Genomic DNA, 49,003 nt, shown 5'->3' with positions numbered 1-49,003 from the left:
ATTACAACCATTGTAGGACAGAACAAAAAACTATCCTATCACGCTTGTAGGGGCTTGGCGAAATTTCTGTTCGCAAGCTCACAGAAATGCGACAGCCCGCTCGAAGTGACGAGGTTTGAATTTACCATAAAGTCATGCAGATGTACAAAGACGTGCGAGGGGGTCGGGACGTCGGATTTCTGCAAAGCAGAAATTGCGCCGCTCCCCTACAATTCTGAAATTATAACAAATTCTGAACACAGGCGAACGCTGTTCGCCCCTACAGATATTTGGGATAGTTTATTCCTCCGCAAAATCGCTCCGCTCTTTGCGTATCTACATTGCGCTTAGGGATAGAAAGGCGGTGCAGATTTTATACTCCGATATCACTTTCATCTGATAGCCTATTTCTATCTGCTTTTGATAATACAATCTGCACCTTGTCGGCTTGCGCCGAATGAGGCTCTGCCTCATACTCCGCTAGGGGCTTTGCCCCTAGACCCCACAAGCCCTCTAGCGCCGGGCTTGAGCGTGCGCTTTATCTCTCGCTTCGCTCGGTGCTTTATTTTTACTTTATGCTTGCAATTTACTTTGGTCTGCTATGCTCATTCCTCATTCCTCACTCCTCACTTAAATCCCCCCTCCGACAATTTTTTTACCCAAAACTGTGTTATGTTTAAACTGAGTTTATAAAACCCTATTATAATATCTTTACAATAACAAAAATAGGAGAAAATATATGCTTAGTTTAAAGGACATAAAAAAAGATTATGTCGTTGGTGATTCCACCGTTTCTGCCCTTAAAGGCGTCAGCATTGATTTTCGTGAGAATGAGTTCGTTTCTATCCTCGGCCCGTCAGGCTGCGGTAAAACCACTCTTTTGAACATTATCGGCGGCCTTGACAGATATACCAGCGGTGACCTTAACATTAACGGCAAATCTACCAAGGATTTTAAGGATTGCGACTGGGATTCCTACAGAAACCATTCCATAGGCTTCGTGTTCCAGAGCTATAACCTTATACCCCACCAGACAGTGCTTTCAAACGTTGAGCTTGCTTTGACCCTCTCAGGTGTTTCAAAGTCAGAAAGACGTGAAAGAGCCGTCAAGGCTCTCGAGCAGGTGGGTCTTGGCGACCAGCTCCACAAAAAGCCTAATCAGATGTCGGGCGGTCAGATGCAGAGAGTTGCCATTGCAAGAGCGCTTGTGAATGAGCCTGACATTCTGCTTGCAGACGAACCTACGGGTGCGCTTGATACTGAAACAAGCGTGCAGATAATGGAGCTTTTGAAGAGCATTTCAAAGGACAAGCTTATTATAATGGTAACGCACAATCCTGAGCTTGCAATGAAATATTCTTCAAGAATAATAAAACTTCTTGACGGAAAGGTCATAGACGATTCCGACCCTCTTGACAAGAATGTTGTTGAGCCTATCAAAAAGCCTGAAAAAGAGCCTACTAAGGCTGACAAAAAGGCAGCGAAGAAAGAGCGCAAAAAGCTTAAAACTTCCATGAGCTTCCTTACTGCACTGTCTTTGAGCCGAAACAATCTTATGACAAAAAAGGCAAGAACGCTTCTTACCTCTTTTGCAGGCTCTATTGGTATAATCGGTATCGCACTTATTCTTTCTATCTCAAACGGCGTTCAGCTTTATATAGATCAGGTGCAGTCTGATACACTTTCAAGCTATCCGCTTCAGATAACAAAGACCACCGCAAGTATAGGCGAGATAATGAACACCATGGCGAAAAACCATGAGGATTCAGCAAACCACGATAAAGACAAGGTCTATTCTCAGAATGCCATGGGCGAGATGATAAACACTCTCATGGAAGAAACAAAGGTCAACAATCTGGAGAAGTTCAAGAAATATCTTGACGATAACAGCGACCTGAAAGACCTTACAAGCGACGTTCAGTACACATACGCCACTACACTTAACGTTTTCACGGAGAGCGACAGCGGTGTAATGCAGGTCAATCCGTCAACGCTTCTTGAAGATATGGGATATATGTCCTCAACTCAGATGGAAGCAATGTCCATGAGTGGCTCAATGGGTGGCATGATGGGCATGGGTACTGACGTATGGAGCGAAATGATAGATAATGAGGAGCTTATCGACAAGCAGTATGACGTTATCGCAGGACGTTTGCCTGAAAAGTATAACGAAGTTGTGCTTGTAGTCGATAAGAACAACGAGATAAACGACTATGTGCTTTATTCTCTCGGACTTCTCGACCCAAGCTCACTTAACGGCATAGTAAGACGTGCCATGGCAGGAGAGGATATATCCGTTGACAGCGAACAGCACGTTTACACCTATGATGAGCTTCTTGACCTGAAATTCAAGGTCGTTCCTACACCTGATTTCTATAAGAAAAAAGACGGTGTGTGGGAAGATATGACAGGCGATGAGAGCTATATGAAAAAGGCTGTTGCAAACGGCACAGAAATAAGTGTAGTCGGTATCCTGCGACCTGACGAGGACGCTTCTTCTGCTTCCATAAGCGGTGCGATAGGCTATCGTCATGACCTTATGACATATCTTATCGACGAAGTAGATAACAGCGAAATAGTAAAAGAGCAGATAGCAAACCCTGACATAGATGTTTTCACAGGACTTAAGTTCAAAACGGACGAGAATGTGGCAGATACAGACAGCAGTTCAGAAACCGTTTCCGACAGCACAGCCGATACAGAAAGCAAGGCTGACAAAACAGCAGACAACTCCGACACAGATAAGAAGGCTGGTTTGGTGGCAGGCGGCGACAGCTCTATGGAGATACCTGAGGGAATGACCGAGGAGCAGTATAAGGCTCTTATGGAGCAGAGCGGTGCTTCCGATACAGGCGAGCTTGCAGATATGGGCATGAATGCCATGGGTTCAATGGATATGTCAGCAATTCAGGGCGGTGATATGTCATCGCTTACCGAAACTCAGAAGAAGTATATAGCTTCACTTTCTGACGAGCAAATGGAGCTTATGAAGCAAATGCTCAAAGAACAGTCCGACACAAATGCGGATCAGCTTGCAAACAGCGGAAAATATTCCACTTCAAACTATGACAACAACATGAAAACTCTTGGCTATTCAGTTGTTGAAGATCCTGACAGCATAAATATCTATCCTGTGGACTTTGCTTCAAAGGAAAAGATAATAGATATTATCGACGATTACAACGACAGTGTCGGCGAAGAGGACAAGATAGAATACACTGACTATGTGGGTCTTATGATGAGTTCTATCACCTCTATAATAAACGCTATCAGCTACGTTCTTATTGCGTTCGTTGCAATTTCACTTGTCGTATCATCTATCATGATAGGCATTATAACCTACATCTCAGTTTTGGAAAGAACAAAGGAGATAGGTATTCTGAGAAGTATAGGTGCTTCAAAGAGGGATATATCAAGAGTGTTCAATGCCGAAACAGTTATCGTGGGATTTGTGGCAGGTGCATTGGGAATAATTATCTCCTATCTGCTCACAATACCGATAAACATGATAATCGCACATCTTACAGACGTGCCGATAAGAGCTTCAATACCTGTCAGTGCGGCAGTTATACTCATTGCAATAAGCGTTTGCCTGACGCTTATCGCAGGTCTGTTCCCGTCAAGAGTGGCGGCAAAGAAAGACCCTGTTATCGCACTGAGAACAGAATAGTTTATTTTATACCCCAAGGAGGTAATCACTATGAAAAAGCTTACAGCAGAAAAAATTGACAACATCATGGGTGCAATGAGTTGTATCGTAACAGGTTTTTGTCTTATGGCTCTCATTATGATGGGACATTGCTGATTTTCTGACATTTCCATAACAAATTCCTATATAAGCTCTGCCCGTCATACCATTTTGGTTGGCGGGCAGTAGTTTTCTTGTGAATTGGTGCGGTATGGCTTAGAATATTCTATAAACCGTCACAAATTTTACACAATAATAGGTTATTATATAAGCAAAGAATATGAATTAAGGTAGCAACACAAAAGGATTGCGTGCAAAGCCAATAGGCGGTCCTTGTGCGGTGTTGCCTGAATAGGGAGGAATACTTATGGCAAAAATTCTTGTAGTCGATGACGAGATTAAAATAAGAGAGATAATCAAAGAGTATGCCGAGTTTGAGGGATATGAAGTAGCTCAGGCTGAGGACGGTATGCAGGCTGTGGAAATGGTGAAAAATCAGGATTTCGATATCATCATAATGGACGTTATGATGCCGAAGCTTGACGGCTATTCAGCTTGCAAGGAGATAAGAAAAATAAAGCAGATACCTGTTATAATGCTTTCCGCAAGGGGCGAGGAGTATGACAAGCTTTTCGGCTTTGAGATAGGCGTTGACGATTATGTAGTAAAACCGTTCTCGCCAAAGGAGCTTATGGCAAGGATAAGGGCGGTGCTTAACCGTGCGTCAGCTTCTCAGCGCACTGAGGACGTTATAAGATACGAGGGATTAGAGATAAACTTTACAGCCCGTGAGGTAAAGATAGACGGGGAGAAGGTTTCCATGACTCCGAAAGAGTATGACCTGCTTTTCTATCTGGTGAAGAACATGAACATTGCGCTTTCAAGAGAGAAGCTTCTTGAAGAGGTATGGGGCTTTGATTTTTACGGTGACGACAGAACTGTGGACACTCACATAAAAATGCTGAGAAACAGCCTGGGAAAATACCGCAATCTTATTGTTACTCTGAGAGGAATGGGATATAAGTTTGAAAAGATCCAGTAAGCTTGCAGAAGTCAAGGAAAAAGTCAGCAATAAGACAGCGGAGATAAAGGCGAAAAGAAGTCTGCGGTCATATGTGTGGATGTATTTTATCTTCTTCACGGCTTTTATTCTTATTCTTATTTGGCTTTTTCAGTATTTTTTCTTGGAAAGATATTATCAGTCGGCGAAGATAAGAGATATTACAGACGCTGCAAATCAGATAATCCAAGCATATGGCACTGACCAGCAGGAGGTAACGAACCGCTCGCTGGCTTTTGACAACAGCCTTTGCATTGTTATAACGGACGAAATGGGCAATCCTATTGTGATGGAAAACAACATGGGAGCATATTCGCATCTTAACAAGATCATAAACAAGGGCTATGGCATCGGACTTTTCAAGATGATATCTAAGCTAAAGCAGTCGGACGATAACTACATCACGAAAATTGCTCAGAATGAGAATTTCAAGAGCAAGGAGATATTTTACTGCACGTCTATCTACACTGATGATTCGGATAAGCAGGCGTATCTTTTCATTGAAAGCTCAATAGAGCCTATAGATTCCACTGTAAGCATTATAAGAGAACAGCTCATTTATATCACTATCATACTTTTTGAGCTTGCTTTTATTGTAACTATGTATATCTCAAAGCGACTTTCAAAGCCTATCGTTGACATTACGAACACGGCGAAGAAATTCGGTGAAGGGGATTATACGGTGGAGTTCAATGGTCATGGCTATTGTGAGATAGAGGAGCTTTCCACGGTGCTTAACAATGCCAAGGACGAGATACAAAAGGTATCGGAGCTTAGGAAAGACCTTATTGCGAACATATCTCACGACCTGAGAACACCGCTCACTATGGTAAAGGCTTATGCGGAAATGATAAGGGACTTGTCGGGGGATAATCCTGTGAAGAGGCAGGAGCATATCCAAGTCATTATCGACGAGGCTGACAGGCTTTCAAGTCTGGTAAATAATCTGCTGGAGCTTTCAAAGCTGGAGTCGGGCAATGCGGAGCTTAAACTCACGGACTTCTCTATAGTTGACAAGCTCAATGACTGCATGACGAGGTATCAGCTCCTTATTGAGCAAAATGGTTATGATATCAAGTATATACCAGACGAGGACAGAGTGATAACGGCGGATATCGCAAAGCTGGATCAGGTCATTTACAACTTTATAAACAATGCTATAAACTACACAGGTGACAACAAGGTCATTCGTATCAAGCAGATAAACAAGGCTGATGTGGTTCGTATTGAAGTAACAGACAACGGAAAGGGCATTTCTAAGGAGCTTCTGCCTAAGATATTTGACAGATACTACCGTGACGCAAAGGTAAAGCGTGACGTGGTAGGCACAGGACTTGGACTTTCCATTTGTCAGGAGATACTCAAAGCCCACGGCTTTGCATACGGCGTTCAATCGGAGGAGGGCAAAGGCTCGACCTTCTGGTTTGAAGCAAAGATCGCAAAGCAGGAGAGCAAGACTGTTCAGAAAATGGAGAGCAGGCTTTCGCTCAGCGGGCTGGAGGAGAAATAGGGTAAAATATAAGAGTGCATTATTCGTGATGGTAATGCACTCTTTTTTATTATATCAGCGTCTGCCATGGTGAAATAACAAAGTTGGGTTTATAAATAATGATCCATGAGCGGCAATAAAAAACCGCCCTACATAAAGTAAAGCGGATCGGGTGCAGGGGCAAGTCCCTGAATTTGTAAAAGTGACACACAAATTATCACAGCGGTGACTTTGTGTGTTTACAAAAAAACTTGACGGGAAATGTCCGCCACGGCGAAACAATGGTTGGGTTTTAGATAAAATTGATGAGCGGCAATAAAAAAACCGCCTTACATAAAGTAAAGCGGAATTGGGTGCAGGGGCACGCCCCTGCTGGTGGAGGTGAGGAGAATCGAACTCCTGTCCAAAAGCCTATCCCCACGAACTTCTACGAGTGTATTCTGTTATTGCGGAAAACTCCCGTTCCCTTGCACAAAGGCAAACAGACACGCCTGTGTGTTTGGTAGGCTGTGATACATCACAAGGCTACAGCCATCGCTTTGTAACGTTCACCACTGATCGACGCCTTTACCAAAGCCGTGGTACTCTAAGGCAAGACGAGCGCTGACTTAAGCAGCAGCTAATTCAAAATTATCGTTGTCGTCTAATTTTAAAACGTACGCCGTTTAAAGAGTGTGCGCTCCTCTACTCGCTTATCGTGCTTCAAAACCCCCGTCGAAACCTTTACACCCCCAGGTTAGTTTCGCTCTTTCATGGCACGCTCTATGTCACGCTGTGCGGCTTTCTTTGCCATGTCGTCACGCTTGTCATAAAGCTTTTTACCTTTGCAAAGCCCAAGTGCAAGCTTGACTCTGCTGCCTTTGAAATATAGCGACATCGGGATAAGCGTAAGACCCTCCTGCTGTACCTTTCCGAACAGCCTCAGTATCTCACGTTTGTGGAGCAGCAGCTTTCTCTCACGGCGTGGATCACGGTTGAAAATATTGCCGTGTTCATAAGGGGATATGTGCATACCCTTGACCCACATCTCTCCGTCCTCGATAGAACACCAACTGTCTTTCAGATTGACGCCGCCGTTCCTTATAGACTTGACCTCTGTTCCCACAAGCTCGATACCGCACTCTATCTGCTCAAGCACGAAATAATCGTGACGTGCCTTTCGGTTGTCGGCAATCTGCTTTGTGCCTTTTTTGTCTATCGCCATACTGCTCACCTCCCGTGGAATATTATTATAACACCATTTCATGCCTTTGTCAACAGGCAAAGAGTTCAAAAAATTGTACAAATGGTCGTAATGTTTAGATTTTTACACATCTCTGTGTGTGCTTATGTGCAAATTCGAGTATTGAAATAGCTTTGATGGTGTGATATAATATTAGGTGTGAGAAATAGTTAGTTGAAAGATGAGAGAAGATCTGTTATGAAAAATAAGAAAATAGATATGTTAAACGGCCCGCTTGTGGGCAAGATCGTTATTTTTGCACTGCCCCTTGCATTGTCAAGTATTTTGCAGCAGCTTTTTAACTCCGCTGACCTTGCGGTGGTGGGCAGATTTGACAGCGACAAAGCCATGGCGGCGGTTGGAAGCAATTCTTCATTGGTGAACCTTATTGTAAGCCTTTTTCTGGGGCTTTCTGTCGGTGCAAATGTCGTGGTGGCCAGGCTTATAGGTCAGGGGAGAAAAGATAAGGCAAACGAGGCTGTACATACGGTGGTGCTTTTGGCGGTCATAAGCGGATTTATCATACTGGGTGTAGGCGAGATACTTGCACCGATACTCCTTGGCATGATGAATGTGCCTGACGATGTTTTAAAGCTTGCAACGCTGTATCTCAGGATATTCTTCTTTGCAATGCCTTTTATCGAGATATACGATTTCGGTTCGGCAGTGCTTAGGAGCAAGGGCGACAGCACCCGACCTCTTTACGCTCTTATCACCGCAGGCGTTATAAATGTTATTCTGAACCTTGTGTTCGTGATCGTGTTCAAAATGGGCGTGGCAGGCGTTGCAACGGCAACTGTTATATCAAACTTTTTCAGTGCCTGCATGATACTTTACTTTCTTACCCACGAGGAGGAAATGCTAAGACTTGATTTCAGAAAGCTCAGGATACGCTGGAAATATCTTCTCGGTATCATAAAGATAGGCTTGCCGGCTGGTTTGCAGAGCATGGTTTTCTCGCTGTCAAACGTTGTGATACAGGCGGCGATAAACAGCTTCGGTTCAGACGGTATCGCCGGAAGCACAGCGGAACAGAATTTTGAGTTCATGGCATATTTTGTGATAAACGCTTTCGCTCAGACTGCGACCACCTTTACAAGTCAGAATTTTGCGGCTCAGGATAAGGAACGCTGTAAAAAGATATACAGGCTTTGCACCTTTATCGGGCTTGCAAGCTGTCTTGGGCTGAGTCTGATATTCCTTATTGGCAGACACCTTTTTATACAGATCTTCTCAACGGACGAGAACGTTATACACTACGCAATGATAAGAATGTGGTCAGTTTGCCTGCTGGAGCTTCTTACGGGCGTTTACGAAATATCGGGCGGCTGTCTTAGGGGAATGGGTCACTCTATGACACCTGCGGTCATAACTGTGCTTGGCACCTGCGTGTTCAGGCTTGTGTGGGTGAACACGATTTATGCGGCTCACAGAAGCTATCTTATGCTCATGATAGTTTACCCTGTTTCCTGGGTGATAACAGGCACTGCGGTAACAGTGGCTTACTTTATCATACGGCGCAAAGAGCTTGCACAGATAGGTAAACGCAGGGCGGATATTATTTGATAGACAGGCGACAATTCAGATAGACGTGGAAAGGGGCAAACGCTTTTCGCCTCTACAGAAAAAGATAAATCTGCACTCTGAAAGCTGTAGGGTTTTCGGAGTGCAGATTTTTTTTTGAAAAAAGTCGCAACTGTCCAAAAAAAGTTACCACAAATGGTTTTTAGTGTGTTATAATACATACATCAGGAACGAATCAAGGCAATACCGCACAAGGATTGTGCGCAAGATGCGCCGTCAGATTTTTCGTCAGATTGTGCTAAAGCGACGCAGGAATACTAGCGTATTCAAAGCTGGTAAACCAGCTTGAGAGCTTTGGTGCGATATGGCGGAAAATCTGCAAGCAGATTGCGTACAAAGCCGACAGGCGTGCCTTGTGCGGTATTGCCTTATGACTTCTGCACACTCCTTCTAAATTGTTTAAATTGTGTTTTATTTGTTATCTTATGTTTACTATTTACTCCTTTGTTTTATTTGTTTTTTTCATAATACCCCCTTTACTGTGTTCCTGAGAGCAGAAGTCATTTTTTTACCGCAGTTCTTTTTGAACTGCGGTATCTTTTTTTATGTGTTACATAAGCTTATAAAATTAGGCATCATGCTTTTGATACAAAGCCTTTTCGCAGAAGGGGGATAAGTATTCCGCCAATGGAGTTGCCAAGGGACATTATAATAAGGTAGCCAAAGGCTTTAATGCTCCATAAGTTTGCTATGGTAAAGAAATACATATTAGCGACGCAGTGTTCAAAGCCGCTGAGGATAAAGACCACAACGGGGAGAAATATTGCAAGTATCTGTCCCACAGGGTTTTGGATAGTTTTATAGCCGTCTGCGGCAACGAACATAAGTATTCCGCAGAAAAATGATAGGATAAAAACGCTTGTGATATTATCCCCAAGCTTTATATTGCAAAGCTCTGTGGCTTTGTCGCTTATGGTGGATATGCGTGTTTGGGTAATAAGCAGGGCGGAGAGGACGGCTCCTGCAAAATTGCCGAGCCATATTATGCCAAGCTCACCGAGATAAGAGGGTTTGTTTTCCACTGCATATCCGACTTTTCCTGTGAAGAGATTAAAGCCGAAAGACAGTATCACAAACAGTCCTATGCCGAAAAGAAACGCTCCCAGATATTTGTTAGGGCAGGACAGATAGACTGTTCCGCCTATGGCTATCGCCACGCCTGTGAGCAAAGAACGCAGAAATATGTCGATAATTTTCTTCATGTAAATTCTCCTATAACTTTTTTGTGACAAAGCACTGTGTTATTATACTATATTATAATGGCTGTTTCAACAAAAAAGTGGCATTGTTTACACTTATTTTGATTTTTGTTTCCAAGTAAGCCATGGGTAACATGAGCTTTGTGACATATTTCTTGTGATATGGGAGATATGCAATGTGAAGAATAGTTAGAACAGATCCAGCATACTGTCGAGATAAATTTGCTCTCTGACCTTTAGCTGATGTTCGGGTCTTGTCATATAGTAGAGCAGAAATTCAAGTATCAAGGCGCTTCCAAGGCTTCTGCCCTCTATCTTGAAGTTTGAAAAGCCCATTGGGAGATAGGTGTTTTTGATATTCTCTATGCCGATAAAGGCGGGGCTTTCCATGGCTTTTGAAAAGCGGTAGCCCTCTGAGGCATTGGGTGCTTTGCAAACATGGTCGGGACAGTTTTCGCCGAGATTTTTGCGGCTGACGTTTTCATAGCAGTTTTTTCGGTCTGCACAGCCTATATAACAGCATTCGTTGCAAAGAAACTCCACTTTGTTTTTCTGCTCAGTGGTGAGATCGGAGAGTTTATCCAGGGCTTTGTTTAGGCGAAAGTCGGGGACTACATAGGAAAAATCGTCACGGTCAAGCTCGTTTACAAGCTGAGAAAACTCGGTGAGGACTTTTGTGGTAGAGGACACAAAATAGAGGTGGGGATAATTCTCTTTCAGATATGAAAGAAGCAGGTCGGAGCATATTATCACGCCGTTTTGTGGAAGCGGGCTTTGGGAAAACAGCCTGCAAAGCTCGTTGCACTTTTTGTCTGAAAGGTGTTCTTCTCTTAGCAGGGAATTGCTGAAGGTCAGCCGTGAGGAGATGTTATATTCTTTCATAAGGTCGAGGACTTCTCGTGGAGAATGTTCGCCGAAGCCTGCCCGTCCGCCGCCCCATATACAGTCGGCAGGTGCGCCATAGACAGAGCCTATTTCGCACCAGTCATAGAAATAATCTCTATGGTCACGGAATATGGGAAGGAAAGCGGCGTAAAGGTCATAAAACTCGAAAAGCCCCGGCAGGTGGTAGTATGCTTTATTGGTCATGTGGGGTCACCTCTTTATTTATCATTATAGCATGGCGGGGGTGGGAAGTCAAAGTTATTTTTCCATTACTACTATCTTGTTTGAAATATTGCTCACAGGCTTTATCTTTTTAAGAAGCTTTGGTTTTTCATTCATATCCATTTTCCTTCCTCCTGCGGTGTTATTGAGATAGCTGTGACTAACTCATTCTTTTTTTTGATAGCACATTGAGGTGGAAATGTCAATAAAATAGGGGAGAGGTAGGTTTCTCTGACAGAAAAATACCGATACAGGGGGGCTGTATCGGTGGATATATCTGAAGTTAGTTATTGTTATATCAATAATCTCCCAATATCGTTAGAATGTCTTTACCGTATTTTAGGCATTTGGCATCACCAAAGCCTTTTATTGATTTTAGTTCTTCTAAAGTTTGAGGATTAGTTTTTATTATCTCTTCAAGCTGAGCATTATTAAAAATGAAATATGGCTTGATTTTTTCCTTAACACTTTGTTTGTAGCGATAGTCTTTTAATGCTTTATATACAGGTGAATTTTCAATGCTGTCAAAATATGTGTTTTGAATTGGCTCTTCCTTTACAGTAACTGTTTTTTCCTCATTGACTTCAAGCTGATATTTGGCAGTATAGTCAGTAGTATTTGGAATGTTGCTTTGCAGAAAGAAATCAGCCAATTCTTTCATTTGCTTATCTGACATATTTTCGTTTCGGCTTTCGTCATTCAGTCTTTTTATATAGCTGTTAAGTCCGTCAACTTTAACTATCTTGGATTTTATATCCTTAGGTGCATACTTCATGTCAATTATGGTTTTTGGATTAGCTAAAACAACTACTGACTTATATGTATCGTCAAAATAATGTTCAAAAATAGCCTTGGTGAGTAAGCCTTTAGTGTTTCGACGCTTTTCTTTTATCATATCCAAATGGCGCTGATTTTGAGTTATAGGGCTATATATACCTTCTTTATGATAGCGTTTTCCAAATTGAATGGTTCTGGTGAAATCTCCCTGATTATTAACAGTAATATTTCCATAGAGGTTTTTGCACTCAATTATCAGTATCACTTTTCGTGTGATTACTATATAGTCTATCTGCGTTGTAAGTCCATTTTCTTCAAAGAAAATATCGTGAAGAATATACATAGGCATATGACTGTTTTTCAGCTCAAACATCAATGCCTCTTCGCCTTTTATGCCATAGTAAACAAGTTTTTTGTCCTGTTCTATTTGTTCCTTGACACTTTCAGGTGCAAGCTTTGAATAAAAGTCCAGCTGCTCAAGTTGTTTTTTCGCACTGCTGTCCTCTTTTAGTACCACAGGTTCACGAAGTTTATCAAATAATCCCATATAATTTTCCTCCGATAGTTTTTTAGATAGTGCTATTATACCATATTCCGTATGTCATTTCAAGTATTTTACTTTGCAATGTGGTACAATTATTGTAGTACTACACAGATTAAAAGGGCTTGACTTTGAGGGCAGTTGAAATATTGCGGATAATGTGATATACTGTCAATAAACGAAATACCGCAGCAACGATAGGACGGACAATGTGCTTGTCAGGGTTTCTTCTTTCGCAAGGCTAAGTGAGGCTTATCCTAATTATTTTGCGGATATAGGAGAATTTGTTGGCGTTGTAAATGGGTACTTGAAGTGAGATATATTACAGAGGTGACGGCAAAATGACATACCATTATTATGGCGACAAAAATGCTGATATTGTTCTTATCCAGCCTGTGGGCGACCATGATCTGCCTGAGATAGAAAACGAGGTGGCAGATATAAAAAAGCTCACGAGTGTGGATTTTCAGCTTATTGCGGTGAAGGTCGAGGATTGGAACGATGAGTTATCGCCTTGGAACGCTCCTGCGGTATTTGGCAATGAGGGCTTCGGCAATGGAGCGGAAGATACTCTGGCGGAGATATTAACGCTTTGCTCGGACAAGAGCAAGAATTATTACATTGGCGGATATTCTCTGGCAGGGCTTTTTGCCTTGTGGGCGGCGTTTCAAACGGAGAAATTTTCAGGCGTTGCGGCGGCTTCTCCGTCGGTGTGGTTTCCTGATTTTGTGGGGTATATGAAAGAGAATAAGATAAAATGCGACGCTGTTTATCTCAGCCTTGGTGACAAAGAAGAAAGGACGAAAAATGCGGTCATGTCAAAGGTGGGCAACTGTATCCGTGAGAGTTATGATTTGCTGACGGGGCAGGGTGTTGACTGCGCCCTTGAATGGAACAAGGGCGGACACTTCAAAGAACCTGCTTTGCGGACAGCTAAGGGTTTTGCTTGGGTGATGAACGGAAGATAGGGGAATGGCAATGGATAAGAAAAAATTGTAAAACAGGCTTGAGATATCGCAAAACTAAGAGACAAGTCGATCAAGGGAACAAAAGAGACAATATATTTTGACAACGCATCTATTGGTGTACTTCCAGAGATCATTACGGAAAATAATATTGTTGTTGCAAGTTCCAATAATGGTGCAGTGCAGAATATCGTAAATGAGCTTCCACTTACCAAGAAACAAATCGACCAAAAGTTTGTTGAGGAGCTTAAAGGTGCTGACTATTTTTGCAGTATCGCTCTCAAATAAAGCCCGTACTCACAATGGATTCAAACATTCTGAATATGCTTAGAGAACATTTTGGAGTCACTGAAAAATATTTATCAAATTCCGCATCAACGCAGACATTGACTGAATGTTGCCGCTACCCGTGCAAAAAAAGAATTTTACATTGTTGGAGATAAAAAATTATATCTGAATTGCGGCGGTGATACGCTGTTTGACGGGCTTTTTGCGTGGCGGAACTTCTAAATTTGGGATTATAGCATGGCGGGGGTGGGAAGTCAAAGTTATTTTTCCATTACTACTATCTTGTTTGATATATTGCTCACAGGCTTTATCTTTTTAAGAAGCTTGAATATTGGGATAAACTCCGCCATTCCCTCGACGAGGCTGTGGTCTTCAATGTGGCGGAAGTTCGGTAGAAGCTTTGCAAGCTCTTTGCCGTCCTTGACGCCCCATGTGAATTTGGCTTTGCTGCCCTCGATCGACTTTTCTTTCATACGCTTTACCATAGTGGGGCTCATCGTCTCGACCAATACTGTGACGTGTTCAAAGCGTTTGTTTATGACATCAAAAATCTCCTTTACGTCCTTTTCGGAGAGGTACATAGTGAGGCCTTCGATAATGACGATAGCAGGGGCATCATGCTCGGTTATTTCTCCGCTCCAATCGTCCATGGCGGACATTGCTATCTGGGATATCTCGCCTGATTCAGGGAGAAGCTTTTCTCTCACGGCGATAGTTTCGGGCAGGTCAAGGTTATACCAATGGGAATAGCCGTTCATTCTGTAACAGCGTGTATCAAGTCCGCAGGCGATATTCACCACCACTGCGCCTTTGTTTTTTGCAAGATACTTGTTCGCAAGCTTATCGAGGACTATTGTTCTTGCCACAACGCCACTGTGCATTGCTGAGTCCTTATCAGCAAGTGAAAAATCATAGTTTATCTTATCTATTATCTCCACGGCTTTTGTATCTTTTATCGCACCCCTTGTTTTGGTTTCCTTTGCACGGGCATACACGGTTTGCAGCATAGTTTCAGGCACGCCTGAGAGCTTTGGTTTTTCATTCATATCCATTTTTCTTCCTCCTGTGGTGTTATTAGGATAGTTGCGACTAACTTGTTCTTTTTTATGATAGCACATTGAGGGGGAAATGTCAATAGAGGTGGGGCGGATAGGGGAGTTGGGGCAGAAAAATACCGATACAGAGGGGCTGTATCGGTGGGTGTGAGTAAAAGGAGTAAACTGAAATTTATTACTCATAAACGGAAAATTTAATAAATTCATATGGCAATCCCATATCTTCGGAATATTTGCGTATCTCTGCCTTTTCGTCATCATTCATTTCGTTATAGAATGGTCGGTCTGATACTTTCCAATATATTTTAACTTCATCTATTATCAACACATCTCCCCAAGGGGCAGCATATAATTCCCCGACTTTATATTTTCCAAGTTCTTTATATACTCTTGTGGTATAACAATATCCCAATTTCTTTAAGTAATTTTGGATAGATCCATATTCATATTCGGGAAATGATATTTTTTCAAACATACAATAGACCTCCTGCAAATGTAACACAAACTGTTTTATCCTCGTCGGTTATGATATTTAACGGGACAAGTATATCACATTTTGAAGTGATTTTCAAGGGGCTGGTTTATTTTGTCAACATAAAACTCCATGTCTGTTTCAAAGCAGTAGGCGCACAGACGTCCACCTGAGGCACAGCCACAGTCTATGGCTATGTGTCCGTTGGCTTTGTAGGCTTCGGGTCTGCCGTGGTTTGGGATATTGGCGGTAGGGGTGTGACCTGTCACAAGGAAAGTATTCGGGTCGCTGAAATAGCGTTTTGAATAGTCGGCACGCTCCCAGATAAGCTGGTGGAGGGTATATTCATCAAGGGGCTTATCCTCGCTAAAGCCCCCAAGACCTGCATGGGTGAGGACAAAACGTTTGCCGTTTATGGTAATATCCTCATACATTGAGAAGCTTTTGAGAAACTCCATGAAGTCCATGCGGTCGGCTTTGGAGAGGGAGATAAATTCGCTGAAAGTGGGTTTGCCTCCGCTGGTGAGCCAATCTATCAGGTCTAGCCGTTCGTCTTTTGTAAGCTTGCTCACGTCATTTTTTATGAGGTGGCGGAGATTGATATAGGCAAGGTGTTCATGGTTGCCGAACAGCGGGATAACATTATCCCGAGCCATGATGTCGTTATAGATCTCCATAGGCTTTTCGCCCCTGTCGCAGATATCACCTAGGATATAGAGGGTATCGTCTTCAGAAAAGTTGATTTTTTCGAGAAGCTTAATATACTCCTCATAACAGCCGTGGATATCAGATATTGCATATGTCATAAAAGCACCTCGCTGGGTTTTGGGTCGGGTTTCTTGTCTATTCTATTATAGCATACTTAGGGGTAAAATTGGGGAGGTTTGAAAAAAATTTTACCCATTGGCATAGAGTTTGCTTCAAGCTGTATAATGGGGATAAAATTAAGGAAAGTTGAGCAAAAGTAACCGTTAAATATTCCGTACATTACCCGACTTTGCCACTAAAAAAATGATAAAATGGACAGAATATGCAACTGTCCAAAAATTGTTACCACAAATCTTAAAAATATGGTATAATATTAGAAATACAGTTTGGAGGTGTGATTATGGAATCTGGAAAAAACAACAGAAACGAGGAAATGCTTGACGATTATATAGGCTACAAGCTGGCAACAGAAAACAGCTCTCAGCATAGTTCGTTCAATCTCAAAGGAATCGTTGTCGCTGTGTTGATCATCATAGGGATAGCCATGATCTATGATGCCCTGCGCCCCAAATGCGCACACTCAGGCTGTGACAATACTCCTGAAGAAGGCAGCTGCTACTGTTTGATACATGACCCTAAGTATTACAATAATAAGAACAGCTATACTTCAGTATTCACAACTGCTACAACATCACGTCCGAAAACCACTACAGCAAGCAGTTCAGCTGCCAGAGCTACCCGTAAGAATACCTATAAAACCTCAACCAGTAAATCTGCTGAGTATGATGCTCATGATTATGACGACCCAGAGGATCTCTATGAAGATCACTATGATGATTTCTATGACTACGAGGATGCAGAGGATTATTGGGAAGAGAATAATTGACTCTTTTTTCATATAAGGAAAAGCACAAATGCAAAAGACGTTCCATTTGGATAAAATGAAACGTCTTTTGTTTGATAATAGTTTTATAGTAGTCCTATAAACAGGAGAATGTAATGTCTACACGGCAGACGGATAAATCCATGAAATATTGTCCCGTATATTCTACTTCCTAAAATCTCTGGGACTGCACCCGTAGGCTTCTTTAAAGGCTTTTGAAAAATAGCTGTGATCGTCAAAACCGCAAAGCACACAGATAGCATTTATCGAGTCAGATGTGTTTTTTATCATATATGCCGCATTACGCAGACGATAATTTTTTAGATATTCAAACGGCGACTGTCCTGTTATGTTCTTAAAACACCTCAGCACTTCGCTTTTGCTGACAAATGCCGCTGACCCCAGTAATAGGTAATGGAGAATAGTCTTAATAGGAAAGTGTATATCAATATAGTTTTTTTTATGTGGGTTCGGTATAGCTTTAGACTATGACTAAGATTTTAAGTACAACACCTAAATGACCTGTCCGTAATTATCCTAGCGAAGATAAGCCCCAAAGGCAGAGCTAGTATTATCAGCAGGGCAGACGCAAGCCATGACGCAGATGTTTCAAGGGACATGACACCCAAATTATAGAAAGCCTTGTAAAGATATAATCCCGGAACCATTATGACTATGGACGGAACGGTTATGGATATTCTCGGATAGCCCACATACTTTTTCAGCAGCGAGGCGAGTATGCCTGCGGTGAATGCCCCCACAAACGCAGCAGCTGCCGGAGGAAATGAAACAAGGTCAACAAGTTCCAATCTCAGGGTGTTTGCAAGTGCACCTATAACTGCCGCAGAGGCTGCAAGCTTGACAGGGCTGTTGAACATAACGGAAAATCCGAAAACCCCGCAGAAACTTGCCGCAAGTCTGAACAGTATGAACTGCCATAAGGTAAGGTGCAGAGGCAAAAAGTCCATTGGCGTAAGGTGCAGGATAAGTGCCATTAACCACGCCGTCATTGTGGCTACAATTATAATGATGAGGGCGTAGGTCAGCCGCTCGATGCCCGAACGCATATCGAGCTTTGAAAGGTCTATGCCGCTTGTGATGAACGGAAAACCAGGTATAATAAAAAGCATTGCACATATGTAGCCTGCCTCATGTTGCATTTTTATATTGAAAAGTATTTTCGCAAGTTCAAACAGCCCTGCATATGAAAGGCACGCCGCCGATACTGAGGCAACTATTCCAAGCACAAGGGTAAGGTGGTGCTTTGTGAATTTGCTCCGCACATAATTGCCAATGCCTGCACCGAAAAATGCACATATCATCTCGGTCAGTCCACCGCCAAGCAGGAATGTGAACGCTCCGCAGGCAAGTGCCGCCGCAAGGCCCAAAACAGGCGGCGAGTAAAGTCCGTGTATCTTTTCGATATCGTCAAGTTCATTGTGGACCTGTTCGCAAGTCAAACTATCGCAGCGGCTGACAAAATCGTTGATGAAATTTTCAAGACGTGTTAGCTTTGAATTGTTTACTCCCGTGTTAGTAAGGCAAAGAGACTGCGAAAAGCAAGCCTCGCCGTCAAAACAGGTGTAGTTTATGGACATAAGCCCGATATCTGCTGTGCAGGTCAGTCCCATACATTCCGACATGGTGTTCATGGAACTTCTCACACGCCACGCTCCCGTTCCGCAGGAGAGAAACATCATTCCCACCCTGCCTATAACAGAGGCTTTTTCTTTCAGGCTCGCCTTTGATACTGGCTCGTCCTTTTCGGCGTCTGTGAAATCGTGCCATGGGATATCCATGTGATTTTTCTTAACTATAGTTTGTGACATTCAGTATCACTTCCGTTTTTAAAGATCAAGGCTGTCTGAGCCTGCTTTTTTCATCATTTCCTCACGGCAGGCAAGCACAATGCCGTCTATCTCGCTGAGGTGCATGAGCATTTTCTTTTCAAACTGATGAACAGGCAGTAAAACGCCGATCTCATCAAATGATTTTCCAGCCTTTTCGCCTGTTTCTTGTCCGTAATAGACCATTGCGGTTGGGGCAGTCTGCTGTATCTTGTGGAAAGTATTCCATATAACATCATAGGTCTGAGCCTCGGAAAGTCCAAGCTTTACAGTGTCAGGCAGGGCGTAAAGTATAAGCACGCCACGTCTTTTGTCAACACGCTTTTCCTTAATGTTCATTCCGTCGGTATAGACCCTCATAAGGTCATATCCGTCTGCAAGATAAAGCTTTGAACGTGGTGCACAGCTGTGGTTTTTGTACACATCACGAAATTTTTCGAACTCATGCTTTGTGACAAGCTTTTTCTTTTCTTCAATGACATCGCCTTCAGGGGTCGTAAGGAGTTCAGGATTTTTTCCGGCTTTTCCGTGAAAACGCTTTGGTATAAGGTATGCCTCTCTCAGCAGATCGAAAAGACTTCTTCCACAAAGCTCCAGAAGAAGCGCACTTATATCACCGTTCGTATATGCGGTCAAAAGCACCTGCACAAGATGTTTTGGGTCAGGATCGGTCTGCATATCATCGTCACTAAGGTGATCGTAAAGCACGTTGCTGAGCCTTTCGCAAGCTCCTTCCGATGCCATTATCCTTGAAAAAAACTGTTCGACTTCATTTTCTTTTGGCAAAACTGTAGGCATATTATTATCTCCTTTCATGTATGTCATATCTCAGCATTTGCAAACATATTACACTTTTTCAGTATCATTTTTTGTATCTCTGTAGCGGCGGCATTGAGTTTTTTGTCTGCATTTTCTGCAAGAACGATGCTCCTCTTTGGAAACTCTTCATCAGTTTTCAGAATATAAACATCGCCGCTTTGTGCCATTGGTTCAGGTATAAGACCTATGCCAAGGTTGCTTTTCACAAGCGGCATTATCTGATCGGCGGTTGCGACCTCAATATCCGGCTGAAAATCTATTCCATGCTGGAAAAAGAAGTCGGAATAGAAATCATATGTCCTTGTGTTTCGGTTAAGTGATATTATAGGGTGGCTGCAAAGTTCCTCAAGAGTGAGCGTTCGCTTTGCAAGATCCTTTAGCTTTGTGCTGCATATGATAAGTTCACGGAACTCTCTGAGCTTATGAAAATTCAGCGAGCCCTCTGTGCTTATCGGCGTTGTTACCACAGCGAGGTTTGCAATGCCGCTTTTGAGAGCAGTCAGTGCCTGAGGGGTTGAATGGTTCAGCAGCTTTATTTTTATTCCCGGATATCTTTCATGGAACTCATTGAGAAGTGGCAGCATAACGCCGTGAAGTGCGGTCTCCGTCACACTTATGGTGACAGTTCCGCTTTGCAGGTCGTTGGCTTTTGAGATCTCATCTTCGCCCTCTGTAATAAGTTCCACCGCCTTTGAGATGTGCTCGTAAAGTATCTCTCCCTCAGGGGTAAGCGTGACGCCGTTTTTCATTCGATTGAAAAGCGTGCAGCCAAGTTCTCCTTCGAGTATTTTTATCACCCTTGTGATATTAGGCTGATTTGTGAGCAGCACTTTTGCCGTTCTTGAAAAGCTGCGGTTCTTTGCGGCATAATAAAATATCTTATAATATTCGTAATTTATATTCACTCTATCACTTTCTTGCTATATCAATATTTTATATCTTGCATATAAATTATATATTTGACTTATATATCTGAGATAATTATAATGGAAAAAGGAGAAAATTAAAGTGCATAAAAATATTTTTCTTGTTAATTTTTTATGAAGGAATATGATAAAATGATGTTACGATCAAGAAAACAAATGTCTGAAACCAATATGCTCATGATACTTCTGACCATATCAGGGGGCTTGCAGGACGCATATTCGTATTTTGTGCGAGGTGAAGTTTTTTCAAATGCACAGACGGGAAACATTGTGCTTATGAGCACATACGTCGCAAAAGGCAACTGGCACAGGGCGTTGCACTATCTTATACCTGTGCTGGCGTTTGCAATGGGGATTTTCATAGCCGAGCGTTTGCACGCACGTTTCAAGGACGTGGGATTTATACATTGGCGGCAGATAATAGTTTTCACGGAAATGGTGCTGCTTTGCATTGTGGGGTTTATACCGCTTGGCGGTTCATACGATTTTGTTGCGAATGCACTTTCATCATGTGCCTGTGCAATGCAGGTGCAATCGTTCAGGAAAGTAAATAGTTATCCATACGCAAGCACGATGTGCATAGGAAATATGAGAAGTGCAATGGAATCCATAAGTGCATACATGAGGATAGGGGACAAGTCGCTGCTTAGGAAATCGCTGCAATATTTTCTTACGATATTCGTATTTGCCTGCGGTGCAGGAATAGGCGGAGCATATTCATTATACATAGGCAATGAGTTTATATGGATATCTTGTGCATTGCTGCTTATATGCTTTGTGCTTATGTTTATAAAGAGTGAGAATGATATGATGAGGGAGGATATGTAGGGCACATTTCGATTAGTATTGTATTATAAAGGTCAAAAGCCGCAAGGTCAGACAGCCTTTTTGCTGGTTTGACTTTGCGGCTTTGATTTTGATATAATGAATAAAAAAGTTGCAGACGGGGTAGATAGACACCTTGTAAATGTGGAGGGGCGTGGAATTATGATCGACAAAAAATATTATGAAAAAGCGGCAAGGTACGTTGGGACGAGGCTTTGACAGATGTGATTTTTATTTTTATAGGGATAAATGATTTTGTGAGGGAAATTGAAAAATTTTTTCGCTGTCCCCCTTGGACAAACCTGATTTTATGTAGTATAATTATATAAAAAACAGGAGGAAAAGCTATGTCAAACTTAACGATCAGATTTTATTCAAATTGCCTGCGGAGATATACCACGTTTAAAATGTACCTGCCATGTGACATAAGGCAGGACTGGGGGCAGACAGATACGAAATACTCGGAAAACAGCACCAAAACGCTTTTCTTGCTGCACGGTTTTACAGGCGACGCAGAAAACTGGGTGCCTGAATATCTTTCGGACAAGTATAATTTTGCGGTAGTTATCCCCTCGGGCGAAAATTCTTTTTGGCTGGACGGACGCTCGACTGGTCATCAGTTCTGCAAATTCGTCGGCGAGGAGCTTGTGGACTATGTAAGACGAGTTTTCAGACTTGCGAAAGACGGCAGTGAAACATACATTATGGGTCTTTCAATGGGCGGATTTGGTGCGCTTCATACAGCATTTGCATATCCGGAAACCTTTGGCAAGGTTGCTGCATTATCTTCGGCTCTTATCGTACACGAAGTCGCAGGAATGTCAGAGGGGCAAGGCAATGCCACAGCGAATTATGAATATTACAGAGAATGTTTCGGCGAAACCTCTGAGGTGCTGAACAGCAGGAACAATCCCGAATTTCTTATAGACGAACTTCAGCGAGAGGGCAAAAATATCCCAGATATATTTATGTGCTGCGGTACAGAAGATTTCCTGCTTGAAAACAACCGTGATCTTCACAAATTTCTTGAAAGCAGAAACGTTTCTCACGAGTATTATGAAAGCAAAGGCAACCACGATATGATTTTTTGGAGTGAGTATGCTGAAAAGGCGGTCAAGTGGATGTTTGAGGAGAAGTAAGAGCGGTGATGTCTTTGCGGTTTCTTATGTGATAATATGAAACACAAGAAACCTCATACAAACTGCACAATATAAAAATACCCTTTGAGAAAGGGATTTCTCCTCTCTCAAAGGGCAAGTTGGCAAACTGGAATTTATCTGTCTCTTTCTTTATTTTTATCAGCATTTGCTCTTCTTTTTATTCTTAATATTAAACTATCAGGACTTTTCTTTTCTTCCGTATTTTTGCCTGCATTAGCTCTTGCTTTTATTCTTGATATCAAATTATTTGTATTTTCTTTTTTATTCTTTTCCATATAATTAACCTCCCTACAAATTCCGATTTGTATTTCTGTTTGTTTTAAAAATGGGCAACCCCGATTGGAATTGCCCATTAATTCTACAAATTATTATGTTATGGTTACTCCAACGTCTTCATCGTAGGGAACAAAAGCACATCTCTAATAGCCGGTGAGTTAGTCAGCAGCATAACAAGTCTGTCTATGCCGTAACCAATTCCGCCTGTAGGTGGCATACCTATCTCCAAAGCTCTCAGGAAGTCCTCGTCTGTGTGGTTTGCTTCCTCGTCACCCTGCTTCAATGCCTCTTCCTGCGCTGCAAATCTCTCACGCTGATCTATCGGATCGTTCAGCTCTGAGTATGCGTTGCACATCTCTCTGCCTGTGATGAAAAGCTCAAATCTCTCTACATAATCAGGATTTTCTGGCTTCTTCTTTGTAAGCGGAGAAATCTCGATAGGGTGATCCATTATGAATGTAGGCTGAATAAGATGCTCCTCAACATATTCCTCAAAGAACAGGTTGAGTATGTCGCCCCTCTTGTGCCTTGCCTCGTATTCAATGTGATGCTCGTCTGCAAGTGCTTTTGCCTCTTCTGTTGTGGCTACCTGTGAGAAATCAACACCAGAATACTTCTTTACTGCGTCGATCATTGTCATTCTCTCAAACGGCTTGCCAAGATCTATCATTACGTCACCGTATGGTACGCAAGTTGTGCCGCATACCTCCTGTGCAACGTGTCTGAACATATTCTCTGTGAGATCCATCATGCCGTAGTAATCTGTGTATGCCTGATAAAGCTCCATAAGAGTAAACTCAGGATTGTGTCTTGCGTCAACACCCTCGTTTCTGAATACTCTGCCTATCTCGTATACTCTTTCAAGTCCGCCGACAATAAGTCTTTTCAGATAAAGCTCCAGAGAAATTCTAAGCTTAACGTCCTCGTCAAGTGCGTTGTAGTGTGTCTCAAATGGTCTTGCGGCAGCTCCGCCTGCGTTAGATACCAGCATTGGAGTTTCAACTTCCATGAAGCCCTGTCCGTCAAGATATCTTCTGATAGATGAGATTATCTGCGACCTCTTTATAAATGTGTCCTTTACCTCAGGATTGCATATAAGGTCTGTGTATCTCTGTCTGTATCTAGTGTCCTGATCCTTCAGACCATGCCACTTCTCAGGCAACGGCAGAAGCGACTTTGAAAGCAGTACGAACTTCTGAGCGTGAATTGAAATCTCGCCCATTTTTGTTCTGAATACAAAGCCCTCAATGCCAACGATATCACCGATATCGCCCTTCTTGTAATCGTCAAATTCTTCCTTGCCGATCTCGTTCATTCTCAGATAGACCTGAACCTTGTCGCTCTTATCTCTCAGGTCGAAAAAGCTTGCCTTGCCCATAAGACGTCTTGACATTACTCTGCCTGCAACGCTTACTGTTATGCGGTTTGCCTCGAGAAGCTCCTTGAGCTTTTCTTCGTCCTCGCCTGCCTGCTCCTTAAGCTCAGCCTCAAGCTTTTCATACTGTGCTTTAGCCTCGGCACAGCTTGCCGTAACGTCATACTTTGTTATCTCAAATGGATTCTTGCCCTTGGCTTTCAGCTCCTCCAGCTTGTCCATTCTTATCTTCTTTAAGCTGTTTATGTCCTCCTGAGTAAGCTCTTCCTCAGGAGCGTTTGTGCGGTTTTCCTCGCTCATTTATATTTTCCTTTCCGTGTGTTTTGTAAGTGGTCTGTTACTTTGAAATGTCGATGACCTCGAATTTCAGCAGACCGGCAGGTGTTTCAGCCTCGAAAATGTCGCCTACCTTGTGCTTGAGTGCAGCCTTGCCTATAGGTGACTCGTCAGAGATCTTGCCGTTGTCAGGGTCAGACTCAGTTGAACCTACTATCTGAAGATCCTCGATCTCGTCAAGCTCGATATCCTTTATCTTGATGATAGAGCCTACACCTATCTCGTTTACAGAAATATCATCGTCCTCAACGACAGTTGCGTTTGAAATGAGAAGCTCTAACTCATTGATCTTTGATTCAAGGATAGCCTGCTCGTTCTTAGCCTCGTCGTACTCAGCATTCTCGGAAAGGTCTCCGAAAGAACGTGCTTCTTTAAGCTTCTGAGCGACTTCACGTCTTTTTACTGTAATAAGGTATTCAAGTTCCTCCTGCAATTTAGCATAACCTGCTTTTGAAACAGTCTTAGAAATAGCTGCCATAATTAAACACTCCTATATCAATATAATTTTATACGGGTACTATCAACTTAATATTATACACGATTTGCCCTCTTTTGTCAAGGTCGGAAGCCGTCGCAAACGGGCTTTTTTGCACCTTTGGACAGTCTGCACGATTTTACATTTTGCACAAATTTTCACCTCTGACAGCGTGTTAGGATATTGAAAATAATAATAGTATGATTTATAATTATCTTATGATAAAACAAGTTATGAAAAAACATAGGAGGAAATTTTCATGCCAAACCCCATTTTGCCTGCATGGGAGTATATCCCTGACGGCGAGCCGAGAGTTTTCGGCGACAGAGTTTATCTTTATGGCTCACATGACAGAGCCGCTCAAAGCGACTTTTGCGACTATAAACTGAAAGTCTGGTCTGCACCACTTGATGACCTTAACAATTGGGTCTGCCACGGACACAGCTTCCATACCCGTGATGACCGTGACCATAAGTCCGATACCGAGGGAATGACCGACCGCAAGCTGTTCGCTCCGGACGTTATAGAAAAAGACGGCAGGTATTATCTCTATGCCTATATAGTCGGCTCAAAGGGCGTTGTTGGCGTGTCCGATAAGCCCGAAGGTCCTTTCAAGCTCCTTTCCCAGTATAAATATGACCCTGAGGACGCAGGCGATGACGGCATTTATAATGATGCAGGCGTGCTTGTTGATGATGACGGCAGAGTGTATATTTATTACGGCTTCACAGAATCTAACTTCAACGAGATAGACCCTGCGGATATGTATACCATTAAAAAGGGAAGTTACAAAAGAGCGGTCATTGATGACAGCGACAACGCACCGCAGGAACAGCGCTTCTTCGAGGCAAGCTCCCCAAGGAAAATCGGAGATACATACTATCTTATATATTCCCCATGTGTAGGAAGCAGGCTTGCCTATGCAACCTCAGATAAGCCACAAGGTCCGTTCAAATATCGTGGATATATAATAGACAACGGCGTTGACTATCCGGGTGGAAATGACCACGGCTCAGTGTGCAATATAAATGGTCAGTGGTATATTTTCTATCACAGAATGACAAACAATACCATAATGTCAAGACGTGCCTGCGTTGAGAAAATAGAGATTCTCCCTGACGGAACGATACCGACAGTGGAAATGACCTCGCTTGGCTTTGAAGACAGCCTTGACCCTTTCAAGCCTTATCCTGCGGATATAGCCTGCGTGCTGAAAGGCGGTTGTTTTATCACCGAAAAGGATATCTTTACAAGAAGTATCGTGAACATCACCGAGGGTAATGTTATAGGCTATAAGTATTTTGATTTTGGCGAGGACTTTTCCTCAAAGACCATGAAGATAGCCCTGAAAGTCAGGGGCATGGGAACAGTCGCAAAGGTGGCGATCTATGCTGATGACTATGAGAACAGCGAGCCTGTAGGCTATGTTGATATTGGCACAGGCGACGGAGTTTACACAGGAGTAATCAAGTCACTCACAGGCAGACATTCTATCTATTTTGTGCCTACAGCTTTTTCAGATGAGCTTGCCGATTGGATAGCAGATTATTTCAAAAACAAGCCGCTTTTTGAACTTGAAGAATTTGTATTTATGAAATAGGAGGAAATGACATGGAAAAGTTTAGGCTTATCCCGCTTCTTACTGCGGCGGTCATGGGCTGTACTGCACTGCTTGCAGGCTGTGGAAAGGGAAGCGACAGCTCATCAAAGGCAGAGGAGGGCGCAAAGACCTCTGATGACGGAAGCATAAATAAAGACCTTACCGCAACCGAGCTTGCAAGACTTCTGGGCAACGGCACAAACCTTGGAAACACAATGGAAGCATACGGTCATAAAAGCTATTCTGCAGACACCGACCCTGAAAGCTTTGAAACTTTCTGGGGTCAGCCTGTCACAACGGAAGAAATGATAAAGGGCATGAAAGCAAGCGGCTTTGACTCTCTCCGTGTGCCTGTGGCATGGACAAACGCAATGGAGTATGAAAAAGGCGATTACACCATAAATGAAGCCTATCTCGACAGAGTGGAGGAGATAATAAACTACGCTTTGGATAATGATATGTATGTTATCATAAACGACCACTGGGACGGAAGCTGGTGGGGAATGTTCGGTTCTTCCGAGCAGAGCGACGTTGACAAGGCGTTTGAAATGTATAAGTCCATGTGGACGCAGATAGCGAACAGATATAAGAAATACTCTGACAGACTTATATTTGAGGGTGCAAACGAAGAGCTTGGTGACAGACTCAATGACACAGACGTGTGCAAAAACTCAGGCTCACTTTCAAAAGCCGAGTGCTATGAAATGGCCAACAAGATAAATCAGACCTTTGTTGACACTGTTCGTGCAACAGGCGGAAACAACGAACAGCGTTTTCTTCTTATTGCAGGTTACAATACTGATATCACAATGACCTGCTCAGACAAGTTCCAAATGCCAACTGATACCGCAAAGGATAAGCTTCTGCTTTCTGTTCATTATTATACCCCATGGGATTATTGCGGAACAAAGGGTCGCTCAGATTGGGGAACAAAGACAGACTATGAGGAGCAGAACAGACTTTTCAAGAACATGACAAAGTATTCCGAGCAGGGCTATGGCATAATAATAGGCGAGTATGCAGTGCTTACAAACGGCGGTGACCTAAAGAAAGGAACTGACAAGTTTATTGACAACCTCCTTGACAACTGTGACGCCTACGGCTTTGCACCATTCCTTTGGGATTGCAGTGATTTCTTCTCACGTTCAGAGCTTAAAATGCGTGATGAAACTGTGGCAAAGATATTTGATGAAAGACGCCGTGATAACCAGTCCTCGATGACAGTGGAGGAGGAAAGAGCCGCTGCTGTAAAGAAGCTTGATGAAACCCTTGCGGCTGCACCTGAAAAGCTAACAGATGATACCGCACCGCAGGCTGACGAGAACACAGCGGTGGCATGGATAATGTATCAGAGTGCAGATTTTTCCGTATGCTACAGCGTTGGTGACGAGTATGACCCGGTTTCAAAGAGCGACGGAGTTATCGCAGAAAACGCAGTTATAGACGGTGAGGGAACTTACACAGTAAGCCTTGATATGTCATCAAACAACGCCAACGGCATTGCATTCTCGGCTCTGGGTATCGCAAACGGTGAAAAGCTTTATCCGAACTATATCGCAACTATTGACGAGATAAAGATAAACGGCGAAGCTGTTGAAACCATAGCGGAGGGCTATACGACCTCTGACGACCAGCTTTGCACAAGAGTGAACCTTGTGAACCAGTGGGTATCCGCACCGCCTGAGGACGCAAGGATAGCAGGCGGTGACCTTTCAAAGGCTTCTCCAACAATACTTGACTATGCAGGAAAGATAAACACTCTCGAAATAACATTCACATACGCTCCTGCGGCATAGATCAGAGCATATAAAAACGGCAGTTCAGCATCAAGCTGTTCTGCCGTTTTGGTTTGTGAAATATCAGAACTGCGAATTAGTCCAGTCCACAATACTTTGGATAGACTTATCACGCTTGTTAATGAATGTCCTTATGCAGTCAGAAGAGGCGTAATCCCCATGAAGAGCCTCATCAGCTGAGCCTGTTTCTGGGTATCTTGCAAAGAACTGCTCATAAAGAGGGGAATATATGCTCTCAAATTCTGCGAGCCTATCAAGTGCCTTTTCTTTTTCAAACGTACCCTCAGACATCTTTAAAAGCCTGTCATTGAAATCGTTCCTGAAATCTTCATTTGACATAAGATAAGCAAAACTCAGAACCGCAGGATTTTTCGTGTCCGTGTCAAGCAGTCCCTTTGGCTTGTAGTTATCCTCTTTCATGGTGTTCGTCCATGCGTCGCCCTCGCCGCTCACTCCGCCGAACTCAACGTCATAGAACATGAAACGCCATTTTCCGTCTGCATATTCGTTGGAACTGTCTGTGTTCTGCACCTTCCACATTGACCAGTTCTTGCCCGGCCAATCCCACTTGTTGTTTATCCAAACCTCTGCAAGGAAATAATCTCTCACACTGTCGGTGTCAACAAGCTTTGAGAACTCCTCATAATCTGCCTGTGCGGATAAGTCTTTGTGAGAAGCGAAGAAATCTGTAAGCTCCTTGAAGAAATATCCCTCGTCTGTTTCTCCCTCCGGAAGTTTGCCCTCGTCAAGCTTGTAGCCGCTCTGATAGGTTTCTGCGTCGCCTTTGTAGACCACCACATCGTCTTTGTTCACACCGTAGTGGCTTTCAAAATAATTGTCGGAATAGTCCTCTTCCAGCACATAAAGTCCCCAGTATTCGCCATTCAGATAAACAACGCATGGACGTGAAGCCTTTGTTGAGCCGTCAAGCTCTGTCATAAGACTCTGCCAATAGGTGTCATTGAATTTTGCCGTAAAAGCACAATTTCCACCTGCACGGAGAGTAAGCGTCTTAAAGCTGTCGATAGTTTCATCAGATGCGTTTTTCAGCCCCTCAAAGACCTCATACTTAAACTTCTTTTCACCATATTTCTTTCTGGCGTAAAGCCTGAATCCCTTTTGCAGGTCGGAGCGTGAATAGTTTCCCTGTATCCTTATGCCGCAATCCTGTGACAAAGCGTTCGTCACATTTCCCTCGGCTGAAATCTCGTTAAGCTCGATGTGACAATCACGTTCCCATTCCTTGCCACGCTGTTTGTAGTTTGCGTCAAGCTGTCTTGCGGTTTCGTTTTCTATGCTTTCTCCGCTGGCTTTATAGTCCTCGAGTGCCTTGTTGAAAATATCTCCCTTGACGTAAATGCCGATCTTGCTGTCGAAAAGGTCAGCGTAGTCCATTGTGATGTTCATTACCGCAAGGTCATGCCCAGCCGCTTCACAGCTTTCTTTAAGCCCTTTTATATGCTCCTCTGCGCTTCCTATGTAAAAGCTGCCTGAGAAGCTTTGCGAAACGCTTCCGTCGCTTTTTTCGCTTGATGCCCTTATAACAGTGCATTTGTCCACCGCATTGTAAGAAGGTGCTTTTTTGTTGCACCAGAAATCCCCCTCGCCAAAGCTGAACTCATTGAAATTGCCTGATATCATTTCCGTCGGCACGGCTGAAACCACATTAGGGTCATTGCTTCTGTCTTTTATCTCGATAGGGGCAGTGTATTCTTCTCTCGTGGCAGAGGTCCTAGGGTCTGTGCCGTCAGTGGTGTAGTATATCTTCTCGCCCTCGTTTGCGGTAAGTTCAAGGCTGAAACCGCTGTCATAAAAGCCGCTTTCCTGCGAAAAACCTATCACGCTGTCATTGAGGTCAAACTCAGGCTTGTCTGTTTCAGGTTCGGTGGTGGTATTATCATAGTCTGAAACACTGCTGTCCGCTTTGCCGGAGCTTTCAGCCGCTTTTGATGAAGCCTTTGAACCGTCCACACCCTTTGAACAGCCTGACAGCATAAGCACTGCGGCCATAAGGCATAATATTTTTCTTGCGTTCATATATTTCCTGCTTTCTGTTTTATGTAAACGTTTTACTTTGCACATATGATTGTACCATAACAAAGTCCTGGAAGCAATAGAAACGCTCCATTTTCGGCATTTGCAACTGTTTGAAGCCTGTTTGTTTGTCTATTATGGATATAAAAAGCGACATAAAAAAGCGTCGGATAAACTACCCGACGCTTTGTGTATTGTATTTTAAATTATTGTTTGTTTTTATTGTAGATTATCATAAGCCCTTTGAGCAGAAGCTCATCGTCAATGACTATGTCACGCTTGCAGTAAGGAACTATTATCTTTGCCACACCGCCTGTGGAAACCACAGTGCATTTTTCACCAAGCTCGTTTTCTATCCTCTCTATAACGCCGTCAATGCTTGCAGCGTTGCTGTGGATTATACCGCTCTTCATACAGTCGATAGTATTAGTGCCTATGACCTTTTTAGGCGGCACAAGGCTGATGAAAGGAAGCTGTGAAGCCTTGCCCGAAAGCGAGTCGAGGGAAGTTCTAAGTCCCGGTATTATCATTCCGCCTATGAAATTCTTTTCCTTGTCTATTACTGATATGGTAGTAGCAGTGCCCATATCTATCATTATGATAGGCACAGGGTAGAGGTTTATCGCCGCAACTGCGTCTGCAACTCTGTCGCTTCCAAGCTGTGCAGGATTGTCGAGATTTATCTTAAGTCCCGTCTTTATTCCAGGTCCTACCACCATGATGCGCTTTTTGATAAGCCTCTCCATTGCCTCTTTCATCGTGAGGGTAACAGACGGCACGACCGATGAGATTATGCCGCCCCTGAAATCTGACATATCTATAGAATGTATCTCAAGAATGTTCTTGAGCATTATGGCATATTCAAGTGCCGTGGACTGCTGATTTGTAGAAAGTCTTTCAACAAAAAGTATCCTGTCGCTTTCAAAACAGCCCATTACTATGTTAGTGTTTCCTATATCGACCGCTAAAACCATTTGTATGTTATCCTTTCGGTGAATTTATGCCTGCGCTTTGTTTTTGCTAGGTATGAACCTTGCCTTATAAAGTGCAGCACCCACTGTACCTGTAACAAATGTACATACAGCCATTTCGACCAGAGCGTTTATGCCTACAAAGGTGCAGATGAATACTATGATATTCTTTCCGCCCATAAGCTCTTTTACATAATCTGTGTTGCCGAAAAGCAAAACAAGTGCACTCATAAAGAACGCAGTGTTCAAAAACGCAGTAAAAAAGCCCGTAACAGCATATGAAACATAATTGTTTGTTACCTTGCTCATGCCTTTTGCAATAAATCCTACGATAATGCCGTCAAGAAGTCTTGGTACAAATCGCTGAACGAAAGCCAGGACCGGATCGATCGCAACAAGTGCTGCACCCATTCCGCTTGGCACGCCTATTCCGAAGCACTGCAAAAAACTAAGCAGTCCGAAAACTCCTCCAATGACTGCACTTCCCACAGGGCCTACCGTTACAGCCGCTATGGCAATAGGAATTACGTTGAGAGTAATTACCAGCGGTCCGATAGGTATAGAACCGATAGGAGTGAACGAGAAGATCATTGTGAGAGCTGTCATCAATCCCAGTATCACCAATGATTTTGTGTTGACCTTTGTTTTCATATTAAATTTCCTCCTTGTTATTATTCCTCCATCATGGGAGGATACAATACAATACCAATATATTATATCACATTTTTTCGCATATTTCCATAGCTTAAGCAAATTTTTTATGAATTTTTTTATCTTCATAAGCAGGAATATCTCTGCACTCACAAATGTATAATTTATTAACAAAAGAAAGCGAAATAAGCACTGCAAAATTCCATATAGTGCAAACAAAATCGTGATTTTTCATGTAATTGTGATATTTTTTTCACCTGTTTTACACATTCATATGTACATTTAGCTGTATGCACATACTTATATATGCTATGTAAAAGTTAATAATTAATAGAATATTCATAGATTATGTTAGAATAGTTCATTGACATTTTGTATAATTAAAGTCAAGCAAAGAGAGAATTTGTGTGAGATTTACACAAACCTCTTTGAACACATTATTACATTACATATAGGAGGAATTAGAAATGAGATTTACATTACCAAGAGACCTTTATCACGGCAAGGGAGCATTGGAGAACCTGAAAACACTGAAAGGTAAGAAAGCTATCATCGTAGTCGGCGGCGGCTCAATGAAGAGAAATGGTTTTCTCCAGAAGGCAGAAGCTTATCTGAAAGAGGCCGGTATGGAAGTTAAGCTTCTTGAGGGCGTAGAGCCAGACCCTTCTGTAACAACAGTTATGAACGGTGCAAAGGTCATGCTCGAATTTGAGCCTGATTGGATCGTAGCAATGGGCGGCGGCTCACCTATCGACGCTGCAAAGGCTATGTGGATCAAGTATGAGTATCCTGATTGCACATTTGAAGATATGTGTAAGGTATTCGGTATCCCTGAGCTGAGAAAGAAAGCACACTTCTGCGCAATTTCTTCAACATCAGGTACAGCTACTGAGGTAACAGCATTCTCTATCATCACAGATTATGACAAGGGTATCAAGTATCCTATCGCTGACTTTGAGATCACACCAGATGTAGCTATCGTTGACCCTGATCTTGCTGAAACAATGCCACAGAAACTGACAGCTCATACAGGTATGGACGCTCTGACACACGCTATCGAAGCTTATGTTTCAACAGCAAACTGTGCATATACAGATCCACTTGCTATCCATGCTATCGAAATGATCCAGAAGGATCTCATTGATTCTTACAACGGCGATATGGGCGCAAGAGATAGAATGCACGACGCTCAGTGTCTTGCAGGTATGGCATTCTCAAACGCTCTGCTTGGTATCGTTCACTCAATGGCTCATAAGACAGGCGCAGCTTTCGCTGACTATGGCGCACACATTATCCACGGTGCAGCTAATGCAATGTATCTGCCAAAGGTAATCGCATTCAATGCTAAGGACGAAACAGCTAAGAAGAGATATGGCGTTATCGCTGATTATATGCACCTGGGTGGTTCAAACGATGACGAGAAGGTAAAGCTCCTCATCGAGTATGTAAGAGGCATGAATGACAAGCTCAACATTCCTCACTGCATCAAGAACTATGGTACAGACAGCTATCCATGTGAGCAGGGATTCGTTCCTGAGAACGTATTCCTTGAGAGACTCCCTGAGATCGCTAAGAACGCTATCGCAGACGCTTGCACAGGTTCTAACCCACGTCAGCCTTCACAGGAAGAAATGGAAAAGCTCCTCAAGTGCTGCTACTACGATACAGAAGTTGATTTCTAATTCTCCAGATTATAGAACAGAGAGCGTCCCGAACTTGTTTCGGGGCGTTTTCTGCTTTTTTGTGTATTTCGCTTAAAAACACTTGATTTTTATTAGATTTTATGTTATAATTTTAGTAGACTTGGGAAATTTTATTATATAAGCAGGGGGAGAGTGTTTATTTTGCAGGATATGGACTATTACTTTTCTCATTTTCCTGTGCTGGAAACAGAAAGACTCATACTCAGGGCGAAGACCGCTACTGACGCAGAGGATATGAAAACCTATATGGCTGACGAAAGCCTTTACAAATATTGGGGCAGAAACATGACAAGGCAGGAAAGAGAGCCGTCGCTTTTTTTCGGACGCACTCTTAACAACGGCAAAAAGGATCATATAAGCTGGGGGATAGAGCTAAAGAAAAATCATAGGTTGGCAGGGGAGGTAAATCTCTTCAATATCGAGAATGACAGACAGGCAATGATAGGCTATCGAATCTCGGCGGCGTATCAGAACATGGGCTTTGTCACCGAGGCTCTCAGGCGTGTGATCAGATTTTGCTTTGAGGAAACAGGCGTTCAAAGGCTTGAAGCTGAGGTCATGACGGTGAACGTGGCTTCAAACAGAGTAATGGAAAAATGCGGATTTACCTGTGAGGGAACAAAGCGTCAGGCAAAGTTTGTGAACATCTATACAGATTTCAATATCTATGGGCTTCTCAGAAGCGATATTATGGGAGAGCGTGCGGCTTCTACATAAGACAGAAAAATAACGGGCGGAAGATTTGGTCTTCCGTCCGTTTTGTGTTGTTCTGTATCAGCTTATCAGCCTATAGCTTTGAACGCCTCTCTTATTGAGCGCACACCGATTATTTTCATTGAAAACTTGCTTGTGTCAACGCTTTTCAGCGAATGTGCAGGAACGATACAAGTTTCAAAGCCCATTCGTTCGCACTCCGCAAGGCGCTGTTCACAGTGGGAAATGCTCCTAAGCTCTCCGCCTAAGCCTATCTCGCCAAGGGCTATAAGCTTGTCGCTTATAACCTTGTCCGTCAGCCCCGAATAAAGCGCCAACGCCACCGATAGGTCAGCCGCAGTGTCATCAAGCTTTAATCCGCCTACAATGTTGATATAAACGTCCAGCCCACCGAAAAAATAGCCAAGCCGCTTTTCAAGCACAGCTATTATTATCGCCATTCTGTAGTAGTCAAAGCCCGTGGCAGTACGTCTTGGGGAGGCAAGCACGCTCTTGCACACAAGTGCCTGGACTTCCGCCATAACAGGTCTTGTGCCCTCCATTATGCAGGCAACGCAAGTTCCCGAAGCGTCTGTCGGTCTGCCCTCCAAAAACATCATAGAGGGATTTTCAACTTCCAGCAGACCGCTGTCAGCCATTTCAAACATACCTATCTCATTCGTTGAGCCAAAACGGTTTTTTATGGCTCGCAGTATCCTGTAGGTGAGATTTCGCTGACCCTCAAAATACAGCACGCAGTCAACAATGTGTTCCATGACCTTTGGTCCTGCGATAGCACCGTCCTTGTTGACGTGACCTACTATGAACATTGGTATCTCTTCCGACTTTGCTGTGCGCATGAACATATTTGTACATTCTCTTACCTGTGTCACAGACCCCTGCGCTGAGGATATCCCGCTTATGTTCATGGTCTGGATAGAGTCGATTATGACTATCTCAGGCTTTTCTTTTACTATCACAGAGCATATCTGCTCGCAGTCATTGTCTGCAAGAAGATACAGATTTTCAGAATCAACATGAAGCCTGTTTGCACGAAGCTTTATCTGCCGTACAGACTCCTCTCCCGATACATAAAGTATGGTGTGGTCTTGTCCTAAATACTGACATATCTGCAAAAGCATTGTGGATTTTCCTATGCCCGGTTCACCGCCCAGAAGCACCAGAGAGCCTTTCACAAGCCCTCCTCCAAGCACTCTGTCAAGCTCTTTCAGCCCCGTTGCATAACGTATCTCGTTGTAGCTTGCGTCAACACCGCCTATGCCAACTATCTTGTCTGAAATATCCCTGACAGTCGTGGGCTTAGACTTTGCACCGCCCGCTCTGACCGCAAGCTCGACCTCCTCAAAGGTGTTCCATTCGCCGCAGTTAGGGCATTTGCCGTTCCATTTTGAAGTTTCATATCCGCACTGACTGCACACATACGAAGTTTTCACCTTTGCCATATGGTCGTTCCTTTCTGCATATTTATCTGATGATTTGCTGATATATAAAAATGCTGCGCCGATTTTGTGTAGGGGCTGGCGCCCCCGACAGCCCGTTTATGTTGCGGTGATCGCTCGTGCAAAACGCTGAAATTACTTGCCCTCAAGCCCCTTGAGAGCCTTTATCTCGTCACGGTCGAGCCTTATAACAGAATCCTTTATTACCTCAATATCGTCTTTCTTTACCACAACAACATTGTCGTTTTTATCCATTTTAACTCTCAGCTTGCCTGTGAGCAGATTTACTTCCTCAACAACGCCCTTTCCGTCAGCAGTCTTGACGATAGCGCCCACCTTTGGTGTGTGCTTGAGAAGATCCTCATAGCTGTCCTGCTCGTATTTCAGACAGCACATAAGTCTTCCGCAAGTGCCTGAGATCTTCGTAGGGTTAAGTGACAAGCCCTGCTCCTTAGCCATTTTAATAGAAACAGGCTGGAACTCTCCCAAAAATCTCGAACAGCAGAAAGGCTGTCCGCAGATTCCAAGACCACCAAGCATTTTTGCCTCGTCACGAACGCCTATCTGACGAAGCTCTATCCTCGTTCTGAATACCGCGGCAAGGTCTTTTACAAGCTCACGGAAGTCAACTCTGCTCTCGGCGGTAAAATAGAAAAGAAGCTTGTTGTTGTCAAAAGTACATTCAACGTCGATAAGATTCATTTTCAGCTTGTGAGCGGCTATCTTCTGCTCGCATATCTTGAAAGCGTCCTTTTCCTTTTGTCTGTTTTTTTCGATAGTTTTCATATCGTTAGGGGTGGCAAGCCTTATAATGCCTTTTACGGGGTTTGTGAATCTTGTTTCGTCTATTTCCCTGTCCACAAGCGCAACTTCACCACATTCAACGCCCCTTGCGGTCTCAACGATAACTTTGTCGCCCATTTTCACGTCATAGTCTTTTGGGTCGAAGTAGTATATCTTGCCAACGCTTTTAAAGCGTACTCCGATTATTTTTAACATCTCTTTTTCCTTTCAAATATATATCACGGCTTTGCCGTCAGCTACTTTCCTGTGACAGAATATATCTGTCCTGCCAGACTGTTTATAGTCAGGCTTATGTTGCAGTTTGCGTCTATCCTGCCTATGTAGTCAGAAACTATATCGTAAAGCCTGACCGCCTGATCTGAGGAAAGGCTTCTGCTGAGCGTCTTTGCACCCTCTTTCGCACAGCTCACAGACTTTTCACTTTCTCCCCCGAGCCTGAATGCCGCACTGTCACGGAGTATCTCCTGAAAAAGGCTCAGCCCCTCTCTCAGCAACGTTTTTTTGCAGTCTGCCGCAAATAGCGTTTTCAAAACGTCATATTCGTTTCCGCCGCACATTGCGTCGCACAGACCTCTTGCAAGCTTCACGCTGTCAAAAAACTGGGAGTGTTCAAGATACTCGACACATCTGCCGATATTTCCACGCCCTGCTGAAACAGCTTCGCTTATGAGCGCAGGGGCAACGGCAGGATATTTCTCCTGCAAACACTCCATGCTCTCCGCCTCCGTGACAGAGGTCATGCCAAGGGAAAGCACTCGTGAGATTATGGTAGGCAGAAAAATTTCCTTGCTCCTCGCCGTAAGTATTATAGCGGTATGCTCAGGCGGTTCTTCAATGACTTTAAGCAGAATGTTCTGCACCTGAATAACAGTGTTCACCGACAAGTCAAGGTCAGGAATTATGTATACTTTCATTCTCGCCTCGTTCGGTGCAACGGGAGCTTCCGCAACTATAGGTCTGATAGAATCGTCAACGATGTAGTTGCCGTTGCTGTTTGCCTTTGCCACCATAACGTCAGGGTGAGCTCCGTCGGCTATCATTCTGCACGTTCTGCAAATGCCGCAAGGCTCGCCTGTCTGACGTTCGCACAAGAGTGCCGCCGCTATCCAGCGTGCAAGGGTCTTTTTACCAAGCCCCTTTTCTCCGTGTATCATTATGGAGTGCGGCTCTCGTTTCTTTTTTATCATCTCAGATACGAGCCTGCGAGGCTCGCTGTTTCCGTATATTATCAAGCCCTCAGACCCCTTTCTGAAAATTTTCTATCCCTTAGACTTTCTCGAAACGCTCGATATCAGTAACGAAAATAGTTGCGCCGCCGATAGCCACCTCAACAGGATATGAAGCCGCACCGTCAGGCTCCATGATAGTTGATGACGGAACGAACTGCTTTCTTTTCTTTGAATACTTTTTGCAGACCTCTATAACAAGGTCTACCTGCTCATCAGGGCAGCAGATAAGAAAGGTGGTGTTTCCTGACATAAGAAAACCGCCTGTTGAAGAAAGCTTTGTGGCTCTTATGCCGGCTTTCAGAAGTCCTTTATTTACAGCGTAGGTATCATCGCTGTTTACGATAGCATAGACAAGTTTCATGATTTTGCCTCCTGTTATTTTGATGTAATAATAGTTTTTTTAGCTACACCTTATATTATAGCACATTTATGCGTTCAATTCCATAGTTTTTCAAAATTTTTATTACCTGCGGTGTTATCTCCTCGCCACTCACTGCCACAGGCACAGAGGGCTGACAGCTTGTGACGGTCATTCCGCATATAAGACCGCAGGCGTCCTCAACATTTACAGTGTGCTGAGCCGAAAAAGCCGCCTGTCTTATACCCATGCGTTTTATCCCTTTTGGTATAGCGGGTAAGTCACCGAAAAGCCTTATCCTAGGCTGTTTTATCTCTGAAAACGCCCTTTCAAGTTTCAAAAAATCCTCCTCGCTGTTGAAAGGCGACGGCATAAGCACAACATATTGTGTGTCGCTGTATTCAGGCTCGATGCCATATTCCCTCAGCCTGTCTGCAAGGTCGTCACCTGTTATACCGCTTTTGTATGCGGCAACGGTTATCTTCATAGGCTCTTCGCCTATGGTATGCCAGCCGAAAGCTGTTATCCTATCTTTGCAGACTTTTACCCTTTCCACAGTGCATTCAAGGTCACGAGGAAAATCACCATTCACATAGTCAGCGCAAAGGTCAAGGCTCTCCATTATAAGATAGGAGGGGCTTGTTGAGCCAAACATTGACATTATCTCTTTGGCGCAATCATCATAATTCACAGGGGCGTGATTTGAAATATGAAGCATTGCTCCCCCTGTGTAACATGGAAGCGTTTTGTGAGCAGAGTCACAGCACATATCAGCCCCCAAGTCCATGGGGTGCAGGCTCTCAGGGAGAAACTTCAGATAAGCTCCGTGAGCGTTGTCGCAAAGAAGAGGCACGCCGTATTTCCTGCAAACCTCGCACATGCCCTTTATGTCGCTGAGATCGCCAAGATAGTCAGGTGAGGTCACATAAACGCAATCTGCCTTTGTCCTTGACAGCACCTCCTCAACGTCCTCGGGAGTGACGCTTCCTGCGCATATAGACGTAAACTCACCCTTTGGATATATCCACTCCACGTCAATGTCAAGGAGTATGCAGGCATTTATAAACGCCTTGTGGACGTTTCTTGGTGCGGCAACAGTTATCTTTTTTCCTTGTCCACTGCGACATACTATGCCAAGCATTGCCTTTATGCAAAGGCTCGACCCCTCGGCAGAGTAAAAAGTCCGTCTGCTGCCATAGGCTTCTGCCATTTTGGCTTCGCTCTGTGCGATGATCCCCTCGGCTTCAAAAAGATAGTCCGCACCCTTTATTTCGGTAATATCCCACGGCTCAAGACCATGAAATTTCTGCCCTTTGTGACCGGGCATATGAAACCTCGCTATGCCTGACTTTGCATATTCTCTAACGAATTTATTCACAGGTGCGTTCAATGCTATCTCCCTTTCAGTGCGCTTTTGAGCATGGCAGGCTTCATACCGCAGGATATCCGCTTTCTTGCAAGCCCGATAGTCCTTGATACAGTGGATTTTGAAACACCCTCTGCGTCGGCTATCTCCTGCATTGTCATGCCCTTTGTATAATACATTATTATATAACATTTCTGCCGTTTCGTCAAATTTTCCCGCACTATCTCACGCATGAGCCTGTTTTCTATGGCAGAGGCAGGGTCGGGACTATCTTTCTCAGTGTCACGAGAACTTGAGATATAGTTTTGTATAAGCTCGTATGATACCTTTGTGTGCTGCATAAAAATCCTTTCTTTATCTTTTTTCGATGTTTTCTGACCATTTTTTTACCCACTATATATTGTGGGCAAATTTTTGGACAAACACAATTTTCAAAATTCTTGTTTAATTTGTGGGAAATTAAACGGACTGTTTGTGCATTTTACCATTGCAATTTAAAGAAATATGTGTTATAATGTATCTGCAAATTTGTTTGAGGGTGTTTTGTTGGACTTATAAATATAAATAAAGAAAAAAGCCGATATGAACATCTTTTGAATGAAAAGGGCGGTATTGTGTAAGCTGCCCGTTCTATTTTGAGCCTAATACTGCGGATAAAAATAAAAACACAGGGCAGTGTGAAGCTTTAAGGAGAAGTGTAAAAATTTATGGAGAAAGTAAAGCTTAACAGATTGTCTGAGCTTACTGCTATTGCGAGAAAAAGAGAGCTTACCCCAGAGGAGAAGTCTGAGCGTGAGGCTTTGAGAAATGAGTATCGCAGAAGCGTTATAGCTAACCTGACAGGTCAGCTTGAAGCCACGACGATCATTGAGCCGGACGGCTCAAGAATTAAGGTTTCGGATATGAAACGTAGCGGGGAGGATAAAATAAAGTGACAGGAGTTTCCAGACAGAAACAGAAGCTTTTGACCATGAAAAAGCTTTTTGAGACCAAGACAGACGAAAAGCATACCATTACAGGAAACAGGCTTATCGAGATCCTGGGCGACTACGGCATAAAAGCTGAGCGTAAGACTATCTATGACGATATCAAGACCCTCTGCGACAGCGGAATGGATATTGAGATAACTAAGGACGGTCACTCCAACGCTTATTATCTTGCTCAAAGGCTGTTTCAGGACGAGGAGCTGTATGTTCTTGCAGATGCAGTTGCTTCAAGCAGGTTTCTTACACAGAAGAAATCGAAGGAGCTGTTAAAGAAGATACAATCACTTACATCTGAACACAAGGCAAAGGATCTGCGCCGAATGGTCTATGTGTCAAACAGGACAAAGACCTTCAACGAGCAGATATACTATGCTATAAACAGCATACAAGAGGGCATTTTCAGCGGCTTGGAGATACACTTCAAGTATTACGAATACACCGTTGAAAAACGCAAACAGCTTCGCCACGGTGGCGAGGTGTATACGGTTTCACCGTATTCTCTGGTTTGGGAAAATGACAACTATTACCTTGTGTGCTATTGCGAAAAGCATGAAAAGATATGCCGCTACAGAGTTGACAGAATGACTCAGGTCACTGTTACAGATATCCCCAGGAGGGAGCTTTCCGAGGAGGAGAAGACAGAGGTCACAAATCGTCAGACTATCTACGGAATGTACGGCGGCGAGCTTATGACGCTGCAATTGCAGTTTGACAATAAGCTCATAGATGTTGTAATGGATCGTTTTGGTGAGAAAACCATATGTCACAAAAATTCCGACAATACCTTCTATATAAATGAGGAGGTACAGGTCGCACCAACATTCTGGGGCTGGCTTTTCCAGTTCGGCTCACAGGCAAAGGTGCTTGGACCTGAAAGGGCAGTGGAAATGGCAAAGGACGCTATTTCAGATATTGCCGATTGCTACAAATAAAAATTTGGACAAGGATAAAAGAGCCGAGATATAAATAGGCGAACGTCTGCTGTAAAAGGCAGGCGTTTTTTATTTGGATATACTGCTTCACTATTGATTATAGCACATATGTTCGATATTGTCAAGGGGTAATGTAAAATTTCCGTAAGATGTGGGCAAAAAGTTGACAGCACAGGGGCGAATATGTTATAATATTTACACAAGCAAAGGCGCTTTGAGTAGAAGATACCCAAAGCGCTATTTTTATAATAAGGTAAAAAGGGGTGATAAGCTTGACCACAATGCTCATTTTAGCTTCTGTGATAGTGCTGTGCTGTGTGTTTTTCAATAAAATATCTGACAAGTTTGGACTTCCTGCATTGCTGGCGTTCATTCTCCTTGGAATGTTGTTCGGCTCTGACGGGCTTTTTAAAATAGAGTTCGATAACTATAAATTTGCCGAGGAGATATGCTCGGTGGGACTTGTTTTCATAATCTTCTACGGAGGCTTTGGCACGAAATGGAGCGAAGCCAAAAAGGTGGCAGGCAAGTCACTTATACTCGCTTCCGCAGGAGTTTTGCTCACAGCCTTTGCAACGGGAGCATTCTGCAAGCTTGTGCTGGGCTTTGAGTGGCTGGAAAGTCTGCTTATAGGCGCTGTTATAAGCTCCACAGACGCGGCGTCGGTTTTCTCGGTGCTGAGAAGCAAAAAGCTGAACCTGCGATACGGTACAGCTTCAATACTGGAGCTTGAAAGCGGAAGCAACGACCCTTGGGCTTATATGCTCACGGTTATAATACTTTCAGTAATGAAAGGCGGTGCGACGGCAGGAGGCTTTGTTGTGAGCTTGCTTGCACAGGTGTTCTTCGGTGTGGGCTTCGGTGCGCTTATATCTTTGGGTGCAGTGTATCTCATAAAACGTGTGCGATTTGACGCAGCAGGCTTTGACGCTATCTTTGTTACTGCCATAGCTATTCTTTCCTATGCTCTGCCCTCGGCGGTGGGCGGAAACGGCTATCTTAGCTGTTACATTGTGGGAATAGTCCTGGGCAACACAAAAATATCAGGCAAAACAGCCCTTGTGCATTTCTTTGACGGAATAACGGGCTTCACACAGATATTGCTGTTTTTCCTCCTTGGACTTTTGGCATTCCCGTCACAAATGCCGTCAATAATACTTCCTGCGGCGACGATAGCATTGTTCCTTACATTCGTTGCAAGACCTGCGGCTGTTACTGTTATCATGAAGCCTTTCGGTGCAAAGTGGAAGCAGATAGCCCTTATCTCATGGGCAGGTCTAAGAGGAGCTACCTCCATTGTTTTCGCTATCATGGCGACAGTTGATGACGCATATATGAAAAATGACGTTTTCCATATCGTTTTCTGTATCGTGCTTATGTCTATAGGTATTCAGGGCACGCTTCTGCCGCTGTTTGCTAAAAAGCTCGATATGATAGACGATGAGGAGAACGTAATGAAAACGTTCAATGACTACAGTGATGAAACGGAAGTGCAGTTTATAAAGCTTTCAGTTCAGCCGGACAGCAATTGGGCAGGGCGGAAGATAAAGGATATACCGTTTCCGAGAGGTCTGCTTGTGGTTATGATACTCCGTGACAAAGAGAAGATAATACCAACAGGAAAAACCCAGATACTTGCAGGGGACGTTGTGGTGCTGAGTGCGGCAGGCTTTTATGACGACAGTCATTTTGTCCTAAGCGAAATGAACCTTGATAAGCATCACGAGTGGTGCGGTCTGAAAGTGTCAGAGATAACAATGTCAGAGGACAGCCTGATAGTAATGATAAAACGTCAGGGGCGTATACTTATCCCAAACGGCAGGTTGCGGCTCAAAGAGGGAGATGTGCTTGTTGTCACATCAGGATAGAGAATATGCAGGCGGCGGATTGACTTGCGTTTTGTGTGCGGACGCTGTTCGCCCCTACGTTATTATGAAAACCACTTTGCCATTCTTATCAGCTTATTTTCAGTGTCTTTTCATAAAACTATCATATTGAACAGGTATTATATATACAAGGTCAGAGGAACACCGAGAAAGACCTCAGGCAAAAGCTTTGAGAGCTAGCTGAAAGTTCCGTCAACCAATTACTCATAATGAGTTTTCATACATGGGCAATGCCGCACAAGGAACACCTGTCGGCTTTGCACGCAATCTGCTTGCAGATTTTCCACCATATCACCCAAAAGCTCTTTGACTGGCGTCAGCCAGCCTGCGTCACTTTTAGATGATCTGACGAAAAATCTGACTACGCATCTTACGCACAATCCTTGCGTGGCATTGCCCAATAATTTTCCTTCATTCTTCTTTTCATTTCATCTCGCTGTGCTCTGATTTTTCAGAGTGCGGCAAAAGTGAAATGGCATGGAAAAATACATAACTTTAGCATTCCCCATTCATAATTTTTTCTTCATATTATACTTCTTACTTCTCTGAAAGACCCTGTGGCTTTTGCCGCAGGGTCTTTTGGATTTGTAGAATTTATATCAAAACAAACGTTCTTATCTGTGCATATCGACAAAAAACTTGCTGTCCAAAAAATCACCCCTCAAATTCATCAAGTTGTGTTATCATACATACAGCCCCGAAATAGAAAAAGAAAAATATGAGGATGTGTGTAAAAATGATATGGATAATTATGATGAATGTTTTTATCGTTGCGGCAGGTGCAGGCGGCGACAGGTGGCTTATGAAAACTATAATGAGAATGGTGCTGTTTTTCCTGTTTGTTGCGGTGGCAGAGCGGAACATGGGAGCAGTGTTTGCCGCAGGTATCGTGTTCACAGCGGCATGGGCGGCACTGTCGCTTTTTGAAGCGGAAACCAAAAAGAAACGCCATGCAAATAAGGTCAGACAGTGCCGTGTAAGAGAAAATATAAACCGTACAATACAAATTGAGCAATAATTAACAAAAAAATCACTTATTTTATGGGCATATGTGTTATAATTAATAATGATTATAGTAATTTAGCCTGAGAGGTGATATAGCTTTTGAAAAATTCTGCTGATTTTGAACTGTATGATAAAATAAAAAAATATAGAAGATCTATTTTGAAAACAAGCGTGTTAGTGCTGTTCGTTGCTTGTCTGCTTGTGTATGCGTGTGCCTGCTATTACAGCGGTGTGAACGCATTTCAGAAAGAGGCTCAGCTTTGCTCTGCCATAAATGCGGAAGCAGACCAGAATGTGGCTGCCTTTATGAAGAAAATGGAGGACACTGCCAAGCTTATAATGGGCAATGAGGACTATGCGAAATATGATCCTACTGATACGTCAAAGAGTGAATTTGCTGTGCTTAATGAGGAGAATGTTCTCACTGAGAGGCTTATAGAGCTTAGTACATTGGGCAACTATACTGATTTTGGCATTGTAAGCAGTAATGAACATAATGTAGGAAAGATAACCGATGGTACAAAGGATATATTTGACGATGAGATATACAAGAGAGTTTCCGACCTTATGGGTGACAGCAAGATAAAATGGTTCACGGGACAGGACGATAACTACAGACGAGTGTATTTCGCAGGCAGGATAAATGACGATCTTATTTTTATCTCCTCTGTGTTTTCAACGGAGTTTGATCTTGTTTTTCTGCCCTCTGACAATTATAGCGAGATAAATACCATGCTGTGTGATGACGATGGCAGGATAATCTATGCTAACGACGGAAAAAGTGTTGTCGGCGAAAAGCTCGATGAAAAGCTCTCTAAATTCCTTGAGGGAGGCACTGGCGTCACCGTTTCGGATATGACTACTATCTGTGCTATTGATGATTGCAGTGACGATTGGGTGGTCATTACTACCGTGGATATGTCAGACACTTTGCGTCACTATGTGAAAACAGGGCTTAAATGCCTTGGTATCTTTATTTGCTGCGCAGTCATATTTATTATGATATCTGCGGCAGCGGCGGCGGATAACGACCCGCAGAACGGGCCAAAGTTTGGAAAATATCCAAAGGTGGACGAAAATACAGGGCTTTTCACTGCGGAATATACCGAAAATAGCATTATGGATAAAATGGAAACTTGTATCTCAGGCTCGACTATCGCATTTATTATCGTGAAAATAACAAATCTGGAGCTTATAAGGCTCAACTATGGCGAGGAGATAGTGGCGGAAGCTGAGCGAAAGGTCGCCGAAATACTGGTGGAGAACCGCAAGGAGGGCGATATCTGCGGGATTTTCAGGGAGGGCGAGTTTGTTCTGTTTGCAGACCACACGAACTTTGACCTTGTGAGAGCCTATGGTAATGTGAGGGCTTATGTTAAAGAGCTTAACGATAAGCTGAAGGAATGTTGCCTTGACGATGACAGGGGCTACATAAAATGTGCAGTGGGTGCGTCGGTCTACCCTGAAACAAGCGATGATTATGATGAGCTTTACGAAATGGCAGAAAAAGCCTGCGAGAAAGCAGAACACAGTGAGGACGCAAGAGCGGTGGTATATGATAAAAAAGAGGAAGAGGTGAGCCGCAGTTGAGAACACGCATTGTAAGGTGTGCGGCTTTGACCGCTTCAGCGATCTGCACAGTGACTGTCATGACGGGCTGTGCATTGTTTGAAAGAAGAATGGAGCATAATGTAAAGACCGAGGTGTCCTTCTCGTGGTGGGGCAAGGACGCGCGTAACGAGTATACTCTCGACGGGCTTAAAGCCTATCAGAATAGCAATAAGAACGTTGTGGTAAGACCTGAGTATGCAGACTTTGACGGCTTCAAAACACGAATGGACGTGGAATTTTTCTCTGACACCACCGCAGATATCATGCAGTTAAACTACAGCTGGCTCTATGAATATTCTCCCGACGGCGAGGACTTTTATGACCTTAATGAGCTGTCGGAATACATAAATCTCTCAGCATTTGATGATGACAGCCTTTCATACGGCACAATAAACGGCAAGCTTAATGCCTTGCCTACCGGTACGAACTGTATAACCTTTTACTATAATAAGACGATGTATGACAGCTATGGTCTGAGCCTGCCTGAAAATTGGTCTGATCTTATAAATGCGGCAGAGGTCATGAAATCAGACGAGGTGTATCCTGTTGAAATGACGAAAAAGGCGGCTTATCTCAGCTCTGTGGCGTATGTGGAGCAGGTAACGGGAAGAAAAATGTTATCTGACAGCGGTGAGTTTCAGTATACCTCGGAGGACGTAAGGCTCATGCTCGCCTTTTATCAGGAAATGCTAAATAAAAAGGTCACAAAGCCTGCATGGGATTTCGATAGGAACGATCTTGAAAAGTGCCTGACGGCAGGTGTGGCCTCCTGGATATCAGACGCAGAGTATTACTGCGAGCCTGCTCAGAAGTTTGGATTTGACATCGTTATAGGCGACTATCCAAAGCATAAGCAGGCCGTGAGCAGCGGTTGGTATAAAAAGCCCACTAGCGTTTATGCCATAAAGAAAAATACCAAGTCCCCTGAGGAAGCTGCAAAGCTTCTTGACTATCTTGTGAACGGTGAGGAAATGGCTCTCCTGCAGGGCATGGGAAAGGGCGTGCCTGCATCAAAGGCGGCATTGGAAGCCCTTGAAGCGAGGGATATGCTTGACGGGATAGAGTATAAAGCCAACGAGAAAATGGCAAGCTCAGAGGAGCTTGAAATAATGTCCCCGAAGCTTGAAGATCAGGGGGTACTTGACCTTTTTATAAGCACCTCCGAGTCGCTTTATTATGGCAGGGCGGAGATAGAAAACGCTTCTGAAAATCTGTATAATAAGATGAAGAAATCATTCAAATAGTTAAATATGCGAAACAAATAGTGCAAATTGTATTCAAAAATGAATGAGAAGTGTACAGAGTACACAAAAATAACGAAACTGTTAAATAAGTCTTGACAATTTATTTGTTTTAAGATATAATTAAGAACGATGTAAGGTGATACATCATAAAACGGTGTGTGACAAAGTGTGTGACATGATTTCTTGTGAAAATGTCAACATAGTGTTACCAATCGTCAAAATGACCGATTGAAAATTAGTTTTTCGTCAAATTGAACAAAGTTGAGAAAAAATCCGAAAAACTATTGACATTTTGGACAAGATGATGTATACTTTAATCATGGTGATAAGGAGAACACAAAGAACTCCGAAAGCCACTTAATTATTGGAAAGTAGTTGCTTAAATCGGCTTGCAGCTCTTTTATAAACAAATTTATTTAATTTATTATGGAGGGATTTTCTATGAAGAAATCTAACAGAAAAGGTTTCACCCTTGTAGAGCTCGTAGTTGTTATCGCTATCATCGGTATCCTTGCAGCTATCCTCGTTCCTACAATGATGAACTATGTAAAGAAGTCAAAGCTCAAGACAGCTAACTCAAACGCTAAGCTCGTTTTCACAACTGTAAACAACGAAGCTGCTGATATGCTCGTTGAGGGTACATCAGTAACAAACACTGCTTCACAGAGCGGTGCAGTTGAGGTTAAGAGCTTGCAGAATACTAACACAGATGCAAAGTCAAAGCTTGCTAATGCAGTTTACAACGCACTCAAGGATAACGGCGACGGTGCTGGTTGGTGCCTCTACATGGTAAATGATGACGGTAGCGTTAATTTCGCTCAGTGGTGTGATGTTGAGTCTGCTTCTGGCTCAACAGGTGTTCTTGGTCAGTATCCTGATCCTTGCAAGGATGCAGATAAGGCTAACAAGGCATTCTCTTCTACAAAGATCTCTAGCTGGGGTTAATCTTAACTTTAACTTTGAATCTTCAAGAACCGCTCATTTGAGCGGTTCTTTTTTTGTCTGAAAATATATAAAATAGCCAATGAGAATAGATTGCCTTTGTGCAAATGGTAAAATTGAGTAATAAAGCTTGCCTTTTCCTTGACAAAATCGGGTAAATTTTGTATAATGTACTTGTCGAAATATTAAATGGGGATCAATATTTTGATGAAAGAATTGAGGGAAAGACATGAATAAAAAAGGCTTTACTTTGGTGGAGCTTGTGGTGGTTATTGCCATTATTGGCGTGCTTGCGGCTATTCTTGTGCCAACTATGATTAGTTATATCAGAAAAGCGAAGCTTAAAAGCGCAAACAGCAATGCAAAGATAGTGTTCAATACTGTAAATGCGGTCGTGACGGATATGCAATGTGAGGGCAAAGATATCGACGTCCAGTCATGTACGGCTGTGGTCGATTGCACCGCAGAGCCTGACGAATCCAAAAAGCTTGAAAAAGCCGTCCATGACGCACTTAACGTCAATGGTGACAATGCAGGCTATGCCTTTTGGATAGCAGGGGAGGACGGCAGATACAAGCTTGCACAGTGGTGTGATACAAGTTCGCCAAGGTCTAAAGGCATTGTAGGGCAGTATCCTGACCCTGTGAACAAACCTGACGATCTCCCTGAGAATTTC

Annotated in this window: 43 protein-coding genes and 1 other RNA gene; 20 read left to right on the top strand and 24 right to left on the bottom strand. The window is 43.3% G+C overall.

Going from position 1 to position 49,003, the window contains the following annotated elements; translation table 11 throughout:
• The first annotated feature begins 718 nt into the window (after window positions 1–718).
• The 3 genes from WS40_RS03545 to WS40_RS03535 all read left to right on the top strand — a co-directional run bounded on the left by WS40_RS03545 (window position 719) and on the right by WS40_RS03535 (window position 6,237).
• Entirely contained in the window at window positions 719–3,649 is a 2,931-nt protein-coding gene (locus tag WS40_RS03545) for an ABC transporter ATP-binding protein/permease (RefSeq protein ID WP_046440239.1), read from the top strand.
• A 385-nt stretch (window positions 3,650–4,034) separates the two neighbouring features.
• Window positions 4,035–4,709 (top strand): response regulator transcription factor, encoded by a 675-nt coding sequence (locus tag WS40_RS03540; RefSeq protein WP_022286586.1) that lies wholly within the window; start codon window positions 4,035–4,037, stop codon window positions 4,707–4,709.
• Window positions 4,693–6,237 (top strand): sensor histidine kinase, encoded by a 1,545-nt coding sequence (locus tag WS40_RS03535; protein WP_046440237.1) that lies wholly within the window; start codon window positions 4,693–4,695, stop codon window positions 6,235–6,237. The genes WS40_RS03540 and WS40_RS03535 overlap by 17 nt, the downstream gene beginning before the upstream one ends.
• Before the next feature lie 352 nt (window positions 6,238–6,589).
• Here the strand turns inward: WS40_RS03535 and ssrA are convergent.
• Both ssrA and smpB read right to left on the bottom strand, forming a co-directional pair.
• Window positions 6,590–6,949, bottom strand: a transfer-messenger RNA (tmRNA) gene (gene ssrA / locus WS40_RS11375).
• Between the two features lie 3 nt (window positions 6,950–6,952).
• Window positions 6,953–7,420 (bottom strand): SsrA-binding protein SmpB, encoded by a 468-nt coding sequence (gene smpB, locus WS40_RS03530; protein ID WP_022286588.1) that lies wholly within the window; start codon window positions 7,418–7,420, stop codon window positions 6,953–6,955.
• A gap of 216 nt (window positions 7,421–7,636) precedes the next feature.
• On the opposite strand from smpB, the gene WS40_RS03525 reads away from it, so the two are divergent.
• A complete protein-coding gene (locus WS40_RS03525) occupies window positions 7,637–9,004 on the top strand; it encodes an MATE family efflux transporter (protein WP_325208393.1) in 1,368 nt (455 codons plus the stop codon).
• A gap of 593 nt (window positions 9,005–9,597) precedes the next feature.
• On the opposite strand, the gene WS40_RS03520 is transcribed toward WS40_RS03525, so the two are convergent.
• From WS40_RS03520 to WS40_RS03510, 3 genes are all read right to left on the bottom strand, one after another.
• Window positions 9,598–10,224 (bottom strand): formate/nitrite transporter family protein, encoded by a 627-nt coding sequence (locus WS40_RS03520; RefSeq protein WP_046440234.1) that lies wholly within the window; start codon window positions 10,222–10,224, stop codon window positions 9,598–9,600.
• A 186-nt stretch (window positions 10,225–10,410) separates the two neighbouring features.
• Window positions 10,411–11,310 (bottom strand): hypothetical protein, encoded by a 900-nt coding sequence (locus tag WS40_RS03515; protein WP_046440232.1) that lies wholly within the window; start codon window positions 11,308–11,310, stop codon window positions 10,411–10,413.
• A gap of 316 nt (window positions 11,311–11,626) precedes the next feature.
• Window positions 11,627–12,652, bottom strand: a complete 1,026-nt coding sequence (locus WS40_RS03510) for an NERD domain-containing protein (protein ID WP_046440229.1) — start codon at window positions 12,650–12,652, stop codon at window positions 11,627–11,629.
• Window positions 12,653–12,987: 335 nt separating this feature from the next.
• On the opposite strand from WS40_RS03510, the gene WS40_RS03505 reads away from it, so the two are divergent.
• The gene (locus WS40_RS03505; RefSeq protein WP_046440227.1) at window positions 12,988–13,614 is read left to right on the top strand and encodes an esterase; all 627 of its coding nucleotides are present in this window, start codon (window positions 12,988–12,990) and stop codon (window positions 13,612–13,614) included.
• A gap of 545 nt (window positions 13,615–14,159) precedes the next feature.
• On the opposite strand, the gene WS40_RS03500 is transcribed toward WS40_RS03505, so the two are convergent.
• From WS40_RS03500 to WS40_RS03490, 3 genes are all read right to left on the bottom strand, one after another.
• The gene (locus WS40_RS03500; RefSeq protein ID WP_325208392.1) at window positions 14,160–14,951 is read right to left on the bottom strand and encodes a class I SAM-dependent methyltransferase; all 792 of its coding nucleotides are present in this window, start codon (window positions 14,949–14,951) and stop codon (window positions 14,160–14,162) included.
• A 178-nt stretch (window positions 14,952–15,129) separates the two neighbouring features.
• On the bottom strand, window positions 15,130–15,429 hold the full coding sequence (locus WS40_RS03495) for a hypothetical protein (protein WP_022288235.1): 300 nt from the start codon (window positions 15,427–15,429) through the stop codon (window positions 15,130–15,132).
• Window positions 15,430–15,503: 74 nt separating this feature from the next.
• Window positions 15,504–16,232, bottom strand: a complete 729-nt coding sequence (locus tag WS40_RS03490; protein ID WP_046440225.1) for a metallophosphoesterase — start codon at window positions 16,230–16,232, stop codon at window positions 15,504–15,506.
• A gap of 302 nt (window positions 16,233–16,534) precedes the next feature.
• Between WS40_RS03490 and WS40_RS03485 the strand changes: the two genes are divergently transcribed.
• Window positions 16,535–17,020: a hypothetical protein gene (locus tag WS40_RS03485; RefSeq protein ID WP_046440223.1), complete on the top strand. Its 486-nt coding sequence runs from the start codon at window positions 16,535–16,537 to the stop codon at window positions 17,018–17,020.
• A 162-nt stretch (window positions 17,021–17,182) separates the two neighbouring features.
• On the opposite strand, the gene WS40_RS11740 is transcribed toward WS40_RS03485, so the two are convergent.
• From WS40_RS11740 to WS40_RS03470, 4 genes are all read right to left on the bottom strand, one after another.
• Window positions 17,183–17,422, bottom strand: coding sequence for a helix-turn-helix domain-containing protein (locus WS40_RS11740; protein WP_442973346.1), 240 nt, complete (start codon window positions 17,420–17,422; stop codon window positions 17,183–17,185).
• 95 nt (window positions 17,423–17,517) lie between these two features.
• Window positions 17,518–18,846 (bottom strand): threonine/serine ThrE exporter family protein, encoded by a 1,329-nt coding sequence (locus WS40_RS03480; protein ID WP_046440221.1) that lies wholly within the window; start codon window positions 18,844–18,846, stop codon window positions 17,518–17,520.
• An 18-nt stretch (window positions 18,847–18,864) separates the two neighbouring features.
• Entirely contained in the window at window positions 18,865–19,662 is a 798-nt protein-coding gene (locus WS40_RS03475; RefSeq protein WP_046440219.1) for a DUF4866 domain-containing protein, read from the bottom strand.
• A gap of 23 nt (window positions 19,663–19,685) precedes the next feature.
• The gene (locus tag WS40_RS03470; RefSeq protein ID WP_022288240.1) at window positions 19,686–20,588 is read right to left on the bottom strand and encodes a LysR family transcriptional regulator; all 903 of its coding nucleotides are present in this window, start codon (window positions 20,586–20,588) and stop codon (window positions 19,686–19,688) included.
• Window positions 20,589–20,765: 177 nt separating this feature from the next.
• On the opposite strand from WS40_RS03470, the gene WS40_RS03465 reads away from it, so the two are divergent.
• Together WS40_RS03465 and WS40_RS03460 are read left to right on the top strand one after the other, a co-directional pair.
• Window positions 20,766–21,437 carry a YoaK family protein gene (locus WS40_RS03465; RefSeq protein WP_243238862.1) on the top strand — a complete coding sequence of 224 codons (672 nt, stop codon included), beginning with the start codon at window positions 20,766–20,768 and terminating at the stop codon, window positions 21,435–21,437.
• Window positions 21,438–21,781: 344 nt separating this feature from the next.
• Window positions 21,782–22,573: an alpha/beta hydrolase gene (locus WS40_RS03460; RefSeq protein WP_046440217.1), complete on the top strand. Its 792-nt coding sequence runs from the start codon at window positions 21,782–21,784 to the stop codon at window positions 22,571–22,573.
• A 134-nt stretch (window positions 22,574–22,707) separates the two neighbouring features.
• On the opposite strand, the gene WS40_RS11370 is transcribed toward WS40_RS03460, so the two are convergent.
• The 3 genes from WS40_RS11370 to greA all read right to left on the bottom strand — a co-directional run bounded on the left by WS40_RS11370 (window position 22,708) and on the right by greA (window position 25,059).
• Window positions 22,708–22,869 carry a hypothetical protein gene (locus WS40_RS11370; RefSeq protein WP_022288243.1) on the bottom strand — a complete coding sequence of 54 codons (162 nt, stop codon included), beginning with the start codon at window positions 22,867–22,869 and terminating at the stop codon, window positions 22,708–22,710.
• A gap of 104 nt (window positions 22,870–22,973) precedes the next feature.
• Window positions 22,974–24,545, bottom strand: a complete 1,572-nt coding sequence (gene lysS, locus WS40_RS03455) for a lysine--tRNA ligase (protein ID WP_046440215.1) — start codon at window positions 24,543–24,545, stop codon at window positions 22,974–22,976.
• 37 nt (window positions 24,546–24,582) lie between these two features.
• Window positions 24,583–25,059 (bottom strand): transcription elongation factor GreA, encoded by a 477-nt coding sequence (gene greA / locus WS40_RS03450; protein ID WP_022287906.1) that lies wholly within the window; start codon window positions 25,057–25,059, stop codon window positions 24,583–24,585.
• 256 nt (window positions 25,060–25,315) lie between these two features.
• Between greA and WS40_RS03445 the strand changes: the two genes are divergently transcribed.
• Complete coding sequence (locus tag WS40_RS03445) at window positions 25,316–26,656, top strand: family 43 glycosylhydrolase (protein ID WP_046440213.1); 1,341 nt, start codon at window positions 25,316–25,318, stop codon at window positions 26,654–26,656.
• A gap of 11 nt (window positions 26,657–26,667) precedes the next feature.
• Window positions 26,668–28,452, top strand: a complete 1,785-nt coding sequence (locus tag WS40_RS03440; protein ID WP_046440211.1) for a glycoside hydrolase family 5 protein — start codon at window positions 26,668–26,670, stop codon at window positions 28,450–28,452.
• Between the two features lie 63 nt (window positions 28,453–28,515).
• Here WS40_RS03440 and WS40_RS03435 read toward each other — a convergent pair whose 3' ends face one another.
• The 3 genes from WS40_RS03435 to WS40_RS03425 form a co-directional block, all read right to left on the bottom strand.
• On the bottom strand, window positions 28,516–30,489 hold the full coding sequence (locus WS40_RS03435) for a CotH kinase family protein (RefSeq protein WP_325208391.1): 1,974 nt from the start codon (window positions 30,487–30,489) through the stop codon (window positions 28,516–28,518).
• A gap of 203 nt (window positions 30,490–30,692) precedes the next feature.
• Window positions 30,693–31,460, bottom strand: coding sequence for a type III pantothenate kinase (locus WS40_RS03430; RefSeq protein WP_022287902.1), 768 nt, complete (start codon window positions 31,458–31,460; stop codon window positions 30,693–30,695).
• Window positions 31,461–31,484: 24 nt separating this feature from the next.
• Window positions 31,485–32,108, bottom strand: a complete 624-nt coding sequence (locus tag WS40_RS03425; RefSeq protein ID WP_038672095.1) for an ECF transporter S component — start codon at window positions 32,106–32,108, stop codon at window positions 31,485–31,487.
• Window positions 32,109–32,575: 467 nt separating this feature from the next.
• Here WS40_RS03425 and WS40_RS03420 point away from each other — a divergent pair, with 467 nt between their 5' ends.
• A complete protein-coding gene (locus WS40_RS03420; protein ID WP_022287900.1) occupies window positions 32,576–33,790 on the top strand; it encodes an iron-containing alcohol dehydrogenase in 1,215 nt (404 codons plus the stop codon).
• Between the two features lie 153 nt (window positions 33,791–33,943).
• On the top strand, window positions 33,944–34,528 hold the full coding sequence (locus WS40_RS03415; protein ID WP_147338285.1) for a GNAT family N-acetyltransferase: 585 nt from the start codon (window positions 33,944–33,946) through the stop codon (window positions 34,526–34,528).
• 65 nt (window positions 34,529–34,593) lie between these two features.
• Here WS40_RS03415 and radA read toward each other — a convergent pair whose 3' ends face one another.
• The 6 genes from radA to WS40_RS11365 all read right to left on the bottom strand — a co-directional run bounded on the left by radA (window position 34,594) and on the right by WS40_RS11365 (window position 40,062).
• Window positions 34,594–35,967, bottom strand: coding sequence for a DNA repair protein RadA (gene radA, locus WS40_RS03410; protein WP_046440208.1), 1,374 nt, complete (start codon window positions 35,965–35,967; stop codon window positions 34,594–34,596).
• 132 nt (window positions 35,968–36,099) lie between these two features.
• A complete protein-coding gene (locus tag WS40_RS03405; RefSeq protein WP_046440206.1) occupies window positions 36,100–36,963 on the bottom strand; it encodes a PSP1 domain-containing protein in 864 nt (287 codons plus the stop codon).
• A gap of 41 nt (window positions 36,964–37,004) precedes the next feature.
• On the bottom strand, window positions 37,005–38,000 hold the full coding sequence (locus WS40_RS03400; RefSeq protein ID WP_325208390.1) for a DNA polymerase III subunit: 996 nt from the start codon (window positions 37,998–38,000) through the stop codon (window positions 37,005–37,007).
• Window positions 38,001–38,034: 34 nt separating this feature from the next.
• On the bottom strand, window positions 38,035–38,358 hold the full coding sequence (locus WS40_RS03395; protein WP_022287895.1) for a cyclic-di-AMP receptor: 324 nt from the start codon (window positions 38,356–38,358) through the stop codon (window positions 38,035–38,037).
• Window positions 38,359–38,413: 55 nt separating this feature from the next.
• Window positions 38,414–39,745 (bottom strand): arginine decarboxylase, encoded by a 1,332-nt coding sequence (locus WS40_RS03390; RefSeq protein ID WP_325208389.1) that lies wholly within the window; start codon window positions 39,743–39,745, stop codon window positions 38,414–38,416.
• A 2-nt stretch (window positions 39,746–39,747) separates the two neighbouring features.
• Window positions 39,748–40,062, bottom strand: a complete 315-nt coding sequence (locus tag WS40_RS11365; RefSeq protein WP_117858765.1) for a sigma factor-like helix-turn-helix DNA-binding protein — start codon at window positions 40,060–40,062, stop codon at window positions 39,748–39,750.
• A gap of 366 nt (window positions 40,063–40,428) precedes the next feature.
• On the opposite strand from WS40_RS11365, the gene WS40_RS03380 reads away from it, so the two are divergent.
• The 8 genes from WS40_RS03380 to WS40_RS11355 form a co-directional block, all read left to right on the top strand.
• Window positions 40,429–40,656, top strand: coding sequence for a DUF896 domain-containing protein (locus WS40_RS03380; protein WP_022287892.1), 228 nt, complete (start codon window positions 40,429–40,431; stop codon window positions 40,654–40,656).
• A complete protein-coding gene (locus tag WS40_RS03375; protein ID WP_022287891.1) occupies window positions 40,653–41,639 on the top strand; it encodes a helix-turn-helix transcriptional regulator in 987 nt (328 codons plus the stop codon). The genes WS40_RS03380 and WS40_RS03375 overlap by 4 nt, the downstream gene beginning before the upstream one ends.
• A 281-nt stretch (window positions 41,640–41,920) precedes the next feature.
• Window positions 41,921–43,507, top strand: coding sequence for a potassium/proton antiporter (locus WS40_RS03370; RefSeq protein WP_325208394.1), 1,587 nt, complete (start codon window positions 41,921–41,923; stop codon window positions 43,505–43,507).
• A gap of 754 nt (window positions 43,508–44,261) precedes the next feature.
• Window positions 44,262–44,543: a hypothetical protein gene (locus WS40_RS03365; protein ID WP_022287888.1), complete on the top strand. Its 282-nt coding sequence runs from the start codon at window positions 44,262–44,264 to the stop codon at window positions 44,541–44,543.
• Between the two features lie 86 nt (window positions 44,544–44,629).
• A complete protein-coding gene (locus WS40_RS03360; RefSeq protein ID WP_046440201.1) occupies window positions 44,630–46,120 on the top strand; it encodes a sensor domain-containing diguanylate cyclase in 1,491 nt (496 codons plus the stop codon).
• Window positions 46,117–47,385, top strand: coding sequence for an ABC transporter substrate-binding protein (locus WS40_RS03355; RefSeq protein WP_046440199.1), 1,269 nt, complete (start codon window positions 46,117–46,119; stop codon window positions 47,383–47,385). The genes WS40_RS03360 and WS40_RS03355 overlap by 4 nt, the downstream gene beginning before the upstream one ends.
• A 441-nt stretch (window positions 47,386–47,826) precedes the next feature.
• Complete coding sequence (locus WS40_RS11360; RefSeq protein WP_287612933.1) at window positions 47,827–48,330, top strand: type II secretion system protein; 504 nt, start codon at window positions 47,827–47,829, stop codon at window positions 48,328–48,330.
• Between the two features lie 226 nt (window positions 48,331–48,556).
• Window positions 48,557–49,003: type II secretion system protein (locus WS40_RS11355; RefSeq protein WP_325208388.1), on the top strand; the 447-nt coding region annotated here is incomplete at its 3' end.

It is taken from the genome of Ruminococcus sp. N15.MGS-57, assembly GCF_000980385.1.
Taxonomy (GTDB): Bacteria; Bacillota; Clostridia; order Oscillospirales; family Ruminococcaceae; genus Hominimerdicola; species Hominimerdicola aceti.
This window is presented reverse-complemented; position numbering and strand designations above follow the sequence as displayed.

Bases quoted from the DNA above. Each gene is read 5' to 3' on its own strand.
- WS40_RS03545 (WP_046440239.1), top strand. From the start codon at position 719: ATGCTTAGTTTAAAGGACATAAAAAAAGATTATGTCGTTGGTGATTCC.
- WS40_RS03540 (WP_022286586.1), top strand. From the start codon at position 4,035: ATGGCAAAAATTCTTGTAGTCGATGACGAGATTAAAATAAGAGAGATA.
- smpB (WP_022286588.1), bottom strand. From the start codon at position 7,420: ATGGCGATAGACAAAAAAGGCACAAAGCAGATTGCCGACAACCGAAAG.
- WS40_RS03525 (WP_325208393.1), top strand. From the start codon at position 7,637: ATGAAAAATAAGAAAATAGATATGTTAAACGGCCCGCTTGTGGGCAAG.
- WS40_RS03520 (WP_046440234.1), bottom strand. From the start codon at position 10,224: ATGAAGAAAATTATCGACATATTTCTGCGTTCTTTGCTCACAGGCGTG.
- WS40_RS03515 (WP_046440232.1), bottom strand. From the start codon at position 11,310: ATGACCAATAAAGCATACTACCACCTGCCGGGGCTTTTCGAGTTTTAT.
- WS40_RS03510 (WP_046440229.1), bottom strand. From the start codon at position 12,652: ATGGGATTATTTGATAAACTTCGTGAACCTGTGGTACTAAAAGAGGAC.
- WS40_RS03505 (WP_046440227.1), top strand. From the start codon at position 12,988: ATGACATACCATTATTATGGCGACAAAAATGCTGATATTGTTCTTATC.
- WS40_RS03500 (WP_325208392.1), bottom strand. From the start codon at position 14,951: ATGGATATGAATGAAAAACCAAAGCTCTCAGGCGTGCCTGAAACTATG.
- WS40_RS03495 (WP_022288235.1), bottom strand. From the start codon at position 15,429: ATGTTTGAAAAAATATCATTTCCCGAATATGAATATGGATCTATCCAA.
- WS40_RS03490 (WP_046440225.1), bottom strand. From the start codon at position 16,232: ATGACATATGCAATATCTGATATCCACGGCTGTTATGAGGAGTATATT.
- WS40_RS03485 (WP_046440223.1), top strand. From the start codon at position 16,535: ATGGAATCTGGAAAAAACAACAGAAACGAGGAAATGCTTGACGATTAT.
- WS40_RS03480 (WP_046440221.1), bottom strand. From the start codon at position 18,846: ATGTCACAAACTATAGTTAAGAAAAATCACATGGATATCCCATGGCAC.
- WS40_RS03475 (WP_046440219.1), bottom strand. From the start codon at position 19,662: ATGCCTACAGTTTTGCCAAAAGAAAATGAAGTCGAACAGTTTTTTTCA.
- WS40_RS03465 (WP_243238862.1), top strand. From the start codon at position 20,766: ATGTCTGAAACCAATATGCTCATGATACTTCTGACCATATCAGGGGGC.
- WS40_RS03460 (WP_046440217.1), top strand. From the start codon at position 21,782: ATGTCAAACTTAACGATCAGATTTTATTCAAATTGCCTGCGGAGATAT.
- WS40_RS11370 (WP_022288243.1), bottom strand. From the start codon at position 22,869: ATGGAAAAGAATAAAAAAGAAAATACAAATAATTTGATATCAAGAATA.
- lysS (WP_046440215.1), bottom strand. From the start codon at position 24,545: ATGAGCGAGGAAAACCGCACAAACGCTCCTGAGGAAGAGCTTACTCAG.
- greA (WP_022287906.1), bottom strand. From the start codon at position 25,059: ATGGCAGCTATTTCTAAGACTGTTTCAAAAGCAGGTTATGCTAAATTG.
- WS40_RS03445 (WP_046440213.1), top strand. From the start codon at position 25,316: ATGCCAAACCCCATTTTGCCTGCATGGGAGTATATCCCTGACGGCGAG.
- WS40_RS03440 (WP_046440211.1), top strand. From the start codon at position 26,668: ATGGAAAAGTTTAGGCTTATCCCGCTTCTTACTGCGGCGGTCATGGGC.
- WS40_RS03435 (WP_325208391.1), bottom strand. From the start codon at position 30,489: ATGAACGCAAGAAAAATATTATGCCTTATGGCCGCAGTGCTTATGCTG.
- WS40_RS03430 (WP_022287902.1), bottom strand. From the start codon at position 31,460: ATGGTTTTAGCGGTCGATATAGGAAACACTAACATAGTAATGGGCTGT.
- WS40_RS03425 (WP_038672095.1), bottom strand. From the start codon at position 32,108: ATGAAAACAAAGGTCAACACAAAATCATTGGTGATACTGGGATTGATG.
- WS40_RS03420 (WP_022287900.1), top strand. From the start codon at position 32,576: ATGAGATTTACATTACCAAGAGACCTTTATCACGGCAAGGGAGCATTG.
- radA (WP_046440208.1), bottom strand. From the start codon at position 35,967: ATGGCAAAGGTGAAAACTTCGTATGTGTGCAGTCAGTGCGGATATGAA.
- WS40_RS03405 (WP_046440206.1), bottom strand. From the start codon at position 36,963: ATGTTAAAAATAATCGGAGTACGCTTTAAAAGCGTTGGCAAGATATAC.
- WS40_RS03395 (WP_022287895.1), bottom strand. From the start codon at position 38,358: ATGAAACTTGTCTATGCTATCGTAAACAGCGATGATACCTACGCTGTA.
- WS40_RS11365 (WP_117858765.1), bottom strand. From the start codon at position 40,062: ATGCAGCACACAAAGGTATCATACGAGCTTATACAAAACTATATCTCA.
- WS40_RS03380 (WP_022287892.1), top strand. From the start codon at position 40,429: ATGGAGAAAGTAAAGCTTAACAGATTGTCTGAGCTTACTGCTATTGCG.
- WS40_RS03370 (WP_325208394.1), top strand. From the start codon at position 41,921: ATGCTCATTTTAGCTTCTGTGATAGTGCTGTGCTGTGTGTTTTTCAAT.
- WS40_RS03365 (WP_022287888.1), top strand. From the start codon at position 44,262: ATGATATGGATAATTATGATGAATGTTTTTATCGTTGCGGCAGGTGCA.
- WS40_RS11360 (WP_287612933.1), top strand. From the start codon at position 47,827: ATGAAGAAATCTAACAGAAAAGGTTTCACCCTTGTAGAGCTCGTAGTT.